Source organism: Ferrovibrio sp. (assembly GCF_041906005.1).
In the GTDB taxonomy this organism is placed as follows: Bacteria; Pseudomonadota; Alphaproteobacteria; order Ferrovibrionales; family Ferrovibrionaceae; genus Ferrovibrio.
Window position 1 is genome coordinate 3,232,227 of record NZ_JAYRJY010000001.1, and the last position, 55,109, is coordinate 3,287,335.

At 63.9% G+C, this 55,109-nt stretch carries 55 protein-coding genes and 1 tRNA gene (2 of these 56 cut by a window edge); 34 read left to right on the top strand and 22 right to left on the bottom strand.

Going from position 1 to position 55,109, the window contains the following annotated elements; translation table 11 throughout:
- On the top strand, positions 1-315 hold the end of the coding sequence (locus ACE3OO_RS15885) for a sulfite exporter TauE/SafE family protein (RefSeq protein ID WP_374304412.1). Its footprint begins 432 nt before the window's first position; 315 of the gene's 747 nt are visible here — the last part of the coding sequence; the start codon falls outside the window, past its left edge; it ends in the stop codon at positions 313-315.
- Between the two features lie 7 nt (positions 316-322).
- Here ACE3OO_RS15885 and ACE3OO_RS15890 read toward each other — a convergent pair whose 3' ends face one another.
- The 4 genes from ACE3OO_RS15890 to ACE3OO_RS15905 form a co-directional block, all read right to left on the bottom strand.
- Positions 323-1,555: a phosphodiester glycosidase family protein gene (locus ACE3OO_RS15890; protein WP_374304413.1), complete on the bottom strand. Its 1,233-nt coding sequence runs from the start codon at positions 1,553-1,555 to the stop codon at positions 323-325.
- 32 nt (positions 1,556-1,587) lie between these two features.
- Complete coding sequence (locus ACE3OO_RS15895) at positions 1,588-2,013, bottom strand: hypothetical protein (RefSeq protein WP_374304414.1); 426 nt, start codon at positions 2,011-2,013, stop codon at positions 1,588-1,590.
- 180 nt (positions 2,014-2,193) lie between these two features.
- Positions 2,194-3,450: an amidohydrolase family protein gene (locus ACE3OO_RS15900; RefSeq protein ID WP_374304415.1), complete on the bottom strand. Its 1,257-nt coding sequence runs from the start codon at positions 3,448-3,450 to the stop codon at positions 2,194-2,196.
- A 76-nt stretch (positions 3,451-3,526) separates the two neighbouring features.
- The gene (locus ACE3OO_RS15905) at positions 3,527-4,177 is read right to left on the bottom strand and encodes a glutathione S-transferase family protein (protein WP_374304416.1); all 651 of its coding nucleotides are present in this window, start codon (positions 4,175-4,177) and stop codon (positions 3,527-3,529) included.
- Positions 4,178-4,296: 119 nt separating this feature from the next.
- Between ACE3OO_RS15905 and ACE3OO_RS15910 the strand changes: the two genes are divergently transcribed.
- The gene (locus ACE3OO_RS15910; protein ID WP_374304417.1) at positions 4,297-4,785 is read left to right on the top strand and encodes a DUF421 domain-containing protein; all 489 of its coding nucleotides are present in this window, start codon (positions 4,297-4,299) and stop codon (positions 4,783-4,785) included.
- A 10-nt stretch (positions 4,786-4,795) separates the two neighbouring features.
- Here the strand turns inward: ACE3OO_RS15910 and ACE3OO_RS15915 are convergent, their stop codons facing one another.
- The 3 genes from ACE3OO_RS15915 to ACE3OO_RS15925 all read right to left on the bottom strand — a co-directional run bounded on the left by ACE3OO_RS15915 (position 4,796) and on the right by ACE3OO_RS15925 (position 6,795).
- Complete coding sequence (locus ACE3OO_RS15915) at positions 4,796-5,671, bottom strand: SDR family NAD(P)-dependent oxidoreductase (protein WP_374304418.1); 876 nt, start codon at positions 5,669-5,671, stop codon at positions 4,796-4,798.
- 39 nt (positions 5,672-5,710) lie between these two features.
- Positions 5,711-6,160 carry a MarR family winged helix-turn-helix transcriptional regulator gene (locus ACE3OO_RS15920; RefSeq protein ID WP_374304419.1) on the bottom strand — a complete coding sequence of 150 codons (450 nt, stop codon included), beginning with the start codon at positions 6,158-6,160 and terminating at the stop codon, positions 5,711-5,713.
- Positions 6,161-6,369: 209 nt separating this feature from the next.
- On the bottom strand, positions 6,370-6,795 hold the full coding sequence (locus ACE3OO_RS15925; protein ID WP_374304420.1) for an SRPBCC family protein: 426 nt from the start codon (positions 6,793-6,795) through the stop codon (positions 6,370-6,372).
- Positions 6,796-7,117: 322 nt separating this feature from the next.
- Here ACE3OO_RS15925 and mnmA point away from each other — a divergent pair, with 322 nt between their 5' ends.
- Positions 7,118-8,287, top strand: a complete 1,170-nt coding sequence (gene mnmA / locus ACE3OO_RS15930; RefSeq protein ID WP_374304421.1) for a tRNA 2-thiouridine(34) synthase MnmA — start codon at positions 7,118-7,120, stop codon at positions 8,285-8,287.
- A gap of 71 nt (positions 8,288-8,358) precedes the next feature.
- Positions 8,359-8,434, top strand: a tRNA-Met gene (locus ACE3OO_RS15935).
- A gap of 30 nt (positions 8,435-8,464) precedes the next feature.
- Here the strand turns inward: ACE3OO_RS15935 and ACE3OO_RS15940 are convergent.
- Positions 8,465-8,803 (bottom strand): DUF1491 family protein, encoded by a 339-nt coding sequence (locus ACE3OO_RS15940; RefSeq protein WP_374304422.1) that lies wholly within the window; start codon positions 8,801-8,803, stop codon positions 8,465-8,467.
- Positions 8,804-8,883: 80 nt separating this feature from the next.
- On the opposite strand from ACE3OO_RS15940, the gene ACE3OO_RS15945 reads away from it, so the two are divergent.
- Positions 8,884-9,564: a GntR family transcriptional regulator gene (locus tag ACE3OO_RS15945; RefSeq protein ID WP_374304423.1), complete on the top strand. Its 681-nt coding sequence runs from the start codon at positions 8,884-8,886 to the stop codon at positions 9,562-9,564.
- Here the strand turns inward: ACE3OO_RS15945 and ACE3OO_RS15950 are convergent.
- The gene (locus ACE3OO_RS15950) at positions 9,548-10,492 is read right to left on the bottom strand and encodes a DMT family transporter (RefSeq protein WP_374304424.1); all 945 of its coding nucleotides are present in this window, start codon (positions 10,490-10,492) and stop codon (positions 9,548-9,550) included. The genes ACE3OO_RS15945 and ACE3OO_RS15950 overlap by 17 nt on opposite strands.
- Before the next feature lie 140 nt (positions 10,493-10,632).
- Here ACE3OO_RS15950 and msrA point away from each other — a divergent pair, with 140 nt between their 5' ends.
- The 4 genes from msrA to ACE3OO_RS15970 all read left to right on the top strand — a co-directional run bounded on the left by msrA (position 10,633) and on the right by ACE3OO_RS15970 (position 14,080).
- The gene (gene msrA / locus ACE3OO_RS15955; protein ID WP_374304425.1) at positions 10,633-11,295 is read left to right on the top strand and encodes a peptide-methionine (S)-S-oxide reductase MsrA; all 663 of its coding nucleotides are present in this window, start codon (positions 10,633-10,635) and stop codon (positions 11,293-11,295) included.
- Positions 11,296-11,335: 40 nt separating this feature from the next.
- Positions 11,336-11,797, top strand: a complete 462-nt coding sequence (locus ACE3OO_RS15960) for an Lrp/AsnC family transcriptional regulator (RefSeq protein WP_374304426.1) — start codon at positions 11,336-11,338, stop codon at positions 11,795-11,797.
- The gene (locus tag ACE3OO_RS15965; protein WP_374304427.1) at positions 11,794-12,405 is read left to right on the top strand and encodes a LysE family translocator; all 612 of its coding nucleotides are present in this window, start codon (positions 11,794-11,796) and stop codon (positions 12,403-12,405) included. Before ACE3OO_RS15960 ends, ACE3OO_RS15965 begins: the two co-directional genes overlap by 4 nt.
- A gap of 85 nt (positions 12,406-12,490) precedes the next feature.
- Positions 12,491-14,080, top strand: coding sequence for an ABC transporter substrate-binding protein (locus ACE3OO_RS15970; protein ID WP_374304428.1), 1,590 nt, complete (start codon positions 12,491-12,493; stop codon positions 14,078-14,080).
- A gap of 58 nt (positions 14,081-14,138) precedes the next feature.
- On the opposite strand, the gene ACE3OO_RS15975 is transcribed toward ACE3OO_RS15970, so the two are convergent.
- A complete protein-coding gene (locus ACE3OO_RS15975; protein WP_374304429.1) occupies positions 14,139-14,909 on the bottom strand; it encodes an NAD kinase in 771 nt (256 codons plus the stop codon).
- Between the two features lie 131 nt (positions 14,910-15,040).
- Here ACE3OO_RS15975 and ACE3OO_RS15980 point away from each other — a divergent pair, with 131 nt between their 5' ends.
- A complete protein-coding gene (locus ACE3OO_RS15980) occupies positions 15,041-16,609 on the top strand; it encodes an ABC transporter substrate-binding protein (RefSeq protein WP_374304430.1) in 1,569 nt (522 codons plus the stop codon).
- A gap of 15 nt (positions 16,610-16,624) precedes the next feature.
- On the opposite strand, the gene moaA is transcribed toward ACE3OO_RS15980, so the two are convergent.
- From moaA to ACE3OO_RS15995, 3 genes are all read right to left on the bottom strand, one after another.
- Positions 16,625-17,617, bottom strand: coding sequence for a GTP 3',8-cyclase MoaA (moaA, locus tag ACE3OO_RS15985; protein WP_374304431.1), 993 nt, complete (start codon positions 17,615-17,617; stop codon positions 16,625-16,627).
- A 117-nt stretch (positions 17,618-17,734) separates the two neighbouring features.
- A complete protein-coding gene (locus ACE3OO_RS15990; protein WP_374304432.1) occupies positions 17,735-20,416 on the bottom strand; it encodes a GNAT family N-acetyltransferase in 2,682 nt (893 codons plus the stop codon).
- A 9-nt stretch (positions 20,417-20,425) separates the two neighbouring features.
- The gene (locus tag ACE3OO_RS15995) at positions 20,426-21,922 is read right to left on the bottom strand and encodes a lipopolysaccharide biosynthesis protein (RefSeq protein ID WP_374304433.1); all 1,497 of its coding nucleotides are present in this window, start codon (positions 21,920-21,922) and stop codon (positions 20,426-20,428) included.
- A gap of 95 nt (positions 21,923-22,017) precedes the next feature.
- Here ACE3OO_RS15995 and ACE3OO_RS16000 point away from each other — a divergent pair, with 95 nt between their 5' ends.
- The 7 genes from ACE3OO_RS16000 (at position 22,018) to ACE3OO_RS16030 (ending at position 29,737) form a co-directional block, all read left to right on the top strand.
- Positions 22,018-23,718 carry a tetratricopeptide repeat protein gene (locus ACE3OO_RS16000; protein WP_374304434.1) on the top strand — a complete coding sequence of 567 codons (1,701 nt, stop codon included), beginning with the start codon at positions 22,018-22,020 and terminating at the stop codon, positions 23,716-23,718.
- The gene (locus ACE3OO_RS16005; protein WP_374304435.1) at positions 23,705-25,198 is read left to right on the top strand and encodes a tetratricopeptide repeat protein; all 1,494 of its coding nucleotides are present in this window, start codon (positions 23,705-23,707) and stop codon (positions 25,196-25,198) included. Before ACE3OO_RS16000 ends, ACE3OO_RS16005 begins: the two co-directional genes overlap by 14 nt.
- Before the next feature lie 183 nt (positions 25,199-25,381).
- Positions 25,382-26,215 (top strand): flagellin, encoded by an 834-nt coding sequence (locus ACE3OO_RS16010; protein WP_374304436.1) that lies wholly within the window; start codon positions 25,382-25,384, stop codon positions 26,213-26,215.
- A 156-nt stretch (positions 26,216-26,371) separates the two neighbouring features.
- Positions 26,372-26,794 (top strand): flagellar biosynthesis repressor FlbT, encoded by a 423-nt coding sequence (locus ACE3OO_RS16015; protein ID WP_374304437.1) that lies wholly within the window; start codon positions 26,372-26,374, stop codon positions 26,792-26,794.
- Positions 26,751-27,113 (top strand): flagellar biosynthesis regulator FlaF, encoded by a 363-nt coding sequence (gene flaF, locus ACE3OO_RS16020; protein ID WP_374304438.1) that lies wholly within the window; start codon positions 26,751-26,753, stop codon positions 27,111-27,113. Before ACE3OO_RS16015 ends, flaF begins: the two co-directional genes overlap by 44 nt.
- 38 nt (positions 27,114-27,151) lie before the next feature.
- Positions 27,152-29,377 carry a tetratricopeptide repeat protein gene (locus tag ACE3OO_RS16025; protein ID WP_374304439.1) on the top strand — a complete coding sequence of 742 codons (2,226 nt, stop codon included), beginning with the start codon at positions 27,152-27,154 and terminating at the stop codon, positions 29,375-29,377.
- 141 nt (positions 29,378-29,518) lie between these two features.
- A complete protein-coding gene (locus tag ACE3OO_RS16030) occupies positions 29,519-29,737 on the top strand; it encodes a hypothetical protein (RefSeq protein ID WP_374304440.1) in 219 nt (72 codons plus the stop codon).
- 80 nt (positions 29,738-29,817) lie between these two features.
- Here ACE3OO_RS16030 and ACE3OO_RS16035 read toward each other — a convergent pair whose 3' ends face one another.
- The gene (locus tag ACE3OO_RS16035; RefSeq protein WP_374304441.1) at positions 29,818-30,000 is read right to left on the bottom strand and encodes a hypothetical protein; all 183 of its coding nucleotides are present in this window, start codon (positions 29,998-30,000) and stop codon (positions 29,818-29,820) included.
- A 154-nt stretch (positions 30,001-30,154) separates the two neighbouring features.
- Between ACE3OO_RS16035 and ACE3OO_RS16040 the strand changes: the two genes are divergently transcribed.
- The 10 genes from ACE3OO_RS16040 (at position 30,155) to arsB (ending at position 38,761) form a co-directional block, all read left to right on the top strand.
- Entirely contained in the window at positions 30,155-31,747 is a 1,593-nt protein-coding gene (locus tag ACE3OO_RS16040) for an FAD-dependent oxidoreductase (protein WP_374304442.1), read from the top strand.
- Positions 31,748-31,835: 88 nt separating this feature from the next.
- Positions 31,836-32,777: an ACP S-malonyltransferase gene (fabD, locus tag ACE3OO_RS16045; protein WP_374304443.1), complete on the top strand. Its 942-nt coding sequence runs from the start codon at positions 31,836-31,838 to the stop codon at positions 32,775-32,777.
- 32 nt (positions 32,778-32,809) lie between these two features.
- Positions 32,810-33,550 carry a 3-oxoacyl-[acyl-carrier-protein] reductase gene (gene fabG / locus ACE3OO_RS16050; RefSeq protein ID WP_374304444.1) on the top strand — a complete coding sequence of 247 codons (741 nt, stop codon included), beginning with the start codon at positions 32,810-32,812 and terminating at the stop codon, positions 33,548-33,550.
- 144 nt (positions 33,551-33,694) lie between these two features.
- Positions 33,695-33,934 carry an acyl carrier protein gene (locus ACE3OO_RS16055; protein WP_374304445.1) on the top strand — a complete coding sequence of 80 codons (240 nt, stop codon included), beginning with the start codon at positions 33,695-33,697 and terminating at the stop codon, positions 33,932-33,934.
- A 62-nt stretch (positions 33,935-33,996) separates the two neighbouring features.
- On the top strand, positions 33,997-35,274 hold the full coding sequence (gene fabF, locus ACE3OO_RS16060; RefSeq protein WP_374304446.1) for a beta-ketoacyl-ACP synthase II: 1,278 nt from the start codon (positions 33,997-33,999) through the stop codon (positions 35,272-35,274).
- A 10-nt stretch (positions 35,275-35,284) separates the two neighbouring features.
- Entirely contained in the window at positions 35,285-36,262 is a 978-nt protein-coding gene (mltG, locus tag ACE3OO_RS16065) for an endolytic transglycosylase MltG (RefSeq protein ID WP_374304447.1), read from the top strand.
- A 96-nt stretch (positions 36,263-36,358) separates the two neighbouring features.
- Positions 36,359-36,730, top strand: coding sequence for an ArsR/SmtB family transcription factor (locus ACE3OO_RS16070; RefSeq protein WP_374304448.1), 372 nt, complete (start codon positions 36,359-36,361; stop codon positions 36,728-36,730).
- Complete coding sequence (locus ACE3OO_RS16075; protein ID WP_374304449.1) at positions 36,699-37,163, top strand: ArsI/CadI family heavy metal resistance metalloenzyme; 465 nt, start codon at positions 36,699-36,701, stop codon at positions 37,161-37,163. The genes ACE3OO_RS16070 and ACE3OO_RS16075 overlap by 32 nt, the downstream gene beginning before the upstream one ends.
- 11 nt (positions 37,164-37,174) lie before the next feature.
- A complete protein-coding gene (locus ACE3OO_RS16080) occupies positions 37,175-37,684 on the top strand; it encodes an arsenate reductase ArsC (RefSeq protein ID WP_374304450.1) in 510 nt (169 codons plus the stop codon).
- Between the two features lie 51 nt (positions 37,685-37,735).
- Entirely contained in the window at positions 37,736-38,761 is a 1,026-nt protein-coding gene (gene arsB / locus ACE3OO_RS16085) for an ACR3 family arsenite efflux transporter (RefSeq protein WP_374304451.1), read from the top strand.
- Positions 38,762-38,764: 3 nt separating this feature from the next.
- On the opposite strand, the gene ACE3OO_RS16090 is transcribed toward arsB, so the two are convergent.
- Positions 38,765-39,532: an SDR family NAD(P)-dependent oxidoreductase gene (locus tag ACE3OO_RS16090; RefSeq protein ID WP_374304452.1), complete on the bottom strand. Its 768-nt coding sequence runs from the start codon at positions 39,530-39,532 to the stop codon at positions 38,765-38,767.
- A 68-nt stretch (positions 39,533-39,600) separates the two neighbouring features.
- Between ACE3OO_RS16090 and ACE3OO_RS16095 the strand changes: the two genes are divergently transcribed.
- Both ACE3OO_RS16095 and gmk read left to right on the top strand, forming a co-directional pair.
- Positions 39,601-40,497: a YicC/YloC family endoribonuclease gene (locus ACE3OO_RS16095; protein ID WP_374304453.1), complete on the top strand. Its 897-nt coding sequence runs from the start codon at positions 39,601-39,603 to the stop codon at positions 40,495-40,497.
- Between the two features lie 7 nt (positions 40,498-40,504).
- Complete coding sequence (gene gmk, locus ACE3OO_RS16100) at positions 40,505-41,155, top strand: guanylate kinase (protein ID WP_374304454.1); 651 nt, start codon at positions 40,505-40,507, stop codon at positions 41,153-41,155.
- An 8-nt stretch (positions 41,156-41,163) separates the two neighbouring features.
- Here the strand turns inward: gmk and rsmA are convergent, their stop codons facing one another.
- Genes rsmA through lptF form a run of 6 tightly spaced genes read right to left on the bottom strand, consistent with a single transcriptional unit; the run spans position 41,164 to position 48,580 of the window.
- Complete coding sequence (gene rsmA / locus ACE3OO_RS16105; RefSeq protein WP_374304455.1) at positions 41,164-41,991, bottom strand: 16S rRNA (adenine(1518)-N(6)/adenine(1519)-N(6))-dimethyltransferase RsmA; 828 nt, start codon at positions 41,989-41,991, stop codon at positions 41,164-41,166.
- Entirely contained in the window at positions 41,984-42,958 is a 975-nt protein-coding gene (gene pdxA / locus ACE3OO_RS16110) for a 4-hydroxythreonine-4-phosphate dehydrogenase PdxA (RefSeq protein WP_374304456.1), read from the bottom strand. Before pdxA ends, rsmA begins: the two co-directional genes overlap by 8 nt.
- Positions 42,959-42,992: 34 nt before the next feature.
- Positions 42,993-44,240, bottom strand: coding sequence for a peptidylprolyl isomerase (locus tag ACE3OO_RS16115; protein WP_374304457.1), 1,248 nt, complete (start codon positions 44,238-44,240; stop codon positions 42,993-42,995).
- 7 nt (positions 44,241-44,247) lie between these two features.
- Positions 44,248-46,383 carry an LPS-assembly protein LptD gene (locus tag ACE3OO_RS16120; protein WP_374304458.1) on the bottom strand — a complete coding sequence of 712 codons (2,136 nt, stop codon included), beginning with the start codon at positions 46,381-46,383 and terminating at the stop codon, positions 44,248-44,250.
- Entirely contained in the window at positions 46,380-47,474 is a 1,095-nt protein-coding gene (gene lptG / locus ACE3OO_RS16125; RefSeq protein ID WP_374304459.1) for an LPS export ABC transporter permease LptG, read from the bottom strand. The genes ACE3OO_RS16120 and lptG overlap by 4 nt, the downstream gene beginning before the upstream one ends.
- Entirely contained in the window at positions 47,474-48,580 is a 1,107-nt protein-coding gene (gene lptF / locus ACE3OO_RS16130) for an LPS export ABC transporter permease LptF (RefSeq protein ID WP_374304460.1), read from the bottom strand. Before lptF ends, lptG begins: the two co-directional genes overlap by 1 nt.
- 174 nt (positions 48,581-48,754) lie before the next feature.
- Between lptF and ACE3OO_RS16135 the strand changes: the two genes are divergently transcribed.
- Positions 48,755-50,257 carry a leucyl aminopeptidase gene (locus tag ACE3OO_RS16135; protein WP_374304461.1) on the top strand — a complete coding sequence of 501 codons (1,503 nt, stop codon included), beginning with the start codon at positions 48,755-48,757 and terminating at the stop codon, positions 50,255-50,257.
- A gap of 10 nt (positions 50,258-50,267) precedes the next feature.
- Positions 50,268-50,723, top strand: coding sequence for a DNA polymerase III subunit chi (locus ACE3OO_RS16140; RefSeq protein ID WP_374304462.1), 456 nt, complete (start codon positions 50,268-50,270; stop codon positions 50,721-50,723).
- A 165-nt stretch (positions 50,724-50,888) separates the two neighbouring features.
- Here ACE3OO_RS16140 and ACE3OO_RS16145 read toward each other — a convergent pair whose 3' ends face one another.
- Entirely contained in the window at positions 50,889-52,811 is a 1,923-nt protein-coding gene (locus ACE3OO_RS16145; protein WP_374304463.1) for an ABC-F family ATP-binding cassette domain-containing protein, read from the bottom strand.
- 133 nt (positions 52,812-52,944) lie between these two features.
- On the opposite strand from ACE3OO_RS16145, the gene ndk reads away from it, so the two are divergent.
- The 3 genes from ndk to ACE3OO_RS16160 all read left to right on the top strand — a co-directional run.
- Entirely contained in the window at positions 52,945-53,367 is a 423-nt protein-coding gene (gene ndk, locus ACE3OO_RS16150) for a nucleoside-diphosphate kinase (protein ID WP_374304464.1), read from the top strand.
- A gap of 504 nt (positions 53,368-53,871) precedes the next feature.
- Positions 53,872-54,852, top strand: coding sequence for a peptidoglycan-binding protein (locus tag ACE3OO_RS16155; RefSeq protein WP_374304465.1), 981 nt, complete (start codon positions 53,872-53,874; stop codon positions 54,850-54,852).
- Positions 54,849-55,109: the 5' portion of a hypothetical protein gene (locus tag ACE3OO_RS16160; protein ID WP_374304466.1), read on the top strand. The gene runs 87 nt beyond the window's last position; only the first 261 of its 348 coding nucleotides appear in the window; its start codon is at positions 54,849-54,851; its stop codon lies beyond the right edge, outside the window. Before ACE3OO_RS16155 ends, ACE3OO_RS16160 begins: the two co-directional genes overlap by 4 nt.

Below are 55,109 nucleotides of genomic sequence, written 5' to 3' on the forward strand. Positions count from 1 at the left end.
GGCCTGACCGGCAGCTTCGTGGTGCCCGGCGTGCCCTATCTGCAGGCGCTGGGGCTGAGCCGCGACCAGCTCGTGCAGGCGATGGGCCTGCTGTTCATGGCCTCCACCCTCGGACTCGGCGCCAGCCTGGGCGGCCGCGACCAGCTCGGCGCCGGGCTGCTTGCGCTGTCAGCCGCCTGCCTGGCGCCGGCCCTGCTCGGCATGGCACTGGGCCGACGTCTGCGGCATCGCCTGTCGGAGACCGCCTTCCGGCGCGTCTTCTATATCGGCCTGCTGCTGCTCGGCCTCTACATCGTGGCGCGCTGGATAGTCTGATGGCGCGTCAGCGGATGCCGAGGAAATTGCCGACCGGGCGATAATACTTCTTGTTCGGGTCGAAGCCGGTTTTCGGCCATACCGTATCGCTGGGCAACGAGCGGAGTATGCCCGACCGGTAATCGGTATAGAACATCTGTGATGAGCCGCCGCCATCCAGCGCGATGGCATTCTCGGCGCCGAGGCTTTTCATGTAGGTCGCGAGCGAACCCAGTGTGGTTGCGGCGACCGGCTGCGAACAGGTGCCGTGATCGCCGGGATTGACCACCACCATAATGAGCTGACGGCCATCTATGCTGAGGCCGACGGCCGTGCGGGCCAGCCGGCAGGCCGGATCGGGTCCGGCGACGCCATCGCCGACATAGGCGCCATTCCTGAGCAGCTGAGTGCCGGAAATGGCATTCTGGAAATTGGCCGGCACGGTAAACGGATCGCTGGGAAACATCGGAAACCAGCGGATATCGGCATATCGCGGGCTGCCCGGCGTGTAGAAGACCAGCGTGCCGGGATCGCGGAAGACCGGCGGCCGCCCCATGCTGTAGGCCTTGATCTGCTCTTCCTGCCGCACGAGCTGGCGGTTGCTCAGGGTATAGCCGTAGACGAAGGTGCAGAGTTCCGAATGCAGGTCGCCGCCGCCGGAATAGCCATTCACTTCGAAGAAGCTGCCGTTGATGGCCAGCCGTGAGCCGTATAGCGAGGTCTCGGCCCAGTCCGGCACGGTCAGCATGTTCTGGTCCTGGGGCACGGTGCGCATCGGGCTGGGAAACAGCACGCCGCCACGCGTCGCGCCTTTGCAACTGTTGTCCTGGTCGAGATTGGGGATCACGATCCAGGCCGCCGCCAGATCGACGATGGCGTAATAGCCTTGCGTGACGTGGTTCGGTCCATCCCAGAAATCGACGGGTAGCGGCCGGGGTATCGATGTGCTCGGCGGGCCCTTGCACAGGCCGCCCTGCACAGTGAGTTCCGCGTGATTGCATTCCTCGGCCTTGTAGAAGCAGCTCGCGCAGAACGAGCCCAGGCATGACCAGCATGGTGCGCGGGCGCGCTCCACCTGACAGGGCGGCTGCAGGTCTTCACCGCAGACGGCATAGGCCGGCGAAGATGGTGCCGCGACGGCGCCGGCCAAGCCGAGCAGCACCGCGAACAGGCTGGCCCGCAGGCCGATGGCCCAGTCGGCGGGGCGCAGAACGTGGCGCAAACCCGCGCCGATGACGGGAACGATCATCGAGACGATCATGACGGGTCTCCTGATTATCCGCTGCCGCGCGACTAGCCGGTGCAACGCGGCGGACCGTCGCCCTGCACCACCTGCGAACCGGCCGACGAGGCCGTGAAGCTGGGATTGCCGTTCGCGTCGATGCTGACATTCACCTGGCCGTAACCGTCGTAGAAAAATCCCCAGACCTGGTCCTTGAAGGTGATGCGCACGCCCCAATAGGGCCGGCCGCAGGGCGTGTTGTGGCCGCGATCGTCGAAATAGATCACGCCGCTGCCCATGATCACGATGGCGGTCGGGCCGCCCCAGTTGCTCAAGCGCTGCGACAGGCCGTTGGTGCTGCCGGCTCCAACCGGGAACGAAATCGTCACCGGCTGTGGCGAGTTGTTGGCGATGACGTTCACGCCCCACAGGGCCCAGGCGCCCGAGGGCAGGGCGGTCAGCAGCAGGGCCAGCCCTGCGCAAGTGATCCAACGCATCGGCGATCCTCCCCAGTAAGGCTGTCCGCCGGCCCGGCCCGCTGCGGCCGGGACGGGAAAAGCGGACAGCACTGGAAAGCTTATATGCCGCTCAGATGCCAACCACAACTATTGCATGTGTATTCACACGTATGCGCACCTTTTAGTATGCATGCCGGTGTAGGCTTTCGGCCTGCCGGGTTAAGGCAAACGGTAGATCGCCTTCACATTGTCGACCGCCACCTTCTGCGCCAGTTGCGGCGGCAGCTGCGACAGCAGGGTCTGTGCCGCCGTTGTGAACGGCACGGTGCGTTCCATGAAGATGCTGCCGGCAGAGGCGCGCTGGCCGCCGCCGGCGCGGCCACCTGACGTCATCGGCACGGCCGAGGAGCCGTAGAAGCGGTCGGTGCCCATCACGAAGCGGTCGGGGAATTCGGCGATCAGCTTGCGCCAGTCCGGCCGTAGCCGGCCTTCGCGGGCCAGCGCCGTGTTCGGCTCCGGCGACTGCGGCAGCGCCTTGATGCTCATGTAGAGGTTGGGATGCGCGTTCATCATGCGGCGGATCAGCTCGACGCTCAGCACGCCGGTATGGTCGACGCCGGCATGGGCCCAGACGATGCGGGCGCCGCGCTCATGGGCCAGCAGCTTTTCGAACTGCGCCAGGTTCGGCGTCAGCGTCGGCGGATTGCGCTGCGACATGTCCCTGAGTTTCTGCGGCGTCGATATCGGTTCGATCACCGCGTCCATGTGGAAGTCGATCGGCACGTTGCGTTTCGCCGCGATCTCGACCAGCAGCAGGAACAGCGGATGGTCGGGGCGCGAGCGATGATAGGAATGCGCGTCGGCCACCGACAGGTGGTTGGCCGACATCTCGCCGAAGCCCAGCGCGCCGGCATCGATGATGCTGTTGGCGATGTCGGTGAACTTCTTCTTCGTCGCTTCATCCACCGTTTCGGCATCGGGCTGGGTATGAATCATCGGATTCAGCGTGCCGCCGCCGCCCAGGAAGGCGAAGCGGCCGGGATGCTTCTTCACCGCATCGGCGAAGTCGGTGTAGTCGTAGAGGTCCCGGTCGGGCGGCTGCGGCGTCGGCATAATGATGGCGAGGCCGATATTGTTCTTGTCCATGTCAGGAAGCGCGGCACGCACCGCGCCGGCCCAGTCGCCGGTGGTGTTGGTGGCGCCGCTGACCAGATGCACATGGGTATCGATCCAGCGCGGCACGTCGCCACGCGGCATATCGGGACGCTGACCCTCAAGACGTTGACCCTCGGGACGCTGGCCTTCAGGACGCTGGCCGGCTTCGCCGCCGGGGCCGCGGCCCATCGGGCCCGCGCCACCCTGCGGGCCCTGTTCCTGGGGCTGGCGACGCATCGGCTGCGCCTCGGCGGCCATCGCCACCAGGCTGCAGGCCACAACACAGAATGCCGCAAGGCGCGCGGCGTGACGCATGATCATGGATGAAGTCCCCCCGGACGTCGGATGAACCGGACGACTCGTCCGGTGCCGTCTTATGCTGTCGCGCCGTTTCGACTCATGCAACGCCCAAACTGCCATGCGCGATAAATGCATCGCGCGCCGTGAGTTTGTCGCAATAGGCGCGCATGGCGGGGAAATCGGGCCGCGTGAAGCCGGCGTCTTCCACAGGCGTCATCATCCAGCGATGCACACCCAGGCCAACGGGGATGTCGGCCAGGGTGAATTCGTGCGCCGCGATATGTCCGCCCGTCTTCTGCAACTGATTGTCGATGATGGCGAGCATCGCCGCCCAGTTTTTCAGCGAGGCGGCGATCTGTGCCGGATCGTCATACCCCGGCGCCTTGCGGGCCAGGGCCATGAAGGCATAGCGCCAGGCGGTGTTGAAGTCGGTGGCCTGCCAGTCGATCCATTGTTCCACGCGGGCACGTTCGCGGGCATGCTCGGCATCGGCGCGCGGCAGCAGGTCGAAGCGCTCATGCTTCGTCGCCAGATAGCGCAGGATGGTGTTGGATTCCCACAGCACGAAATCGCCATCAATGACGACCGGCACCAGGCGGTTGGGATTGAGCGCGGCGAAGGCCGGATCGTCGGTGGAGCGGAAGCCCGCGCCCCAGTCCTCGCGCGTATACGGCACGTCCATCTCGGCGCAGGCCCACAGAACCTTGCGCACGTTGATCGAGGAAACCTTGCCCAGAATCTTCAGCATGGCGGCATCTTCAGCATGGCGGCAGACTAGGCCGCCGCGCGCGCCGTGCAAGCACCGAATTGTCGCCTGACATTGCCGGGCATGCGGAACCATCGTCGCGCACCGGCGTTGTGCAGCCCATGACTGAAGCCCTCGACTTGCTGCTGGTGGCCGGCCGCACCGCGCTGATCTATGGCGTGGTGCTGATGCTGCTGCGCCTGATCGGCCGGCGCCAGATCGGCCAGACCACGCCGTCCGATCTCGTCGTGCTGCTGCTGGTGAGCGAAGCCGTGCAGAATGCCATGCTGGGCGGCGACGAGACGCTGGCCGGCGGCCTGGTGTCGATGGCGACGCTGCTGCTGATCGGCTGGGTGATCGAGCATCTCACGCTGCGCTTTCCGCGGCTCGAACGCTGGATCGAGGGGCGTGCCAGCGTGGTGGTGGAGCAGGGCCGCATCGACCGCAAAGCCGTGCGCGCGCAGAAGATCAGCGAGGATGACCTGATCGCCGCCCTGCGTGGTCACGGCATCGCCAGCCTGGACGAAGCCAGCATGGTGGTGATCGAGGGCAATGGCCGCGTCAGCGTGCTGAAACGGCCGCCCGATCCGCGCTTCGACCCGCGCCGCTGACGCAGACCCTTTACGCCGCCTGCTGTTCGCCCGCCTGCCGCGCCACCGCCGCGCGCACGCCCTCCAGCCGCGCCAGGGCATGGGCATTCTCCGCCGGATGCGTCAGTATCAGCGGCTCGTTCGCCTCGATGCCGGCCAGCACCCGCGCGGCGAACGCGTCACCCTCCATCGGATTCTGCATCTGCGCCGCAAAGGCCGCCTCGATGCGCGCCAGCATCTCGGGCGGCGTGCGACTGGCGCCGGCCAGAGCCGGCGGCCGGTTGCGACCAGACTCTTTAATGCGCGAGCGCACCACGCCGGGGCACACGGTGGAGACGCGGATGCGCGACTGCACGATGGCAAGCTCCTGCGCCAGGCTTTCGCTCAACCCCACCACGGCATGCTTCGACGCCGTATAGGCCGTTAGGAATGGCGGCGCGGTGAGGCCGGCCAGCGAGGCCACGTTCAGCACATGGCCGGGTGCATGCTGCCCCGCACGCTCGCGCGCCAGCATGCCCGGCAAAAAGGCGCGCAGGCCGTTCACCACACCGAACACGTTGACGCCGAACACCCAGGGCCAGTCATTGGGGTGGCTGTCCCAGATGGGCCCCAGCAGCCCGCCGACGCCGGCATTGTTGACCAGCAGGTCGACGCCGCCAAAGCGCGAGGCCACTTCGTTGGCCAAAGCCGTCATGGTGGCGGCATCGCTCACATCGGCGGTGAAGGCGGCGACATTGCCGCCCGGCTGCTGCGCGCTGAGTTCGGCGGCCGCTTCAGTCAGGGCCGGGGCTTCGATATCCACCAGGGCGATCTGCACCCCGCGCGCGAGCAGGGCTTTGGCGAGGGCAAAGCCGATCCCGCTGGCGCCGCCGGTGATGACGGCCACCTGTCCAGTTTCGATTTTCATGGTCCTGTCTTTCTGCCTGAGAGGCTGGTTATGTCGTCGTCATGGAATGTCGCCGGGCAGGGCCGCCGTGAAGCGGCCGAGCAGCTCGGAAAGGGTTGCGATCTCGTCTGAATCCCAGCGGTCGCGGAACACGTCTGCCGCCTTGCGCTTCAGCGTCTTCTCGGCTTCCTCCACGCGGGTGAGGCCGGTTTTGCTCAGCACCACATAGCCCACGCGGGCATCGCGCGGATCGGCCTCGCGCTTCACGAAGCCGGATTTCTCCAGCGGCAGGCACATGCGCGTGATGGTGGACTGGCTGGTGTGCAGGCGCTGGGCCAGGTCGACGCGGCGCAGGCGATGCAGCGGCGCATGGGCCAGCTGCATCAGCAGCAGCAGTTCATTCAGCCCCAGGCCATGCACCGAATTGAGTTCGGGGTTCAGCCGGGCATCGAGGAAGGCCTGGGCGCGGAACAGGCGCAGCAGGGCGGAAAGGGCGGTGGCGTTGCTCATGTCGCCGGATATATACCGATATGCTTCCGTATGCAAGTATATTTGAATTATTATTTGGCGGCCCGGGAATTGCCGCCATTACCCTCCACTCGTCACCCTCGGGCTTGACCCGAGGGTCCATGTCTTATTGTCGGCTCTATGTGTTCTCGAAGGAGAAGACGTGGATGCCCGGATCAAGTCCGGGCATGACGGAAGGGGAGGACGAGGGCTTAAACGGATGCAGCCAGTTTCTCCAAATCCTTCTTCACCCAGTCCTGATCGCGCTCCCATGTCGCGTCATCCATTGCCGGATGACGGAAGAGGGTGAGCACCACTTCGCAGCCGCGGCCGTTCGGTATGGCGCGCAGCGGCACGTCGATCACATGGCCTTCGGGTGTGGTCACGCGATGGTCGAGCACGCCGAATTCGTTGCGCGGGGTGAATGCGATGGTCGCCCGACCGCCGGCCTGGTCGGCCACCCAGCTGCCATCCACCTGCCGGCGCAGGGTACCCAGCCCGCTGGCCCATGACGGCCAGTTCGACGGATCGGCCAGGAAGGCGTTCACCTCCTCAAAGGGCCGGTCGATGGTCACCGCGATATGGCGGGTGGGCATGGGGGCGGGCAGGGGCATGCTTTGAGGGGAGGCGGGCGACATGGCTGTCTCCTTGCCGGAAGGGTCAGTTCGTGTTATGTTCTCATAAACCGGCCGGCCTGTCCAGCAAATTGACTTTGTGAATTGATCGCAACAGGCCGTTCAAGTGATTTCAATGGGTTAAGGCATCAAAACATGCGCAAAACGATGAAAAACGTGTCCACATCGCCGCCAGCACGCAGCAAAACCGCTGCCGCCCGGTGCAGTTCCGCCGCCATCTTTTCTTGTTCGCCGGCCAAGCGCGGCTATAGTCCGCCCGCCCTTTGCTTGCCCGGGCTGCCATCCGGCCCGGGCGCACCTATATAGGCGCACATATATAGACGTCATGACCACGCCCGCTCTTAACACTCTCGGTTTCCCGAAGGCCCCCGCGTCCACGCGCGTGGTGGTGGCCATGTCGGGCGGCGTGGATTCCTCGGTGGTCGCCGGCCTGCTGGTCCGGCAGGGCTATGAGGTCATCGGCATCACCTTGCAGCTTTACGATCACGGCGCGGCCATCTCGCGCAAGGGCGCCTGCTGCGCCGGGCAGGATATCCATGATGCGCGCAGTGTGGCCGAGCGCCTCGGCATCCCGCATTACGTGCTGGATTACGAAAGCCGCTTCCGCCAGTCGGTGATCGACGAATTCGCCGACAGTTACGTGCGCGGCGAAACGCCGATCCCCTGCATCCGCTGCAACCAGCGGGTCAAGTTCCGCGACCTGCTGCAGACCGCGCGCGACCTGGGCGCCGACTGCCTCGCCACCGGCCATTACGTGCAGCGCGTGGTGAGTGAAGACGGTCAGACGCAGCTTCTGCGCGGCGCCGATCCGCGCCGCGACCAGAGCTATTTCCTCTATGCCACCACGGCCGAGCAGCTTGAGTATTTGCGCTTCCCGCTGGGCCATATGGAAAAGCCCGAGGTGCGCAGACTGGCCGAGGAATTCGGCCTCGCGGTGGCCGACAAGCCGGACAGCCAGGATATCTGCTTCGTGCCCAACGGCGATTATGCTTCCGTTGTGACCAAGCTGCGGCCCGAGGCGGCCGAGCCGGGCGAGATCGTGGACGAGGCCGGCCGCGTGCTGGGCCGCCACGATGGCGTGATCCATTTCACCGTCGGCCAGCGCAAGGGCATCGGCGTCGCGGGGCCCGAGCCGCTTTATGTGCTGCGGCTGGATGCCGCCAAACGCCAGGTGGTGGTGGGGCCCAAGGCCGCGCTGGCGCGCAGTGTGGTATATTTGCGCGAGCTGAACTGGCTGGGCGATCCGATCCCGGAAGCGGGGCTGGATGTCAGCGTGAAGCTGCGTTCCGCCCAGCCTGCCGTGGCGGCCAGGATCTTTGCCGATCAGAACAATGCCGCGCGGCTGGAGCTGTTCGAACCCGAATATGGCATCGCGCCCGGCCAGGCCGGCGTGGTCTATGCGGGCGAACGCCTGCTGGGCGGCGGCTGGATCGCGCGCGCATCCGGAGCGGCGGCCGGTAAATCCGTGCCCGCGAAAGCCGAAATCGCGGCGTAGAAACAAGGTGTTGCGGCGCGCTTGACATCCCGGGCGAGGCCTCGTATTCCATGCGCCGCCGAAGACGGTATGGCTGGATAGCTCAGTTGGTAGAGCAAGGGACTCATAAGCCCTGGGTCGGCAGTTCAAATCTGCCTCCAGCCACCATCTTCCGCCCGATCCCCTGACAATCCGAAGCTACAGCAGCAGCCCGTCCACCAGCAGGCGGCCCTTCGCATCCTCCACCTCGATCACATAGAGGTCGGGGTCGCGCTTCACGGCCTTTTCGATCAGGGCCTCGGCGGCGGCATCCTCAAGTCTTTCGACGCCCCCCATTTTCAGCCAGCCGGCCCGGCCCTCGGCGTCGCGCGCCTGACCCAGCAGGATCGCTTCGTTGATGCCGGTACTGATCTTCAGCAGCACCGTGCCGGCATCGGGGTCGCCCTTGCGGCGGATATAGGCCGGGATGGTTTCCTGGTCGTAGCGGCGCAGGATGGCCTGCACCAGCAGCTTGGTCTTCAGGCGCGGCTCGCTCATGCCGGCAACCTGCCCATCTTCGCCGCCCCGCGCAAGGCTGCGGTAGCAGGGTAGGGGTTCGCTTGCTAGACTGGCCCGCGATGAATCAGCTCAAGCCCGAGACCGAGACGGAAGCCGCGGGGCGGCCCACCCGCGCCATCACCCTGCGCCAGCGCATCGCCGATCTGATCCTGTCGGGCGCGCTGCCGCCCGGCACGCGGCTGGAGGAACAGGATCTGGCCGACCGCTTCGGCGTGTCGCGCACGCCGGTGCGCGAGGCGCTGAAGGCTCTGGTGGAAACCGGGCTGGTGGATATCCGGCCCCATCGCGGCGCCCTGGTGGCGATCCCCTCGCGCCGGCATCTGCACGACCTGTTCGAGGTGATGCGCGAGCTGGAATCGATCTGCGCCCGCTACGCCGCCCAGCGCATGACGGCAGCGGAACGCAAGACCCTGGAAGACCTGCACGAGCGCTCGCGCCTGATGGTGCGCGACGGCGAGGCCGAGGCCTATGCCGCGCTCAACGTCGACTTCCACACCGTGATCTACGAAGGCACCCACAACATGGCGCTGGTCGACAACACCGCCGCCGTGCGCCGCCGCCTGTCGCCGTTCCGCCGCGCGCAGTTCCGCCTGGTCGGCCGGCTTGCCAGTTCATTCGCCGAACATGATGCGGTGGTGAAGGCGATCCTGCAGGGCGATGCCCATGCCGCCGAACAGGCGATGATCCGCCATATCGGCGCCGCCGACGTGACGGCGGAAGAGTTCACCCGCCAGGTTTAGTTGCCGCTTCCTCGCGGGCCTTCACCCGCTCGCGGTGCAGCACATACAGGCCGCTCGCCACCACGATCACGATGCCGGCGAAAGCCAGCAGGTTGGGGATGTCGCCCCAGACCAGGAAGCCAGAGAGCAACGCCCAGATCAGGCCGGTGTAACGGAACGGCCCCACCGTGGCGAGATCGCCATGGCGGAAGGCATCCACGATCAGCAGATAGCCGCCGATCAGGAACAGCCCGGCGCCGGCCAGCAGCAGAACCTGCAGCCAGCTCACCGCCACCCAGCCTTCCCAGGCGCTCAGCGCCAGCGCGCCCAGCAGCACGAAGATGGCATTGGTCAGCGTGATCACCAGCGAGGGAATGGTGTGATCGATCCGCCGCGTGGTCAGGTCGCGCGCCACGATGAAGGCCACGGCGGCGATCGCCAGCAGGGAATAGGCGTTGAAGCCCTCGGCCTCGGGCTGCACGATCAGCAGCACGCCGAGGAAACCGGCGGCGATGGCGGTCCAGCGCCGCCAGCCCACCGGCACGCTCATGAATACGGCGGCGGCGGCCGTCATCGCCAGCGGGGTCGCCATGTTGATGGCGGTGACATTGCCGATCGGCATATGAAACAGCGCCAGCAGGTAGCACAGCGTGGCGATCACATCGATCAGGCTGCGCGCGATCACCACGCGGTCGGCGGCGCGGCGGATATGCGCCGCCTGGCCGGTCGCAACGATCAGCACAACGATCAGCGCGGCGGCCATGATGTTGCGCATGGTGATCAGCTGGCCGGTCGGCACGGATGTGCTGGCCAGCTTGATCAGCGTGTCGTTGATGATGAAAGCCGCCATCCCCAGGATCATCGAAGCCACGCCACGGCGCGTACCGTATCCGAGCAGGCGGGCGTAAAGCGGGGCGGGCAGGGCGGCAAGCGAGGCGGGGGGAGACATCAGCGCGGGATTATTCTGGTTGCTTGATCCGGCACACTAGCCCGATTGCGGGCCGGTGCAAACCTGACAGGCTGCAGGGCAGGCTTGACGCCGGCGCAGAACAGCCCCACTTCCTGTGCATCTGCCGAAAGGATTGGTCTATGTGGTTCACCGTGCCGCGTCACAAGATCGAAATGCCGCCGCGCGACAAGGCTCTGCCCGGCCGCGCCGCGGCAATGCCGGTGCCGGCCAGGCATTTCGTCAACGGCAATCCGCTGAAACCGCCATTTCCCGATGGTATGGAGCAGGCCGTGTTCGGCCTTGGCTGTTTCTGGGGCGCGGAACGCAAATTCTGGCAGGCTGGCGCGGGCATCCACACCACGGCCGTTGGCTATGCCGCGGGCTATACGCCCAATCCGACCTATGAAGAGGTGTGCAGCGGCCTGACCGGCCATAACGAAGTCGTGCTGGTGGTGTTCGATCCGAAGGTGATCAGCTATGCCGCGCTGCTGAAGATCTTCTGGGAAAGCCACGATCCCACCCAGGGCATGCGCCAGGGCAACGATGTCGGCACGCAATACCGCTCCGGGATTTACGTTTATTCCGAAGCCCAGCGCAAAACCGCCGAAGCCTCGCGCGATGCCTATCAGCTGGCGCTGAAAAAGGCCGGGCGGGGCCAGATCACCACCGAAATCCTCGCTGCACCCGATTTCTATTATGCCGAGGAGTATCACCAGCAGTATCTGGCGAAAAATCCCAATGGATATTGCGGGTTAGGCGGTACCGGGGTGGCCTGTCCGGTCGGGCTGGAGGTTGCCACATAATTTCCTGTATTTCTGATTTATGGCCGCATATATTGCGGACATGGACTCGGTGGACAGGAAAATACTCGATCATATCCAGCGGCAGGGGCGCGATTCCTATGCCGAGATCGGCGCCGCCGCCGGCCTGTCGGTCTCCGCCGTCAACGAGCGTCTGAAAAAGCTGGAGAAGCAGGGCGTGATCGCCGGCTGGGCCGCGCGGGTCGATGCCGGTGCGGCCGGCTGTCCGGTGCTGGCCTTCGTGCATGTGCTGATCGAGCGGCCCGAGCACGAGGCCGCCTTCCTCAAGCTGGTGCGCGACGAGCCCGCCATCCTGGAATGCCATCACGTCACCGGCGACTGGTCATATCTGCTGAAAGTACGGGCGGCCAGCCTGGCCGCGCTGGAGGACGTGATCGCCCGCCGCATCAAGGCGCTGCCCGGCATTCCGCGCAGCCAGACGGTGGTGGCCTTGTCCACCGCCAAGGAAACCGCCGCGCTCCCCATCGCCGCCGATATGGCATGAGTGGGGATCTCGATCTGCTGTTGCGCGGCGTGTTGCTGGGGCTGGCGGTGGCGGCACCGGTCGGCCCCATCGGCGTTTTGTGCATCCAGCGTTCCCTGCAGGGCGGCTTCTGGGCCGGCTTCAGCGGCGGCGTCGGCACGGCGGTGGCCGATGCGATCTATGCCGCGCTGGCTGCTGCCGGCTTCGCGGCCCTGGCCGGCCAGCTTGGCGCGGCCGAAACGCTCCTGCGGTTGGGCGGCGCGGCCTTCATCGCCTGGCTCGGCTGGCGCACCATCGCATCGGCACCGGCAACGGCGGCCGCCGATGCGCCGCTCAGCGGCCGGCCGTTGCGGCTGTTCGGCGTCACCTTCGCGCTCACCATCGCCAATCCCGCCACGGTATTGTCTTTCGCGGCCCTGTTCGCCGGATTGGGATTGGCGGCCGAACCGGGCCTGGGGCCAGCGGCGGCGGCGGTTGCCGGCGTTTTCGCCGGTTCGCTGCTTTGGTGGGCAATCCTGAGCGCCACGGTCGCTGCGCTGCGGCATCGTATCGGCGGCGAATCGCGGCGCTGGATCAACCGCATTGCGGGTGCGGTGCTGATCGCCTTCGCAATCGCACTCGCGCTCTAGGCAAGTCTTGTCAGGCCCGTCCTGAATCGGCAATCTGCCTCCCCATGCGGCGCTGTCCTGCGCCAGTTGAGGGGAGATACCAGTGATGATGATGCGATGGAAAATGCTGGCCGCGGCTGCGCTGCTGTCGGTCGGCACCATGACGGCCATGCCGCTTGCGCTGCAGGCCCAGGAATTGAAGATCGGCGTGTCGACCGAGCCCAGCGCGCTCGATCCACATTACCACAATCTCGGCCCGAACAACCAGATGGCCTTCACCATCTTCGACACGCTGATCCTGCAGGACGAGACGCAGAAGCTGACGCCCGGCCTGGCCGAGAGCTGGAAGGCGATCAACGACACCACCTGGGAATTCAAGCTGCGCAAGGGCGTGAAGTTCCATGACGGCTCGCCCTTCACGGCGGCCGACGTGGTGTTCTCAATGGCGCGTCCCGCCAAGGTGCCGAACAGCCCGTCGCCCTTCACGCTGTTCACCCGCAGCTTCTCGGAAGTGAAGGTGATCGACGACTTCACCATCCAGTTCATCACCAAGGCGCCGGCGCCGCTGCTGCCGACCGACGTCAGCCGCGTGGCGATCATGTCGTCGAAGGCCGCCAAGGCCGATGTCGCCGAAGGCATGACCACCGAGGCGCTGAGCAAGGGCGAGGGCCTGGTCGGCACCGGCCCCTACAAGTTCGTTGAATGGACCCGCGGTAACCGCATCGTGCTGGCGGCCAACAAGGATTACTGGGGCGACAAGCCGAAGTGGGAAAAGGTCATCTATCGCCCGATGTCGAACGATGCCGCGCGCGTGGCCGCCCTGCTGGCCGGCGACGTGGACATGATCGAGAATCCGCCGCCGGCCGACCTGAAGAAACTGCGCGAGAATCCGAATGTGAAGATCAGCCAGGCGGTGTCGAACCGTCTGATCTACATCCATCTCGACAGTTTCTCGGAACCCACCACCGTGGGCATCCCCGATGCGAACGGCAAGAATCCGCTGAAGGATGTGCGCGTGCGCAAGGCGCTGTCGATGGCGATCAACCGCGATGCCATCACCAGCCGCATCATGGAGGGCCTGGGCCAGCCGACTGGCGATTTCCTGCCCTATCCGATGTTCGGTACCCGCAAGGATGCCAAGCCGGATGCCTATAATGCCGATGCCGCCAAGAAGCTGTTGGCCGATGCCGGTTATCCGAACGGTTTCTCGATCACGCTGGGCACGCCGAACAACCGCTACATCAACGACGCGGAAGTGGCGCAGGCGGTGGCTTCGCAATGGACCCGTATCGGCGTGAAGACCAAGGTGGAGGCCACGACCGCCACCGTGTTCTTCAAGAACCGCGACTCGTTTGCCTATTCGGCTTATCTGGCCGGCTGGGGCGCGGGCACCGGCGAAATGTCGGATCCGCTGCGTTCGCTGGTTGCGACTCCGATCAAGGAAAAGGGTTTCGGCGGCACCAACAAGGGCCGTTACTCCAATCCGCAGATGGATGCGATCCTCGAACAGGCGCTCGGCACCGTCGATGCGCCGAAGCGCGAAGCCCTGCTGCAGCAGGCCTCCAAGATGGCGCTGGACGATCAGGCCCTGATCCCTCTGCATATCGAAGTGACGCCCTGGGCGACCCGCAAGGGCCTCAGCTACAAGGCGCGCGCCGATCAGTACACCTACGCCAACGGCGTCAGTCGCGACTGATCGGGCAACCGGTCCAAACGAAACGCCGCGGGAGCGATCCCGCGGCGTTTTTTTGTTTTCAGCTGAGGAATTGTTCGTTGAGGATGCGCTCTTCCAGGCCGTGGCCGGCATCGAAGAGCAGCTTGAGACTGATATCGGGCGCCTCGCGGATCTCGACCGCGATCACGTCGCGAACCTCGTTGAAATCCGCCGTGGCCGAGACAGGGCGCTTGGCGTTTTCCAGAACATCGATCTTCACCACTGCGCGCCGGCTGAGCAGGGCGCCGCGCCAGCGCCGCGGCCGGAAGGCGCTGATCGGCGTCAGGGCCAGCACGCCAGCATCCAGCGGCAGAACCGGGCCGTGGGCGGAAAGATTGTAGGCCGTGCTGCCGGCGGGAGTGGCCACCAGGGCGCCATCGCAGACCAGTTCCTCGACCCGCACCTTGCCGTCGATGGCGATGCGCAGCTTGGCGGTCTGGCGGGTCTGACGCAGCAGGGCGACTTCGTTGATCGCCAGCGCCTCATGGGTCGAGCCGTCGGCGGCCGTCGCCCGCATGCGCAACGGGTGCACCACGGTTGCGATGGCGCTGGCCAGGCGGGCCGGCAGGTCGTCCTCGCTGTATTCGTTCATCAGGAAGCCGACCGTGCCCTGGTTCATGCCGTAGATGGGCACATGGGTCGACATATGCTGATGCAGGGTTTGCAGCATGAAGCCATCGCCGCCCAGAGCCACCACAACATCGGCCTGCTCGGGCGCCACATCGCCATAGCGGGCGACCAGTCGGTCGCGCGCCACCTCGGCGGCGTCGCCACGGGCCGCAACGAAGGCGATATTCCTGAAGGCGTTCATGCGCGCAGTATAGCGGGGCCCTTCGGCCGCGCCAGTCCCGGCGCCGTTCCGCCATCCATCCCGCCCGGCCTTGTCAGGCTTGGCGCGAGGAGTCAATCTTCCTGCCCTGTTCAGCATGAAAGGTGATGATCATGGCGTCGGTGATGCGGGCTGCGGTATTGGCGATTTCCCTCGGGCTGTTGCCCCTGGCGGCCGGTGCGCAGGAATTGAAGATTGGCCTTTCCACCGAACCCAGCTCGCTGGATCCCGATTATCACAACATCACCCCGAACAATCAGATCGCCTATTCGATCTTCAATACCCTCATCCAGCAGGACGAGACGCAGAAGCTGACCCCCAGCCTGGCCGAGAGCTGGCGCAATCTCAACGACACCACCTGGGAATTCAAGCTGCGCAAGGGCGTGAAGTTCCATGACGGCAGCCCGTTCACCGCGGCCGACGTGGTGTTCTCGCTGGCGCGACCGGCCAAGGTGCCAAACAGCCCGTCGCCGTTCACGCTGTTCACCCGCTCGGTCTCCGAGGTGAAGGTGATCGACGACCACACGGTGCAATTCATCACCCAGGCTCCGACGCCGCTGCTACCCAACGACCTCAGCCGCGTGGCGATCATGTCGTCGAAAGCCGCCAAGGCCGATATAGCCGAGGGAATCACCACTGAAGCGCTCAATCGCGGCGAGGGACTGATCGGCACTGGTCCGTATAAATTCGTCGAATGGACCCGTGGCAATCGTCTGGTGCTGGCGGCCAATCCCGATTACTGGGGCGGCAAGCCGAAATGGGAGCGTGTGATCTATCGCCCGATGTCGAACGATGCCGCCCGCGTGGCCGCCCTGCTGGCCGGCGATGTGGACATGATCGAGAATCCGCCACCGGCCGACATCAAGAAGCTGCGTGGCAATCCGAATGTGAAGATCAGCGAGGTTCTGTCGAACCGCCTGATCTATCTGGCGCTGGATGTGGGTGAACCCACGGCTGGCATTCCCGATACTGACGGCAAGAATCCGCTGAAGGACCTGCGTGTGCGCAAGGCGCTGTCGCTGGCGATCAACCGCGAGGCGATCACCAGCCGCATCGTCGAGGGTCTGGCCAAACCGGCCGGCGATCTGTTGCCCTATCCGATGTTCGGCACGCGGCGTGAGGCATTGCCCGACCCCTATAACCCCGACGCGGCCAAGAAGCTGCTGGCCGAGGCCGGTTATCCGAACGGCTTCAGCATCACCATCGGCTCGCCCAACAATCGCTACATCAACGATTCCGATGTGGCGCAGGCGGTGGCCTCGCAATGGACCCGTGTGGGCGTGAAGTCGAAGGTGGAAGCCGTGCCCAGCACGGTGTTCTTCAAGAACCGTGATGCCTTCAGCTATTCCGCCGCCCTGGTCGGCTGGGCGGCCGGTACTGGCGAGATGTCGAATCCGCTACGGTCGCTGGTTGCCACCGTCAATCGCGAGAAGGGCTTCGGCACGGCCAACAAGAGCCGTTATTCGAACCCGGCACTGGACGTCCTGATTGAGGAAGCCCTGCGCACGGTGAACAACGATGCGCGCCAGACCCTGCTGCAGCGCGGCTCGCAGATGGCGCTGGAAGACCAGGCCATCGTGCCGTTGCATTTCGAGATCACGTCGTGGGCCCTGCGCAAGGGTTTCAGCTACAAGGCGCGGGCCGATCAGTACACGCTGGCGATCGGAGTCGTCGCCGAGTGATGCGGGCGTCGGGGCTCAGCCGCCGGTCACGCTCATGTGGCGTGGCACGGCGGCGGGCGCCTTGCGCCGGTCGATGACGAAATCGTGGCCCTTGGGTTTGCGCGCAATCGCCTCGCGGATGGCATCTTCCAGCAGGACATTGCTTTCCGAGGCCCGCAGTGGCGCGCGCAGATCGGCGGCATCGTTCTGCCCCAGGCACATGTAGAGCGTGCCGGTGCAGGTGAGCCGCACGCGATTGCAGCTTTCGCAGAAATTGTGGGTCAGCGGCGTGATGAAGCCGAGCCGGCGGCCGGTTTCGCGCACGGTGTAATAACGTGCCGGGCCGCCGGTACGGTAATCGGTTTCATCCAGAGTCCATTTGCGCTGGATGCTCGCGCGCGCCATCGAGAGCGGCAGGTATTGGTCCATCCGCGCGGCCTCGCCGATTTCACCCATCGGCATCACTTCGATCAGCACGAGATCGAAGCCCTCGCGGCCGCACCAGGCGATCAGATCGTCGAATTCGGTGTCGTTGACACCGCGCAGGGCAACCGCATTGATCTTCACCGCCAGTCCGGCGGCCTTGGCGGCCTGCAATCCGGCCATCACCTGATCCAGCCGGCCCCAGCGGGTCAGCTCGGTGAACTTGGCGGCATCCAGGGTATCCAGCGAGACGTTGATGCGCCGCACGCCGGCCCGATAGAGGTCGGCGGCATATTTCTCCAACTGGCTGCCGTTGGTGGTTAGCGTCAGTTCATCAAGCCCGCCAGTCTTCAGATGCCGGCCCAGGCTGTCGATCAGGGTCATGATGCCGCGACGGACCAGAGGCTCGCCGCCAGTCAGGCGCAGCTTGCGCACGCCCATGCCGATGAAGGCCGAGCAGAGCCGGTCGAGTTCCTCCAGGCTGAGCAGGTCGGCCTTTGGCAAAAAGGTCATGTCTTCCGCCATGCAATAGACACAGCGGAAGTCGCAGCGATCGGTGACCGAGACGCGCAGATAGGAAACTGTACGGCCGAACGGGTCGAGCATGGACATGACCGGGGGCGAAAGGCCCTCCCTTCGGCCGTTAAGATAGAGAGGGGGGGCTGCCGGGACAAGCCCGGCCCCGCTTTTGCCGGTCAAATCCCCCCGGCGGCTTGATCCGCATCAGGGTTGTAAAGGCAGAATGACCTCGACCACATCGGAAGCGCTGCGGCCACTGGGCCGGAAGCCGAGTTCGGTGGCCAGGGTGCGCATGGCCTGATTCTCGCGCAGGATATCGCCGACGATCTCGCGGGTTCCGCGTTGGCGGCAATATACAATGATCTTGCGCATCAGGTGTTCGCCGAGGCCCTGGCCCTTCATGTCGCTGCGCACCAGCACGGCGAATTCGGCGCGCTGGTTGTCGGGGTCGGTGATGGCGCGAACCACGCCAAGGGTTTCATGCTGTCCGCTTTCGACAAGGCGCACGGCGATAAAGGCCATTTCACGCTCGTAATCGATCTGGGTGAAACGGGCCATTTCACTGTGCGGCAGGCTGCGCATCGGTGAGAAAAAGCGCAGCCGGTAATCCTCGGCCGAGACATTGTTGACGAAATCGACATGGGCCGGTTCGTCTTCCGGCCGGATCGGCCGCAGCAGAACCTTCTCGCCGCTGCGCAGCTCGACGATCTCTTCCAGGCCGCTGGGATAAGGGCGGATCGCCAGCCGGTCATGGCCGACCACCGGACTGCGGCGAACCACGATGCGGGCGTCCAGCGCCACCATGCCCTGATCGTCGGCATAGAGCGGATTGATGTCGAGTTCGGCGATCTCGGCATGATCGGAGATCAGCTGCGACACGCGGATCAGCAACGCCGACAGGGCAGAGCGGTCGACCGGCGGGAAATCACGATAGCCCGAGAGCAGGCGGCTGACCTTGGTGCGGTCGATCAGGTCGTCGGCCAGATGCATGTTCAGCGGCGGCAGGGCGATGGCGCGGTCGCCGATCACCTCGACGCCGACGCCGCCCTGGCCGAACATGATCGCCGGCCCGAAGATCGGATCGGTCAATGCGCCGACGATCAGTTCATGGGCGCGGGCGCGGCGGATCATCGGTTGCACGGTGAAACCGTCGATGCGGGCCTGCGGGCGATGCTGGCGCACACGGGCCAGCATGGCCTCGGCGGCGGTGCGCACTTCCGTCGTGCTGCTCAGGTTCAGCGCCACGCCGCCGACATCGGATTTATGCGTGATGTCGGGCGACAGGATCTTCAGTGCCACCGGCAGGCCCATCCGTTCAGCCGCCGCGGCGGCTTCATCGGGCGAAGCGGCGGCTTCGGTCGGCACGGCGGGAATGCCATAAGCGGCGAGAATGCGTTTCCCCTCGATCTCGTTCAGCATGCTGCGCTGCTCGGCCAGGGCGGTGTCGATCACCTTGCGCACGGCGGCAAGATCGGGGCGGAAATCTTCCGGCAGTTCGGCCGGTATTTCCATCAGGTTCTTCATGTTGCGCTGGTAGTCGACCATGTGCACGAAGGCGCGCACCGCGGCATCCGGCGTTTCATAAGACGCCAGGCCGGCTTCGGCGAAGACCTTGCGCGCGGCCTGCACGGCGCCGCCGCCAGACCAGCAGGTCAGCACGTTTTTCATCGTGCCGCGCGTCGCCTCCACCACGGCCTTGGCCGGTTCCAGCGACGGGACGATGGCAGTGGGAGCATGCATCACCAGCACGGCATCGACGCCGGGATCGGCCAGCACGATCTTCACGGCATCGCCATAGCGGCTGCTCGGGGCGTCGCCGATGATGTCGACCGGATTGCCATGCGACCAGGTTGCGGGCAGGGCGGCGTCGAGGGCCGCCATGGTTTCCGGGCTCAGGTCGGCCAGCGTGCCGCCGTGGCCGATCAGGGTATCGACCGCCATCACGCCGGGTCCGCCGCCATTGGTGATGATGGCCAGGCGTTCGCCCGGCATCTTGCGGCTGCGCGCCAGGGTTTCGACGGCATCGAACAATTCTTCGACGCCGTCCACGCGCAGGATACCGGCGCGGCGCAGGGCCGCCGTGTAGACGTCGTCGCCGCCAGCCAATGCGCCGGTATGCGATGCCGCGGCCTGGGCCGCGCGGGCATTGCGCCCGGATTTCACCGCCACGATGGGTTTGTTGCGCGCCGCCGAGCGCGCCGCCGACATGAACTTGCGCGCGTTCTTCACCGACTCGATATAGAGCAGGATGGCGCGGGTTTGCGGATCGCTGGCCAGGTAATCGATGATGTCGCCGAAATCGACGTCGGCGGAATCGCCCACCGAGAGGAAGTGGCTGAAACCAATGCCGTGCTGCTTGGCCCAGTCGAGCACGATGGTGCACAGCGCGCCGGATTGGCTGACGAAGGCGAGCTGGCCAGGCTGGGCATCGGTATGCGCGAAGCTGGCATTCAGGCGCAGGCCGGGAATCAGCATGCCAAGGCAGTTCGGGCCCAGGATGCGCAGCAGGTGCGGCTTGGCGGCATCCAGCATGGCCTGCTGCAGCGTGCGGCCATCGGGCAGCGTCTCGCTCGACAAGCCGGCCGTGAGCACCACGGCCGCCCGGCAGCCGATCATGCCCAGCTTCTCGATCTGCTCGGGCACGGCCTGCGGAGGCACGGCGATGACGGCGAGGTCGGGTATCGCCGGCAAAGCGCGCACGCTGGCATAGCAATGCAGGCCATGCAGGTGGCGGTATTTCGGATTGACCGGCCAGATCGCACCGGCAAAACCGCCCTTGATCAGGTTATCCAGCACCACGGTACCGACGCGGGACGAACGATCCGAGGCGCCGATGACGGCAACCGAGCGGGGGGCAAAGAGTTTGTCGAGATTACGGATGGTCATGACGCAGCACTATAGCCGATCGTTGACATGGATATGACGGCCCAGGCGAACCAGCAGGGCAAAGGCGGCCAGCAACAGAATGCCCCAGAGCCATGGGGGCATGCCACCATGAAGCAGGGTTAAAATCGTCGCAGCCACGACCAGCAGGCCGAGCAGTAGAGCGGCGGGTTCGAGTCGCTGCGGACAATGGCGCCACGCCACCACCGCCACGGTTGCCGAGGCGACGGTATTGGCAAGCAGCAGCGCACCGGCCATGCCGGTGAGTCCCGCATAGGTCGCGGCGGGATGGATGACGATGCCGAAAATGGCGAGTGCCAGCAGGGTATTGCTGACCGCCCAGCCGGTGCGGCCCGTGCGCAGCATGCCGCCGGTCAGTGGCGATCGCACCAGCATGACCAGGCGCGACAGCAACAGCAGGGCAAAGGCACCGGCCAGGCCGGGCATCGGATCGTGAGCCAGCAGGGTGAACAGCGTGGACTGGCCGGCCAGGATCAACAGGAAAATGATCGATCCCACAGCAAGCGCGATGCTGCTGATGCGTCCCAGAATGTCGCTTGCTTCGGGTCGGCGCAGGGCATGATGCACAAGGCCGCCCCAGGCCGTGTAGAAGGGATTGGCGAGGATGGCCTCGAACAGGACCGAAATGCCGCTGATGATCATGTATTGGCCGGCGGCCTCGATCGAGACCAGGGCGGCAAGCAGGAAGCGGCACAGTGTGTCGAGGCTGTAGCGCAGCGTCAGCCCCAGCATCATCGGTATCCCATAGCGCAGCATTTTGCCGGCCCGCGCCGGATCGAACCGGACAGCGATGCGCTGCCGAAGCAAAATGAGTGTGGCCATGGCAGATATGGTCTGAGCGACTGCCTGGGCAGAGAGCAGGCCAGTCAGCCCCGCCTGGTATCGGGCGATCAGAAACCAGGCGAGCAGCAAATGAACGGCCATCTGGATGGCTGCAATGATGCCCGAGAGCCAGACATGGCGCGCCGCGCGCAATTCGGTCAGCAGTATGGTCTGGGCCGATCCGGTCAGCAGCAGCGGGATGAACAGCCAGGCATGCGGCAGGGTCTCGCTGTCGAATACGCGCATGACGGCGGAATGCGAGAACAGAACCGCGAATAACGCGCCGATCGCCAGGCTGGCGCCGGCTGCCAGCAGAAGGCCGGTGCCAAGCAGCCGGGGCCGTTGTTCCGGAGTCAGGTGGGCGTAATAATACAGGTAGGCGAATTTGAGGCCGAGCAGGCTGACGGTTAGGCCCTGGAGCAGGGCCGCCTCGACCAGGCTATAGAGTCCGATCTCGGCCGCCGTCAGATGGGCCGTGATCAGGGGCAGGACCAGCAGGTTGCCAAGCTGAAGCAGGCCGAGCGAAAACAGGTAGCCGGTGAAATCCCGCCGCAGGGCGATGGTGAAATCCCTCACGCCGGCCAGATGTTCCGGCGCGTCTGTCGATGCCTGCCGCGGCGGGGCCGCATTGGCCGGGCCGGGCAGGGGGATTGGAAACTGCGACACAGGTTTGCTCTCCGGCCGACCCTGGACAACGTCTTGTTTCCCGCCAGGGCCTTTCGACTCCGTTAACGCTCATGGCATAACAGTCCAAGGTTAACATGCAGCCGGATTCCTACGCCGAAAAAATCGCCCAAGCCCTGAAGGCGGCCAAGACGCTCTATCGCGTGGGCCGTATCGACGACGCGCGCCGGGCCTGTGCGCTGATCCTGCAGCTTGAACCCTGGCATCCCGAGGCGACGCAGCGGCTGGCATTGATCGCGCGGCAGCAGGGGCGGATGGACGAAGCCGTAGGCCTGCTGTCGGAATTGATTTCAAGGCATCCGAATAATATCGCGGCGATCCGAACATTGTCGGCCATATGGCGCGAGGCCGGTCAGCCCGAACGCAGCGAGGCGCTGCTCGACGGGGTGATGCCGGCGTTGCCTGAAGATGCCGCCCTGCTGGCGGATAAGGCGCAATGCCGAATCGATCGCCAGGATGTGGCCGGTGCAATTCCGCTGCTGCAACGCGCCGTTGCGCTGGCGCCGGATTACGCCGATGCCCATACCCTGCTGGGCGTGGCGCTGCGCCGCAATGGCGACAAGGCGGCCGCGACGATTGCTTTCGGCGCAGCACTCGCCCTCAATCCGCAGGATGCCAATGCGCTCAACGGTCTGGGTAACGATTGCCTGGAGAAGGAGCGCTTCGCCGAAGCGGTGGCGTATTACCGGCGCGCGATTGCCGCGCGGCCGAAATTCCTCAAGGCGCACAAGAATCTGGCCTACACCCTCAATCTCGACAATGACATTGACGGTGCCAGAGCGGCGTTTGCCCGACTGCTCGAACTGGCGCCCGATTTCCATGAAGGGCATATGGATTACGGCCTGTTCCTGCTTTCGCTCGGCGATTACGTCGAGGGCTGGCGGGAATACGAGCATCGCTGGTCTTTCGCCGGCTTCACCGAACCGGATTGGGGCGGCGGGCTGCCGCGCTGGGACGGCGCGCCGCTGGCCGGGCGGCGCCTGCTGCTATGGGGCGAGCAGGGCGTCGGCGATCATGTTTTATATGGCACCATGCTGCCGGATGCGGCGCAACGGGCCAATGGCCGTGTCACCCTGATGGTCGAGGCCCGGCTGGTGCCACTCTTCGCGCGGTCGCTGGCGGATGCAGGCGTTGCGGTGGTGGCGCGGGGCGAAAAGGTTGAGGCGGATGTGCAATGCCCGCTTGGCAGTCTTGGGGCCTGGTTGCGTCATGCGCCGCAGGAATGCGGGAGCGGCCACTATCTCAAGGCCGACGGCCATTGCGTGGAAGAAATCCGCCAGCGCTACCGCGCGCAATGGCCGACGGCGAAGCAGTGCATTGGCCTGTCCTGGCGCAGTGCCAACTGGCATGTCGGCGATTACAAAAGCCTCGATCTTGAATCGCTGCTGCCGGTATTGCGCAAACCAGGCATCGCCTGGGTTTCCTTGCAATATGGCCGCGTGCAGGCCGAGATCGAGGCTTTTGCCCGGCGGCACGGCATCGAAGTGTATCAGGATCCGGAGATCGACCCCACCAACGATCTGGATGGGCTGGCCGCACAGATCGCGGCTCTGGATGGCGTGGCGAGCATCAGCAACTCGACGGTCCATTTCGCCGGTGCGCTGGGCAAGCCATGCTGGGTCATGCTGTCGGCCGGCCGTGGCCGGATGTGGTATTGGCCACGCGAAGGAGAGCGTACGCCATGGTACGACAGTATCAGGCTGCTGCGGCAGGCGCGGCCGGGAGACTGGTCGGGCGTGATGGATCGCTTGAGCGAGGCGCTGGATGCCGCCTTCTGATCAACTGAATACGGATCTGGTCAGGCAGTTGTTGCGCGACGGCGTGACGGCTCATCAGGCCGGTGATCTTGCCGCCGCGGAACGGTCGTACCGTGCCGTACTGGCGCATCATGCCGGGCAGGCTGATGCCCTGCACCTGCTGGGTGTGATCTGCGATCAGCGCGGCGAGCATGAAACGGCGGTCGATCTGATCCAGCGGGCCATTCTTCAATCGCCGCAGGCAGCCGAATTCCATGGCAACCTTGGCACGGCTTTGCTGGCGCTGAACCGCATCGAGGCCGCCGAAGGCGCCTATCGCCGCGCGATCAGTCTCGATCCGGATTATGTCGAGGGTCATTACAATCTGGGCAATCTGTTGCGTGGGGCCGGGGATGCCGCCGCTGCGCGCGAGCAGTTTGAGAAAGCCCTCGCATTGCAGCCGGGTCATGTCCTGTGCCGCAATAACCTTGCCATGTTGTTGTGGGAGGATCTTGGCGAGCAGGCAGCTGCCGAACAGCATTTCAGGCTGCTATTGGCCCTGGCGCCGGACTGGCCTGCCGCGCATATGAACCATGGCCTGTTCCGGCTGGCGAATGGCGCTTATGCGGAAGGCTGGGCCGAGTATGAATGGCGTTGGCGCAATCCGGAATTCAAGGAACGCGACTGGTCGATGGGACTGCCGCGCTGGAGCGGCGAGCCGCTCGATGGCAAGGGCTTGCTGCTATGGGGCGAGCAGGGCGTCGGCGACCAGATTCTCTACGGCACGATGTTGCGGGATGCGCAACGTCGCAGCGACGCCCATGTCTTTGTCGCGGTCGATCGCCGCCTTGTCGATCTGTATCGGCGCTCGCTGGCAGAAGAGGGCGTGACCGTGGTTGCGCGAGGCGAGGCGGTGGATGCTGTCGCGCAATGTCCGTTCGGCAGTCTGGGTGGCATTCTGCGGCTTGGCCGTACAGATTTCGCCGGCGATGGCAAATACCTGCAGGCTGATCCGCAATTGCGGCAGTCCTTGCGTGAACGCTATAGCGGTCTGGCTGGCGGTCGTCGTCTGGTCGGTATCGCCTGGCGCAGCGCCAATGCCGATATCGGGCAGCATAAGAGTATCTCTCTCGATGCGTTGATGCCGATCCTGCGGCGACCGGACATCTTCTGGATCAATCTGCAATACGGTGATGTCGCCGCCGAGATCGCCATGCTGCAGCAGGCCGGTATCGCGATCCATCGCGATACCGCCATAGACGGCCTACGCGATATGGATGCGTTCGCCGCGCAGGTATCCGCACTGGATGCGGTGGTGACGGTGAGCAGCACGACGGTGCATGTGGCGGGCGCACTGGGGGTGCCGACCCATCTGCTGCTGGCGTCCGGCCGGGGGCGGCTGTGGTATTGGCCGGCGCGCGGCGAGGGGAATCCGTGGTATCGCAGTATACGGATCATTCGGCAGGAAAAGCCGGGCGACTGGGCCAGCGTGCTGCAAAGTCTTGCAGTTGCAATGGCATAGCCGGGTTTCGGGTCGATAGAGATCTGGCAGCCTTATCAAGCGGTTACCCAGGAAATCGACACATTTTCGTGTTGACTTTTCCTGTTGACACCGGGTTTGCGGATCATGTAGTTTCCCGACCATAGCTCTCAAAAGAGGGCTTATATGGGCATATGCCCTTGACCCTAGAATAGGAGTTACCCCATGCCGAATTCCGTAAATACCAACGTTGGCGCCCTCGTTGCCCTGTCGTCTCTGCGCGGCATCAACAACGAGCTCGACAAGACGTCCAAGCGTGTCCAGACCGGCTACAAGGTTGCCGATGCGTCTGACGACGCCGCCGTTTTCGCGGTGGCCCAGGGCATCCGCGGCAACATCAAGGCTTATGCCTCTGTGCAGTCCTCGCTGGCTGCCGGTGAAGGCCTCGGTCAGGTGACCGCCGCCGCTCTGACCGGCATCTCGAACCTGTTCGGTGACCTGAAGGCGAAGTTCGCCAATCTGGCCGACGGCTCGCTGACCTCCGAGCAGCGCACGGTGTACTCGAACGACGCCAAGCAGCTGGTCAGCCAGATCACCAACTACATCAGCCAGGCCACCTACAACGGCAAGAACCTGCTGAACAACGCCACCGGGGGCACCCTGGTGACCTTCGTGGCCGACGTGTCGGGCACCACGCTCACCCTGTCGACCGGCAGCGGCCTGTCGGCTTCGGCCACCTCGATCCTGACCTCGGCGATCACCGCCTACACCAGCGCTGGTCTGTACAGCGCGGCCATCACGAACATTTCCGTGTTCGAGGGCATCGTCAACTCGATGTCGGCGGAAATCGCCGCCCAGTCGCGTTCGATCAAGCTGCAGAAGGGCTTCGTGGACGATCTGGTCGACGCGACCAAGAAGGGCCTTGGCGCCCTGGTCGACGCCGACGTGGCCTCGGAAAGCGCGACCCTGCAGTCCCTGCAGGTCCGTCAGCAGCTGAACATCCAGGCGCTGTCGATCGCCAACCAGCAGCCGAACACCCTGCTCAGCCTGTTCCGTTAATCGGCAGTCTGATCCGTTATCCCGGAAAGGGGGCCGCAAGGCCCCCTTTTCTTTTTCGGTTTTATACAAAACCTTGGGATTCCTTGACGCGGCGGCATAACAGGGCTAGCCCTGTTCCAGTCCGAAGCAATCAGGGAGGAAGGGCAGCCCCCTTCCGTGCGCGTGCCGCTCATCATCACACTCAAGGCCGGCGAGAAATTCATCCTCAACCGCGCCGTTCTCAGCCTGTCGAAATCGGCCAGCATCATCATCGAGAACAAAGCCTCGTTTCTCCGCGAGAAACACATCATGAGGCCCGAGGACATCGATACGATTGCCAAGGAAATCTACTATTTCTGCCAGCTCACTTATCTTTGGGACGATAAATTCGACGAATATTACCCAAAGATCACGCAGCTCTGTTTGGAGTTCGTTAAGGCTGCTCCGAGTACCAATGCTCTGATAGCCAGCATTGGCGCCGCCTTGGCTCAGCGCGATTATTTCCGTCTGCTGAAATTGGCGCGGCGCCTGATCGAAGTTGAGAGGAGACTGCTCGATGGCGGGAAAGAATCCGTATCTGACGGCGCAAAACGCTCTTGAGACCCCGCGCCAGCTTGAATACCGGCTGTTCTCCTCGGTCACCCGGGCGCTGATAGACGTGCGCCCGCTGATGAACAGCGGGCATCCGTCCGATGTGGCCAAGATCGCTTCGGCGATCGGCTGGAACCGCGACGTCTGGAATCACCTGATGCCTGAAGTGCTGGACGAGGCGAATACGCTGAGCAAGGACGTCAAGGTTTCGCTGATTAATATCTGCATTTTCGTGAATAAGCAGACCGACAAGATCACGACCGGGGAGTCCAAGGACCTCGAGGCCCTGATCGAGATCAACCGCAACATCATGGACGGTCTGAAATAAGCGAACGGTGCGGCGGGTGTCCCTGAAGGGCGCATGCCATGGACATGCATTGGCATAAGGCGCTGCAACTCGCCGTTCGTTTGCATCAAGCCGGAAAGCTGGAAGACGCCTGCCAGCTTTATCGCGTTGTCCTGCAGCAGCAGCCCGAAAATGACGATGCCCTGCATCTTCTGGGCATGGCGCTTGAACAATTGGGGCGCCCGCAGGAGGGGCTGCCTTTTGTTGAAAAGGCGATTGCGCTCGATCCGGGCATCGTGGCCTACCGCAATAGCCTGGGCAACATACACAAAGCCCTGGAAGACGCCGACAAAGCCCTTGCCGCCTATCAGCAGGCCCTGCAGATCGATGTAGGCAATGCCGATGCGCATAACAATCTCGGACTGCTTGCTCAGGGCCGCAAGGACTGGGCCGCTGCCCGCGATCATTTCAACGCAGCCCTGACGGCAAATCCGGCTTTCACCGAGGCGGCGTTCAACCTGGCAGTCACTGACTGGCATGCCGGAGACAGGGAAAAAGCAGTCGCGGCTTTCACGGATCTGACGCTCCGAAATCCTGATCTTGTGCGCAAGCTGTTCATCCTCGCGCGTTCCGAACTGGAACTGCGGCATGCCGATGCCTTGCAGCAGCTCGCGGCATTCCTCGAGGGCAAGGGGCTGGCCGCTTTTGAAACACAATATCTGCAGGGCGGCATTGCCGAGTTGCAGAAAGATCTGGAAACGGCCACGCAGAAATATCGCATCGCGATCGCGATCAAGCCGGATTTCCCCGATGCCCTGCGGGCCCTTGGGCGCGTTCTCATCGATACTTCGGACGAGGCCACGGCCGTCCCATTGCTGGAGCGGGCTTATGAACTGAAGCCGGATGAACCGCAGACCGTTGCGCTGCTGGCCACGGCCTATTCTGGCAGCCACAAGGAGCAGCGGGCCGCTGAGTTGCTGGAAAAGACGCTGGCCAGACAACCAAACAAGGTGGTGCTGCTGGTTTCTTATGCCCAGGTGCTGGGCAAGCTGAACCGTCTGGATGAGGCCTGCGCCATCTATGAGCGCGCCCTGACGCTTTCGCCGGATGATACGGTTACAGCGCAGATCTGCGGCAATCTTGCCGGCGTCGAACTGCGTCGCGATCGCGTGGAGGTCGCGGAAGCCGCTTGCCTGCGGGCCCTTGAACTGAATCCCGACAGCCGCCTCGCTGCCGGTAACCTCGCCAATGTTCGTGACGTGCAAACGCGTTACGAGGAAGCCGAGCGGCTGAATCTCGATCTGCTTGCCCGGAATCCCGAGGATGCCGAAGCGCATAACAATCTGGGCCTGATGCTGCTCAAGCTTGGTCGTTATGCCGAGGCCTGGCCGCATTTCGCATGGCGCTTCAAGAGCAGCGGCTGGACCTCGCCGGATACCAGCCGCGGCCTGCCATCCTGGGATGGCAATTTCCCGCCGCCAGGCCGGCTGCTGATCTGGCAGGAGCAGGGCATCGGCGACGAAATCCTGTTCTCCAGTCTTCTGCCGGAACTGCGTGATCGTGGCGCCGATGCCGTGGTTGGGACCGACCGGCGGCTGGTGCCGCTGTTCAGGCGATCGTTTCCGGGCGTCGAGTTCCGGGCCAACAATGAACCGCTGGATGTCGCCGAACTCAATCTAGCCTGCCAGCGGCCGTTCGGCGATCTGGGGGCCATTCTGCGTTCGGATCCAGGAAGCCTTGAGCATCATCCGTGTCGTTACCTGAAGGCCGATCCAGAACGCCGGGCTGTGTTTCGTCAGCGGTATGCCTCGGAGCGCGACCTGCTGGTCGGCATTTCATGGAACAGCAACAACCTGCGCACGGGCAGCAGCAAGTCTGTGGCGCTGGACGACATGTTGCCGCTGCTGCACGAGCCCAATGCCGCTTTTATATCCCTGCAATACGGGAAAGCGGCGGCCGAGGCGGAGGTGTTCTCGCGGCAGGGCAATGTTCCGTTGCGGCATGATGCGGAAGTCGATCCCCTCAAGGATATCGATGCCCAGGCGGCTCAGATCGCGGCCCTGGATATGGTCGTCACGGTCAGCACCGCAGCGGCGCATCTGGCGGGGGCGCTGGGTCTGCCGGTGCTTTTGCTGATGCCGGGAACGCGTGGTCAGCTCTGGTATTGGGGGACGGAAGGGGAAAGCACGCCCTGGTATCCCACCGTGCGGATATGCCGGGCCACCCCGGGTGAAAGTGTCGGCACGCTGATGAACCGTGCCCTGAGGATGTTCAGGGAGATGCGATCCCAATTGGCGCATGGCTGAAGCACATCGCGCCGGATGGATTCTGTGATAGTATTCTCACCGGAGTTTTCCATTCCGCCGTGCTGTTTACTTTCGCTAAACCAAAGCATGCGAAATAAAGGGCGGACAGAAACCGATTCGCAACACGAAGGGGGCTAGCCCATGGCGATGACGGAAGAAGAGCAGAGCAAGGTCACGCGGGAATCGTTCGTGGCCACCTGGGAAGCCTTGGTCAATGGCGGCATCAGCCGCGAGATCGTGGCGGCGATTGCCATGAGCATGGCGCTGGCCGAACTGACCTCGCTGTTCGGCAAGGCGGTCACGGCCCATGGCCTGGAAAAGCTGCCGGAAACGATCCGCTCGGGCGCTTTCGACAAATAACGGCCAGCCTATCAAACGCAAAAAAGCCGACCTATAGGGTCGGCTTTTTTTGTGCCTTGCGCGTCGGGTCAGACGCGGTGTCAGACGCTGATATCGACCTGCTTGCCGGTGCCGGCAGCGGTCGGCGCCGATGCGGGGGCGGTGATCTGCTTGATATTCTCCAGGCTGGCCGAAACCGCGCTGAGCACGGCAAGCTGCTGGTCGCGGGCGACCTTCAGCCCGACGAAATACAGTTCCTGCTTGATACCCGATAGTTCGGCCATATCTGCCTCGGCGAAAAGTTAACTCGAATTTACCCTATCGGCCGCCTGGGGAAAAGCCTGATTGCGCCAGTACTTGCTCAAATGCTTGGCGGCAGCCGCCGGACCGGGTAATTTGGTTTCATATGTAACCAAAAAATCTCCCGGGAGGGAACGGATGGCGTCGTTTACCTATCCGCAATTCGGCTACCGGCCGCCCCAGACACCGCCCGGCGGCACCGAACGCTGCCGCGTTGCCATCGTGGGCGGCGGCCCGGTGGGGCTGAGCGCCGCGCTCGACCTGGCGGCCCATGGCATCGGCTGCATCCTGCTGGACGAGGAAGACAGCGTCTCGGTTGGCAGCCGCGCGATCTGCTACGCCAAACGCACGCTGGAAATCTGGGATCGCCTCGGCGTGGGCCAGCGCATGCTCGACAAGGGCGTGACCTGGCAGATCGGCAAGGTGTTCCACGGCCCGCACCAGCGCTACAGCTTCGATCTGCTGCCCGAGAGCGGCCACAAGTTTCCCGCCTTCATCAACCTGCAGCAATATTACGCCGAGCTTTATCTGGTGGAGGCGGCGCGTGAACAGCCGCTGATCGATCTGCGCTGGAAACACCGCGTCGCCGACGCCGTGCCTGGCAACGATGGCGTGCGGCTCAGCGTGGAGACGCCCGATGGCGATTATACGCTGGTGGCAGATTACGTGCTGGCCGCCGATGGTGCGCGGTCAACGATGCGGCGCAAGCTGGGCCTCGATTTCCGCGGCCAGGTTTTCGAGGACCGCTTCCTGATCGCCGACGTACACATGAAGGCCGATTTCCCGTCCGAGCGCTGGTTCTGGTTCGATCCGCCCTTCCATGCCGGCGGTTCAGCGCTGCTGCACAAGCAGCCGGATGACGTGTGGCGCATCGACCTGCAGCTTGGCTGGCAGGCCGATCCGGAAGCCGAACGCCAGCCCGAGCGTGTGATGCCGCGCCTGAAGGCCATGCTGGGCAACGACGTGCCATTCGAGCTCGACTGGGTCAGCGTCTACACCTTCCAGTGCCGTCGCCTCGATCGTTTCCGTCATGGCCGCGTGATCTTCATCGGCGATGCCGCGCATCAGGTGTCGCCCTTCGGTGCGCGCGGTGCCAATTCCGGCGTGCAGGATGCCGACAATCTGGTGTGGAAGCTGGCGCATGTGTTGAATGGCGAGGCCCCAGATGCCTTGCTGGATACCTATGACAGCGAACGGGTTGCGGCCGCCGACGAGAATATCCTCAACTCCACACGCAGCACCGATTTCATCGTGCCGAAATCCGCCACGGCGAAAGCATTGCGCGATGCCGTGCTGGATCTCGCGGCCGATCACGCCTTCGCCCGCCGGCTGGTGAATTCCGGCCGCCTGTCGCTGCCGACCACGTATCGCGACACGCCGCTCTCCACGCCCGACCGCGATATCTTTGCGGCCGGGCCCGTCCCTGGCGCACCGGCCGTGGATGCCCCGCTGGATGATGCTGGCGAGGCATGGCTGCTGCGCCGCTGTGCCGGCGGCGGCTTCACCCTGCTGGTATTCGGCGAGGCGACCGCGTCCCTGCCGCAGGACCTGCGGGGCCGGGTGAACGTGGTCACCCTGCCGGCCGAAGGCATTGCCGCGCAGCGCTATGCGGCAAAGCCCGGCACGGCCTATCTGCTGCGGCCGGACCAGCATGTGGCGGCGCGCTGGGTGCAGCCGACAAGCGCAGATATTTCAATGGCTTATCGGAAGGCTCTGACCCTGGCGGCCTGACCCCGACGCTTGACAGGGCGAGGCCGGCGCTTATGACTGGCGCGGCAATTTTCGCCGCTTGCCGGCATTCGCTATCGGGAGTCACAGAATGAGCCGTGCGTTCCTCTTTCCGGGCCAGGGCAGCCAGGCCGTGGGCATGGGCAAGGATCTGGCCGAGGCCTTCGCCACCGCCCGCCACCTGTTCCAGGAAGTCGACGACGCGCTGTCGCAGAAGCTCTCCACCCTGATGTTCGAGGGCCCGGAAGCCGATCTGACGCTGACCGAGAATGCCCAGCCGGCGCTGATGGCCGTGAGCCTGGCGGTGGTGCGTGTCGCCGAAAAGGATTTCGGCGTCGACCTCGCCGCCAAGGGCGCCTTTGCGGCAGGCCATTCGCTGGGCGAGTATTCCGCGCTATGCGCCATGGGCGCGTTGTCGGTTGCCGATACGGCCCGCCTGCTCAAGCTGCGCGGCCAGTCGATGCAGAAGGCCGTGCCGGTGGGTGAGGGGGCCATGGCTGCCCTGCTGGGGGCCGAGCTTGATCTCGCCGAGCAGATCGTGGCGGAGGCGCAGCAGGGCGAAGTCGTCGGCTGCGCCAATGACAACGGCGGCGGTCAGGTGGTGATCTCGGGCAAGAAAAGCGCCGTCGAGCGTGCCATCGAGGTGGCCAAGGCCAAGGGCGTGAAACGCGCCATGCTGCTGCCGGTCAGCGCGCCGTTCCATTGCGCCATGATGCAGCCGGCCGCCGATGCGATGGCGGAAGCCCTGAGCAAGGTGACGCTGAATGTGCCGAAGCTGCCGATCGTTTCGAACGTGACGGCGAAGGGCGAATCGAACCCGGAAGATATCAAGAAACTGCTGGTGCAGCAGGTGACCGGTCTGGTGCGCTGGCGCGAAGGCGTGCAGTGGCTGAAATCCCAGGGCGTGGCACAGGTGGTCGAGCTGGGCTCGGGCAAGGTGCTGGCCGGGCTGGTGAAGCGCATCGACAAGGAAATCGAACCGCTCAGCGTTGGCTTGCCGGCCGAGTTGGAAGCCTGGGCCAAGAGCCTCTGATACAGATACATTCCTTTGAGGAGACCGAAGCGATGTTCGACCTGACTGGCAAATTCGCCCTCGTCACCGGCGCCACCGGCGGCATTGGCGGCGCCATCGCCGCAGCCCTGCATGCCCAGGGCGCCACCGTCGGCCTTTCGGGCACGCGTGAAGCCGTGTTGCAGGAGGTTGCCGCCAAGCTGGGCAGCCGTGCGCATGTGCTGCCCTGCAATCTGGGCGATGCCGATGCGGTGAACGGTCTGATCGGCCAGGCCGAGGCCGCCATGGGCCAGGTGGATATCCTAGTCAACAATGCCGGCATCACCCGCGACGGGCTGGCCATGCGCATGAAGGACGAGGACTGGCAAACCGTGCTGGATGTCAATCTGACGGCCGCCTTCCGTCTGGCCCGGGCCAGCCTGAAGGGCATGATGAAACGCCGCTGGGGCCGCATCATCAGCATCACCTCGGTGGTGGGTGCGACCGGCAATCCGGGCCAGTTGAACTACGCCGCCGCCAAGGCCGGCCTGACCGGGATGACCAAGTCCCTGGCCCAGGAAGTCGCCTCGCGCAACATCACGGCGAACTGCGTCGCCCCCGGTTTCATCCAGACCGCGATGACCGATGTGCTGACCGATCAGCAGAAGGAAATGATTTCCCAGAAGATTCCGGCCGGCCGACTCGGCCAGAGCCCGGAAATCGCCGCCGCGGTGGTTTATCTGGCCTCGGAGGAAGCCGCCTACGTGACCGGACAGACCTTGCATGTTAACGGCGGCATGGCCATGATTTCCTAAGGAAATCCGGCACCGAATCAGCCTTTCCCACCGTTGGGGAACAGCTTGGAAGCGCGGGGTTTCTATGCTAAGGGAGGCCCCCATCTGCCGGCTGCTGCCGCTTCAGGCGCGGTGCAGGCAGCCACAACCACAAGGATTTAGGAAATGAGCGACATTGCTGAGCGCGTGAAGAAGATCGTCGTCGAGCACCTGGGCGTCGAGGAAGAGAAGGTCACCGAGAACGCGAGCTTCATCGACGATCTGGGCGCTGACAGCTTGGACACGGTTGAGCTGGTGATGGCGTTCGAAGAAGAGTTCGGCGTTGAGATCCCCGACGATGCCGCCGAGAAGATCCTGACCGTCAAGGACGCGATCGACTTCATCAAGGAGCGTTCGGCGTCGTAAGCCCTGGCTGACGCCGCCGCCGCGTTCCGTATTTCCGTTCATTCGTCTCGAAAGGTTCAGCCATGCGTCGTGTCGTCGTTACCGGCCTCGGCCTGGTCACGCCGCTCGCTTGCGGCGTGGAAGCGACTTGGACCCGGTTGATCAACGGTGAATCTGGCCTCGGCAAGATCACCCGTTTCGACGCCTCCGAAATGCCGGCGCGTATCGCCGGGCAGGTGCCGTTGAAAGCGGATTTTCCGGATCGTGCCGATGCTTTCGATCCCGACGAATGGATGGAAGCCAAGGAACGCAAGCGCGTTGACGATTTCATCGTCTTCGGCATGGCGGCGGCGAAGCAGGCCGTGAAGGATTCCGGCTGGGTGCCAGCCGATGAGGAGCAGCGCTGCCGTACCGGCGTGCTGATCGGCTCCGGCATCGGCGGCCTCAACGGCATCGAAGAGGCGGCGATCACGCTGAAGGAAAAAGGCCATCGCCGCATCAGTCCGTTCTTTGTGCCCGGCCGATTGATCAATCTGGTTTCCGGTCATGTCTCGATCGAATACGGCTTCAAGGGCCCTAACCACGCGGTGGTGACGGCCTGCTCGACCGGCGCCCATGCCATTGGTGACGCGGCTCGCCTGATCATGTGGGACGATGCCGACGTGATGGTGGCCGGCGGGGCCGAAGCCACCATCGGTCCGCTCGGTGTGGCTGGCTTCTGTGCTGCCCGCGCGCTGTCGACCGGTTTCAATGACAATCCGACTGCCGGCTCGCGCCCCTGGGACAAAGGCCGTGACGGCTTTGTGATGGGTGAGGGTGCTGGCGTGGTGGTGCTTGAGGAACTCGAGCATGCCAAGCGCCGTGGCGCCAAGATTTACGCCGAAGTGGTGGGTTATGGCCTGTCGGGCGATGCCTATCACATCACCGCCCCGCATGAGAGCGGCGATGGCGCCTTCCGCTGCATGCAGATGGCGCTGAAGCGTGCCGGCATGCAGCCGTCCGATATCGATTACGTCAACGCGCATGGCACCTCGACGCCGCTGGGCGATGAGATCGAGCTGGGCGCGGTGAAGCGGCTGTTCGGCAATGCCATGGGCAGCCTGTCGATGTCGTCCACCAAGTCGTCGATTGGCCATCTGCTCGGCGCTGCCGGCGCGGTGGAAGCGATCTTCTCGACCCTGGCGATCAAGACCGGCATTGTGCCGCCGACGCTGAACCTGGACGATCCCAGCGATGTGGCCGTCGGCCTCGATCTGGTGCCGCATAAGGCCAAGCAGCGCGAGGTGCGCGCGGCGCTGTCGAACTCCTTCGGGTTCGGCGGCACCAACGCCTCGCTCGTGCTGAAGCGCTACGAAGCCTAAAACACAACCGATGAAGCGGCTGACGCGTGCGCTGCTGGCGATCCTGCTGGCGGCGGCGCTGGTCGGCGCCGGCGGTTATGTCTGGTTCCAGTCCTGGCTGGAGGCCCCGGGCCCGGCGCGGCAGGATACCGTTGTTCTCATCCCGCGTGGCAGCAGCGTGTCGGGCATTGCCCAGCGGCTGGTCGACGCGGGCGTGGTAGACCATGCCCGGCTGCTGCAACTGGCCGTGTGGCAGGGCGGCCTGGCCGCCGCGCTGAAGGCCGGCGAATATCAGTTTGGCCCGGGCGACAGCCCGCGCGCCGTGCTGGAACGGATTGCGGCCGGCCGCGTGCTGGTTCGTCGCCTGACCATCCCCGAAGGCCAGACCAGCGCCGAAATCCGGCGGCTGGTAGAGGCGGCCGAGGCCATGACCGGCGCCTGGCCGGCTGAGGCGCCCCCGGAGGGCAGTCTGCTGCCCGAGACCTACCATTACGTCCATGGTGACAGCCGCCCCGAACTGGTGGCGCGCATGCGCAAGGCGCGGGATGAATTGCTGGCCGAGCTATGGGGCAAGCGGGCATCGGGTCTGCCGCTGGCCGACCCGGGCCAGGCGGTGATCCTGGCCTCCATTGTCGAGGCAGAAACCCCGCTCGCGGCCGAGCGGCCTCGCGTGGCCGGCGTCTACCTGAACCGGCTGAAACGCGGCATGCGGCTGCAGGCCGACCCCACGGTGGCCTATGGCATCACCCGTGGCGAGAAGGAGCTGGACCGGCCGCTCAGCCGCGACGATCTCGCCCGGGCAAGCCCCTGGAACACCTATACCAGCGACGGCCTGCCGCCCACACCGATCAACCATCCCGGTCGGGCCAGCCTGGCCGCGGCGCTGCAGCCGGAAAGCCACGATTTCCTGTTTTTCGTGGCCGACGGGAAAGGTGGGCATCTGTTCGCCCAGACCTATGAGCAGCATCTGCGCAACGTGGCCGCCTATCGCGCCAGCCAGCGGCGCTGAGCCGCTTTTCCAATAGTACGATTTTCTTCAAAATATCATTGACTCGCGTGGGCCGTACTTTATGTTTCGATATTATTCGTAATATCGGAGTGTGGCATGGAAACCAAACCCGCGATTGCCGCCCTTGGCGCGCTGGCCCATGAAAACCGGCTGGCGGCCTATCGCCTGCTGGTACAGCAGGGGCCGGACGGCCTGCCGGCCGGGATGCTGGCCGAGCGGCTCGGCATTGTGCCGTCCTCGCTCACCTTCCATCTGCAGCAATTGCTGCATGCCGGCCTGATCACCCAGCGCCGTGTCGGGCGGCAGCTGTTCTATGCCGCCGATTTCACGGCAATGAACGACCTTGTCGCCTTCCTCACCGAAAACTGCTGCGGCGGCAGCACGACCTGCGCGCCGGTCTGCCAGCCATCCGTTCCCTCTGCCACGGAGCCATCCGATGAAGCGCCTGCACGTCAACGTCGCGGTTGAAAATCTCGATGAGTCGATCCGGTTCTATTCGGCCTTGTTCGCTGCCGAACCGACGGTGCGCAAACCCGATTACGCCAAATGGATGCTGGAAGACCCGCGGGTGAATTTCGCCATCGCGGCGCGCGGCACCAAGGTCGGCATCGATCACCTGGGAATCCAGGTGGAGGACAAAGCCGAATTGCACGAAGTCTATGCCCGCCTCAAGCAGGCCGACGCGCCGGTGCTGGAGCAGGGGCGCGTCACCTGCTGCTATGCCGAATCCGAGAAAAGCTGGATCAGCGACCCCCAGGGTATCGCCTGGGAAACATTTCTGACGCATGGCGAGAGTACGGTGTATGGCGGCGCCACCGCTGTTGAGAAAGCCGAAGGTGCCTGCTGTGCCACGCGTCCGGCCAAGCCTGCCGTAAAAGCTCCGGCATCCTGCTGCGCCTGAAGGAGAGAACGATGTCCGACCGTGTTTATAACGTGCTGTTCCTGTGCACCGGCAATTCGGCCCGCAGCATTCTGGCCGAAGCGATCATGAACGAGATGGGTGCGGGCCGTTTTCGGGGCTTCAGCGCGGGCAGCATGCCGAAAGGCCAGCCGCATCCCATGGCCCTCGACCTGCTGCGGAAATCCGGTCATCCGATTGATGCCCTGCGCTCGAAATCCTGGGATGAATTCGCCACGCCGGATGCGCCGAAGATGGATTTCGTGTTCACCGTCTGCGACAACGCCGCCAACGAGGTCTGTCCGATCTGGCCGGGCCAGCCAATGACGGCCCATTGGGGCCTGCCTGATCCGGCTGCCGTCGAAGGCAGCGAGGCGGAACAACGTCTGGCCTTCGCCGATACCTATCGCATGCTGCGCAACCGCATCGGCATCTTCGCCAGCCTGCCGATCAAGGCACTGGACGAGATGGCGCTGCAGAAGCGGGTGGACGATATCGGCCGTTCGATGGCCGAGGCATCGTAAGCCGTCATGTCCGTGGTCTCTGAAACGGCGGCATCTGCGACAAAGCCCGCCATGACCACCTTTGAGCGGTATCTCACGCTCTGGGTGGCCCTGTGCATCGTGGTCGGGATCGCCATCGGTCATTGGCTGCCCGGCCCCGTGCAGGTCATCGGTGCCATGGAGGTCGCGCAGGTCAACCTGCCGGTGGCCGTGCTGATCTGGCTGATGATCATTCCGATGTTGCTGAAGATCGATTTCGCAGCACTTGGCCAGGTGAAAGAGCATTGGCGTGGCATCGGCGTCACGCTGTTCATCAACTGGGCGGTGAAGCCGTTTTCCATGGCCCTGTTGGGCTGGCTGTTCATCGGCTGGCTGTTTCGGCCCTGGCTGCCGGCCGAGCAGATCGAATCCTATATTGCGGGCCTGATCCTGCTGGCAGCCGCACCTTGCACGGCGATGGTGTTCGTGTGGAGCAGCCTCACGCGCGGCGAGCCGCATTTTACCTTAAGCCAGGTGGCATTGAACGATGCGATCATGGTGGTGGCCTTCGCGCCGATTGTCGGGCTGCTGCTTGGCCTGTCATCCATCGTGGTGCCATGGCAGACCCTGCTGCTGTCGGTGTTGCTTTATATCGTCGTGCCGGTGGTGCTGGCGCAGATCTGGCGTGGCAGGATCATGAGCAAGGGCGGCGAGCTGGCATTGCAGGTCGTGCTGCGTCGCCTGGGGCCGCTGTCGCTGGTCGCGCTGCTGACCACGCTGGTATTGCTATTCGCATTCCAGGGTGGGCAGATCCTGGCCCAGCCGCTGGTGATCGCCTTGCTGGCGGTGCCGATCCTGATCCAGGTCTATTTCAATTCCGGCCTGGCCTACTGGCTGAATCGCCGCTTCGGCGTGGCCCATTGCGTGGCCGGTCCTTCAGCTTTGATCGGCGCCAGCAATTTCTTCGAACTGGCCGTGGCTGCCGCGATCAGCCTGTTCGGTTTCCAGTCCGGCGCGGCACTGGCCACGGTGGTTGGCGTGCTGATCGAGGTGCCGGTCATGCTGTCGGTCGTGCATATCGTGAATGCCAGCAAGGACTGGTATGAACGGGGAGCCTGATCGCTAGTCCTTTCCGGGTGCGCGGCGCAGCAGCCAGTCCAGCAGCGGATAAGGCAGCAGGCCCAGCAGGCGCATGATCGCCAGCATCGGCCAGGGGAAGGCAATACGGCCGCGATTGCGCGCCAGGCCGTCACGGATGATGCGGGCGGCTTTGTTCGTTTCCATCAGGAAGGGCATCGGGAACCTGTTGCGTGCCGTCATGCGCGACACCACGAAACCCGGGCAGACGGCCGAAACGCGGATGCCCTCCGGTGCCAGCCGGCCACGCAGTTCCTCGGCATAGGCGCGGGCGAAATGCTTGGATGAGGAATAGGGCACCGCGCCCGGCATGGCGAGGAAACCCGCCAGCGAGGCGACGATGGCGATCTGGCCCGCGCGCTGGCGCACCATGATCGGAATGGCCGGGTTCACCGTGTTGAGCACGCCGTCGATGTTGACGCTGGTAATGCCGCGCACATAGGCGTCGAAGTCATCCCAGCTTTTGAAGCCACCCGACACGCCGGCATTGGCAATCACCAGATCCAGCCGCGCGGCGGCGGCGACTCCGACGATGAACCTGTGCATCTCGGCCATATCGGTGACCGGAACGGTTTCGGCGATCACCGTGGCACCGCGTGCCCGGCAGCGCTCCGCGATCTCCTCCAGGCGACCGGCATCGCGGCCGGTCAGTGCCAGCAATGTGCCGGGCCCAGCATAAAGCTCGGCCAGGGCAGCGCCGATTCCGCTGGATGCGCCGGTGATGACGATTCCGGAAAGCGGTGTTTCGTCCATGGCTTAGCCTCGACCCCCTGATGATTTCGCATTATAGTGCCGGACAGCGTAGCACCTCCGGGGGAATCGTGTCGCTCATCAGCATGACCGGTTTCGCGCGCGTCGATGGACGTGCCGCGGGCAAAAGCTGGATATGGGAATTGAAGTCGGTGAATGGCCGCGGCCTCGAACTGCGGTTCCGTCTGCCGCCGGGTTTCGACAGCCTGGAAGCCGAATTGCGCGGTTTGGCCCAGGCGAAACTGGTGCGTGGCAATGTCACGCTCAATCTGCAATTCACCGAAACCGCCGATGCCCCGCCGCCGGCCTATCGTCTGAACGAAGCACTGCTGGATCAGCTGCTGGCGCTGGGCGCGAAACTGGAATCACGCGGCATCGGTGCGCCGCGGCTGGATGGCCTGCTGGCCGTGCGCGGCGTGGTCGAACCGGTCGGCAGCACCGAAACCGAAGACACCCGCACCGAGCTGGAGAAGGCGATCCGCGAAAGCTTCGGCCATGCGCTGGATCGTCTGGTGCAGAGCAGGGCCGTCGAGGGCGGCAAGCTGGCCGGTGTGCTGGGTGGACTGCTGGACGAGGTTGCCAGCCTGACCGGCCGGGCCGCCGAGGTCGAAGCCGTACGGCCTGAGGCCCTGCGGCGGCGCCTGCGCCAGCAGCTGGACGACCTGCTCGCCCAGCAGCCGCCGGTGAGCGAGGACCGGCTGGCCCAGGAACTGGCCTTGCAGATCACGCGGCTGGACATCCGCGAGGAACTGGACCGGCTGAAGGCCCATATCGAGACGACGCGTGGCCTGATCAAGGCCGGCGACGGGCGCGGCGTTGGCCGCAAACTCGATTTCCTGGCCCAGGAATTCAATCGCGAAGCCAATACGCTGTGCTCAAAGGCCTTCGATGCCGGCCTGACGGCCATCGGCCTCGATCTCAAGCTGGTGATCGACCGGCTGCGCGAGCAGGCCCAGAATGTCGAATGATGCGCCCATGACCGATGCTGCCGCTTCCATCACCATTGCCCGCCGCGGCCTAATGCTGGTGCTGTCGTCGCCATCGGGTGCTGGCAAGACGACGATCTCGCGTCGTTTGCTGGAATCCGACCCGGAACTGCATCTGTCCGTTTCCGTCACCACCCGCACGCGGCGGCCGGGCGAGGTGGATGGCGTGCATTACCATTTCATCGACACCGAGCGCTTCGGGCTGATGGTCAACCGTCAGGAGCTGCTCGAGCATGCCAAGGTGTTCGACTACTACTACGGCACGCCGAAGGAGCAGGTCGAAAAACGTCTCGCCTCCGGGCAGGATATCCTGTTCGATATCGACTGGCAGGGCACGCAGCAACTGCGCCAGCGCGCCCGTGATGATCTGGTCAGTGTGTTCATCCTGCCGCCTTCCACCAAGGATCTCGAGAAACGGCTGCATACCCGGGCGCAGGATTCGGCCGAGGTGGTCGCCAAGCGCATGTCCAAGGCGGCCGACGAGATGAGCCACTGGGCTGAATACGACTATGTCGTGATCAACGAGGATGTCGAACGCTGCCTGGCCCAGGTTCATTCCATCCTGCGGGCCGAACGGCTGAAGCGCCACCGTGGCGTCGGGTTGGTTGATTTCGTCAAGCAGCTTCGCGAAGGCCGCTGATCGCGCCATTACAGCAGGCGGGCGAGCGCGCAGAATTCCTCGATCGACAGTGTTTCCGCCCGTCGCGTCGGATCGATCCCGGCGCTTTGCAGCCTTGCATCGGCATCGGCCCATAACGGTTTCAGCGCTGCTCGCAGCATCTTGCGGCGCTGATTGAAGGCCGCAGCCGTCACACGCTCTAGTTTGTGAAGATCGGCTTCGGCCAGCGGTCGGACGCGCGGTTGCAGTTCAACCAGGGTCGACGTCACTTTGGGTGGCGGCACAAAGGCCTTGGGGCCGATATCGAACAGCATGCGCACGCTGCAGCGCCATTGTGCCGCCACGCTGAGCCGGCCATAGGTTTTACCGCCCGGTTTCGCGGCCAGCCGTTCCGCCACTTCCTTCTGCACCAGCACGGTGATGCGGGAAAACTGCTCGGCGTGGGCTACCCAGTTGAGGATCAGCGGCGTGGCGATGTTGTAGGGCAGGTTGGCGACCACCTGCCAGGGTGGCGGCGCTAAAGTGGCAAACTCGGTTTCCAGCGCATCGCCGGGATGCACGATCAATCGTCCGCCGGCCGCCGCCATCAGCGGCTGCAGCGCGGCGATGCAACGCTCGTCGCGTTCGACCGCAATCACACGGGGCGCGCCTTCCAGCAGCAGCGCGCGTGTCAGGCCGCCGGGGCCGGGGCCGATTTCGATCACCGTGTCCGCCGCCCAGGGCATGGCTGCTCGGGCGATCTTGCGGGTAAGATTGAGGTCGAGCAGGAAGTTCTGCCCCAGCGCTTTGCGTGCGGCCAGATCGTGCTGCGCAATCACTTCGCGCAGTGGCGGCAATGCCTCGATCGGATCAGACATGATGGCGATGCGCAGCCATGGCACCGGCCAGGCGCAGAGCGGCTATCAGGCTGTCGGGTCTGGCGATCCCCTTGCCAGCGATGTCGAAGGCCGTTCCATGATCTGGGGATGTGCGGATGATCGGCAGGCCCAGCGTCACATTCACGCCGCGGTCGAAATCCAGTGTCTTGATCGGGATCAGCGCCTGGTCGTGGTACATGCAGATCGCAACGTCGTAGCTGGCGCGGGCCTCGGCATGGAACATCGTGTCGGATGGCAGCGGGCCGCGCGCGTCGATGCCTTCCGCGCGCAGCCGTTCCACGGCTGGGGCGACGATCAAGGCATCCTCATCGCCCATGCTTCCGGCTTCGCCGGCATGGGGATTAAGGCCGGCTATGGCCAGGCGGGGATTGGCAATGCCGAACTTATCGCGCAGGTCGGTTGCGGTGATGCGCGCGGTTTCGACGATCAGATCGGACGTGAGTTGGTCAATCGCCTGTTGCAGCGAGACATGAATGGTGACCGGCACGACACGCAATCGCTCTGATGCCAGCATCATCACCGGTCGCGGTGTTTCGCATAAGGCGGCCAGGAATTCGGTGTGTCCCGGATGGGTGAAGCCGGCATCGTAGAGCGCCGCCTTATGGATCGGATTGGTTACGATGGCGCCGACTTCACCTTTGCGGCAGAGTGCGGTGGCCAGCTCAATCGCGTGCAGAACGGCGGGCGCATTGCGGCGATCCGGAACGCCTGGCTGAACGGTTGCGGGCAGCGGCGCCGGCAGCACCGGCAGGGCATCCGGGAAAACCTCCGGCGCCATCGCCGGCTCGTCGACAGGCTGCAGGGGGATGTCCCAACCATGCAGGTCGCAGATGGTTTTCAGGCGCGCAGGATCATCGATCAGAACAAAGGGCGGCAGGTTCTGGTCGTGGCGCTGACGCCAGGATTGCAGGGCGATTTCCCCTCCGATCCCGGCGGGTTCTCCCATGGTCAGGGCAAGAGGCCGGCGGCGGATGCCCGGATCAGCGGAATTCGATCGTGGCATCGCGCCGCAATTCGCGGATGTAACGCTGGGCCAGCAATTCGGCACGCCGCACCATAATATTCTGGCGCACCTGGTTGCGATTGATACCGCTGGCTTCTTCCTTGGCGCAGAGCGTGAAAACATGGATCGCGCGCTGCGTGGCCACGGGCTGCGAACTCTCATTCACATTCAGGGGTTCAACGGCACGACGGAAGGCTTCCGGCATGTCGCCTAGACGCAGGGTGCCCAGGCTGCCGGCGCCCTGCAACTGGGCCTGTTCGGCGGCGGCTTCGACGTCTTCGCAACTACGAATGGCGTTGCGGGCCTGTTGGGCTTTCGCGACGGCGGCCTGGATGTCGGCATTGCTGGCATTCTGTGGCAGAGGCACCAGCACCTGCTTCAGCGTGACCTTGCTATCTTCCGCGCCGGGCAGGGCGATGCGCTGGCGATCGCGCAGCAGGATGATCTGATAACCGCCCACGGTGCGGATCGGTTCCGAGACATCGCCCTTGTTCATTTTTGCGACAACATTTTCCACTTCATCAGGCAGGGTGCCACGCTGCACCCAACCGACCTCGCCGCCATTCGCAGCGGTTGTGCCGCGGCTGAACTGCCGAGCCAGTGCCTGGAACGGAGCGCCGTTGCGGATCTGCTCGATGATCCGCAGGGCAGTCTGGCGCTGAGGCTCTTCCTGATCAGGATTGTCGACCGGCACCAGAATCTCGGAAATCAGGTCTTCGGTCTGGCCGGCATTGCTTTTCAGTTTGGCGATGGCTTCGTCGATTTCCTGCTCGGTGATGGTGGTTGTCGCATTCAGACGGGCGCGGACCATGCGAGACCAGGTCAGCTCGGTGCGGATCTGATTGATAATGGCAGACGGATCGATCCCGGAGCGTTCGGCAAATTCCTCGAACCGGCCGGCAGGGATATTCATCTGCCGCTCCACCATGGCGATGGCGCTATCGACTTCCTGCTGGTTGACCGTCAGGCCGCGACGCTTGGCTTCCTGCATCTGCAGGCGCTCATCGACCAGGGAGCGCAAGGCCTGATCCCGTACGGCGCGGCGGATTTCCGGGGTATCCGACAGGCGCGTGGTGGCCATGATGATACGGGCGCGTTCATTGATATCGCGCAATGAAATCACCTCGTCATTCACCAAGGCCACAATGCGTTGCAGATCCTGGGCCTGCGCGACCGCGCCGCCGAGGCCGGCGATGATGAGGATGAGGGCGATCAGGCGAAACATGGGCAGCTCAATTGAAAGTCGCGATCCGGAAGCGGACGCCGATGGTGGTTGTCGGTTGAATGTCCCGGTTCACGGTGAAGGTTCGTTCGGCAAACAGAATGATGTCGAAACACTCGTCAGTATAGCGCAGGCCGCCGAAGTTGAGCAAAGAACCGCCATTATCGCCCAAATCGCGGGTATGGCGAACCTCGGCAGCCCAGAATTTGGTGAGCTGGGCGCGCAAGGTACCGGAAATTGCTTCGCGTTCGCCGGTGTCTTCCACGAAGTCGGTATCGGCCAATTTGGCATAAGATACCGAGAAATAATTGGTATTGGTTCCCAGCGTGGTACCGATCTCGTGGCGCTGGACGGTCAACTGGCTGTTCTGGGCCAGGCGAACCCGGTCCACGATGCTGATGTAACGGCCCGGCGACACGGTCAGGCGGGCAACGTAATCGGACAGGCTGTCGGACAGGCCAGAGCCGGCCGTGAAGGTATCATCGGATTTGGCGCGCAGTGACTGGCCGGCCAGCAATTCCGCATATCCGCCTGTATTGCCATATATGGCGGTGCGGAAGCCGTAATTGAGTTTGGGGCCGCCATCCCATCGGTCATAACCGGGAAAACGATTGAGGCTGAACAGATTGGTTTCATCGAACTCGAAGCTGAGCGAGTCCTCATTCGGAATGGTGCTGGGATTGCCGCCATAAGGCGACACAACAGCCATGACGATCGGTTCAACCAACTGCCGCATATACTGAGAATCGCGCACCAGCGGATAACGCCAATCGAGAGCCACGGCGGGAATGACGCGGCCGGTTACTTCGCTGCCATCACTTTTCGTGGTGCTGGCAAGCGATTCATTCACGCTGTTGGCCCAGTAGCCATCGGCGCGCAGCATGGCTGTTGCCGTGAAAACCTCGCCGCTGGGGGCGTAATACGGCTGGGCCCAGGAGACGGTGGATGACAGCCGTCTGGTGTCTGTCCCGGTGTTGCGCTGCAGAGACGCCATATTTGCATCGAAGGCCCAGCGGCCACCATAATCGCCAGGTTCGAATACGGCCGAATAATCCATGATCGGTGCCACGAATGGAACGCTTCCGTTCCGCACGTCCGAGCGCAGGTTCTGGAATGAAAATGCGTTCACAGACGCAAAATGGCGATTGTTGATCGCTTCGGCATAGACCCTGCTGGTCAGGGTGTTGCTGACGGGGCGGTTCTCAATGCTGTAACGGTTCAGGTAGGTATCATCCGAGGCGCGCAGGATGTTGGCGCCCATGGTAATGTCGTCATTGGCACGGAATGCCATGTTGGTGCGGAAATGCCCGCGCACATCACCGGTATCCTCTTCATCGGTGATGCTGCCATCGAACTCCATTTCACCAGTGGCCATGCGACGGCGGTATTCACCCGTCAGATGCCCACCCTGTTTGGTGGAATATTGCGGGGTGAGGGTCAGATCGCTTTGTTCGTCGATGGCATAATAGTATGGCAGCCGGACCCGATGCCCGAAGAAGTCGTTGTTGATGTAGCTGGGCGGCAGAATGCCGCTGCGGCGGTTGACCGTGGGGTCGGGGTGGCTGAAATACGGCGTGTAAAGTATCGGAATGCCGAACATCTCGAAGATAGCATCCCGGTAGATGATCTCCTGGGCCGCTTCATTATGTTCGACCCGCTCGCCCTTGAGCTGCCACAGCGGCGCGCGGCTGCGATCCTGTTCGCACAGGCTGCAGGTCGTATACACGGCTTTGCGCAGGATGGTGCGGTTGCCGTCCCGGCGTTCGGCCGATACCGCTGCGCCACGCGAATTGTCTGACAGCAGCATGGCCGCATCGCGGATGAAGCCATTCTTCATGCCCGCGAATAACTCCATGTAGTCGGCGAACAGGACCGTGCCATTCGCTTCCATGAGCGTTACATTGCCGCTGGCGGTGACCTTGTCGTCCTTCTCGCTGTAACTGACATTATCGGCCAGCAGGGTACGGGCGCCCTGCACCAGTTCAACCTTTCCTTCGGCGGTAACGATGCCAAGGGACTGGTCGTATTTCAGGGTGTCGGCGGTCACCAGAACGGGCGGATCACTCTGCGCGCGAGCAGACGCTGCCGCGGCGAGCAGCAACCCGATCAGAATGGCATAGGATAGGCGGCCATGCTTCGCGGTCATCCATCCTCCAGATGGAAAAGCAGGGAAATGCCAAGCATGACGAAAACGGCAGTTGGCGCCCAGGCGGCAAGCAGAACAGGCAGAGTGCCATTCAGGCCGAAGGGCTGCATCAGTTCCACGCTCAAATAGAGCAGGAAGCCTGCGCCAACGCCGCCGGCCAGCATGATGCCGATGCCGCCGCGCCGAGTCAGGCGCAGGCTGAAGCTGGCAGCAATCAGCAGCATCGCGCAAAGCAGAATCGGCGAGGCGAGCAGGCTGTAGTAATACAGGCGATGCTTCACGGCCGAGAAGCCTGCGTTTTCCAGAGTCGTGATAAAGCCCGGCAATTCCCAGAACGAAACCGTATTGGGCGAGGCAAAGCTTTCCTGGATGCGATCGAATGTCAGTGTGGTGGGAACCCGAAGCTGCGCATGGCGTTCTGCCGGTTTATCCGGATAGCTGATGATCGCATTTTCCAGCAGCCAGGTGCCATCCTGCAGAAGGGCGGCGGATGCGTCGATCCGTTTTACAAAAACATCCTTGCCTTCGTAATAGAACAGGATCGCATCGCGTAATTCGATGCCTTGCTGAGCAACACGCAGGGCATGCACCACGATCTGGCCCGAGGCATCCGCTTCGCGCAGCCACAACCCACCCGAAGATACGGCCAGCATGCTGCTGCGGCCACGCATGACCTTGGCTTCAATCGCCTCGTAGCGGGCCAGCATGGCGGCGCTGAGGGGATTGTAGACTGTGACCAGAAATGCGCCGAGCAACAGCGCCAAGGTGACGCCGGGGAGCAGGAACTGCCAAACCGATATACCGGCAGCGCGGCTGACGGTGAGTTCTTGCGAACGGGTCAGGCGGCTGAGCGCCAGCATGCTGCCGAACAGCACCGCAAAGGGAAACAGCTTGGTCATCAGCGTCGGCAGCTTGAGCAGCGACAATTGCAGGACCAGATCGAGCGAGGCATCGGCCCTGCCACTCGCACGGCGCAGCAATTCGACGGTATCGAAACTGTAAGCCAGCACAGCGAGCACAACCAGCACGGTTAATATCCCGAACAGGAATTGCCGGCCGAAATAGAGCGAAAGAGTGAGAGAAGACCGCATCAGGCCGTTCGCAATCTGGGCTGCGTGGCCGGTTCTCGCAGCATCAGTATCGCGCCGATGAGGAAAACGAGCGGGGTGGCATAGAGCAACGGAATGAGAATGATCGATTTGGTTGCCAGGTGAGCAACACCGAGGCTGAGAATTTGCAGTGCAATCGCTACGACGCCGCCCGCGATCAATCTCTGGCCCTGGCCGCGCCGGTTGAATTCGCCTCCGATCACGCTGGCAATCGCGATCAGGATCAGCGCGGGCGCATAAAGCGGGGTGACCAGCCGGCGATGTCCCTCGACGATCAGCTTGTTATAGTTGTTGACGTCATCTGCATCCTGCAGATTCGGCCAGAACAATTCGTGCAGGAAGCGTTCCGATGGTTCGCGCCAGGCTTGCCCTTCTTTTTGGGAATAGCTGTTCAGGTCCAGGCTGTAATTATCGAAATACAGCAGGGAAAGAGATTTACGCTCCGGGTCGATCTGCTGGCGGTTGCCGTTCACCATGTAGAGGCGCGGCCCTTGCGGGGTGCGGAGCAGGGTTGCCTTTTCAGCCATCATGGTGATCGGCTGCGCGCCATTGCGGATATCGTGCACCAGCACACCAAGCATGTCGCCGTTACTGTCGCGTTCGCGGATATAGACGGTCAGTTTGTCGTTTGGCGTATTGAACACGCCTTCCAGCAGAACCATGCCGGCAAGGTCATTGCGGAATTCATACTGCGTGGCGCGCAGGGTGCGGGAGCCCAGCGGCATCAGGTAGAGGGTGATCGCATACATGATCGCCATGATGGCGAGGGCGATGAATACCGCAGGGCGGGCCAGGGCGAGCCGGCTGAATCCGGTGGAGGACAGCACCACGACTTCGGAATCGCTGGCCAGCCGGTGGAAGGCGTAGAGCGTGGCGCAGAAGGCCGCGATCGGCAGGATGATGGCGATGATGCTGGGCAGCACCAACAGGGTCAGATAGAGGAAATCCAGGAAGGCCAGGTTGTTGTTGACGATCCGGTCGATGAAGCGAAGCGCCTGGGTCAGCCAGATCACCCCGGTCAGGGTGAGGGTGGCAAACGCCAATGGCCAGGCAATCTGGCGCATGATGTAAAAGGTGACCCCGCGCATGGCCGGCAGTATACCGATTCCGCCCCCGGTCGCCACCACCGCGAAACGAAAAGAAGGACTTGGTCCATAACGAAGAATCGGCGATTCGGCGGGGCGGCGCCAATTGATCCGCCGCGGCACCGGCCGCTATAGTGCCGGGTCGGTTTACCTGCCTTTCAGACGGATCGGAGCGCCATGAAAATCGAGATTGTCGAAGCCAAATCCCCCAAGCGCGGCAGCCTGGTCATCGTCGTGGGCGAGGGCGGGCATCTGGGCAGTTTCGGTCTGGCCGCCGACAAGCAGCTGGGTGGTGCGCTCACCCGGGCCATGAAGGCCGCGCCGCGGTTTTCCGGCGCCAAGGGCCAGTGGCTGGAGGTGGTGTCTCCCGGTGGCGGCCTGTCGCGGGTGCTGCTGGCCGGCCTGGGCAAGGCCCCGGACGTCAAGGCCGCCGCCTATGAGGCCATCGGCGGCGAGGCCGTGCGCCGGCTGGCCGCGACGGGTGAAACCGATCTGGCGATAGCCGCCGAAGTGCTGAAGGCCACCGTCCTGCCGGCCGCCGAAGCGGCGGCGCGGGCGGCCCTGGGCGCCCGGCTGGGCGGCTACCGTTTCGACAAATACCGCACCAGGATGAAGGATCGGGAGAAGCCCTCCCTCAAGGTTGTATCGGTGCTCAGCACCGCCGTCCCGGCCGCCAAGAAACTCTATCTGCCGCTCGACAAACTGGCCGATGGCGTGACGCTGACCCGCAATCTGGTTACCGAACCGGCCAATGTGATCTATCCGGCCAGCCTGGCCGCCGAATGCCGCAAGCTGGCCCGCCTGGGCGTCAAGGTCGAGGTGCTGGGCGAGCGTGAGATGAAGAAGTTGGGCATGGGTGCGCTGCTGGGCGTGGGGCAGGGTTCGGACCGCGAATCGCAGCTGGTCGTCATGCAGTGGAATGGCGGCAAGAAGGGCGCCAAGCCGGTCTCTTTCGTGGGCAAGGGCGTGTGTTTCGACACCGGCGGTATTTCGCTGAAGCCGGCCCTGGGCATGGAAGAGATGAAATGGGACATGGGCGGCGCCGGCGCGGTGATCGGCGCCATGGCCGCCATCGCCGGACGCAAGGCGAAGGCCAACGTCGTCGGCGTGGTGGCGCTGGTGGAAAACATGCCCTCGGGCAAGGCCCAGCGGCCGGGCGACATTGTCACGTCCATGTCGGGGCAGACGATCGAGGTGCAGAATACCGACGCGGAAGGCCGCCTGATCCTGTGCGATGCCATGTGGTACACCCAGCAGCGCTTCAAGCCGCAGCTGATGGTCGATCTCGCCACACTGACCGGCGCGATCATCATCTCGCTCGGCCATGAGCATGCCGGCCTGTTCTCGAACAACGACAGACTTTCCGAGCAGCTCACCGCTGCCGGTAAGGCCGAGGACGAGCTGGTCTGGCGCCTGCCGCTGATGGAGGCCTACGACGAGGGTCTGAAATCGCCCATCGCCGACATGCAGAACATCGCGGGGCCCGGCTTCGGCGCCGGTTCGATCGTCGCTGCGCAGTTCCTGCAGCGCTTCGTGGTCGACAAGACCCCCTGGGCGCATCTCGACATCGCCGGCACCGCCTGGAGCAAGAAGGACAAGCCGACCGTGCCCAAGGGCGCCACCGGCTTTGGCGTGCGCGTGCTGAACCGCCTGGTGGCGGATTACTACGAAGACAAGTAATCCAAGCCAGATGGCCGAGCTGCTATTCTACCATCTGACCCGGCGGCGCCTCGAACAGGTGCTGCCGGAGCTGCTGGAGAAAACGCTGCAGCGCGGCTGGAAAGCCGTGGTGAAGGGCGGCTCGGAGGAGCGCATCCAGCAGCTCAACGGCGACCTGTGGACCTATGGCCGGGCCAGCTTCCTGCCCCATGGCGTGAAGGCCGACGGCTTTGCCGACAAGCAGCCGGTCTATCTGACCACCGAGGACGAGCGCCCCAACAACGCCGACGTGCTGTTCCTGGTCGACGGCGCCGATGCCGAAAACGTCTCGGCCTATACCCGCGTCTGCGACCTGTTCGACGGCAACGACGAGGATGCCGTGCAGGCCGCGCGACAGCGCTGGAAACGCGCGAAAGACGCCGGCCACACGCTGGCCTACTGGCAGCAGAGCGAGACCGGCGGCTGGGTCAAGAAGGCCGAGGGCTAGGCAGGAAAGACGTGGATCCTCGGGTCATGCCCGAGGATGACGTTCATTATTATCAACTCTCACTACCACATTCGTCATGCTCGGGCTTGGCCCGAGCATCCACGAGTTTCTTTTAAAACAACGCGTGGATGCCACGGCCAAGCCGTGGCATGACGGATAAAAACGTTACGCCGCCTCGCCCTGCGCTTCTTCCAGTTTGGCCTGCGCCTCGAGCCAGGCCTCTTCCGCCGCTTCCAGCTTCTTCACCACCTCGCCATGCTGCTTCTGCAGCTCGGTCTGCTTGGCCGGCGGCATCTTGGTGTAGGTGTCGGGGTCGGCCAGCGTGGCGTCCAGCCGCATCTTTTCGGCGTTGAGCTTGGCCATCGCCTTTTCCGCGTTCTGCACGGCGATGCGTAAGGGTGCCAAAGCCTGGCGCGCTGCCGCCGCGGCCTTGCGGTCGGCCTTGCGGTCAGCGGCGCTGTCTTCCGCCTTGCCGCCGCCTTTCAGCTTCACGGTGGCGGCCGCCCGGCGCTTGTCGGCTAGGTATTTGGCGTAATCGTCGAGGTCGCCGTCGAAATCCTTCACGCCGCCATCGGCCACCAGCCAGAAGCGGTCGGCGCAGGCCTCGGCCATGTGGCGATCATGGCTAACGAGAATGACGGCGCCCTTGTATTCGTTCACGGCCTGCACGAGGGCATCGCGCGTATCCATGTCGAGATGGTTGGTCGGCTCGTCGAGGATCAAGAGATGCGGCGCGTGATGCGTGACCATGGCAAACAGCAGCCGCGCGCGTTCGCCGCCCGAGAGTTTGCCCGCCACCGTCTGTGCCTTTTCGCGCGTCAGGCCGAAGCTGCCCAACCGGGTGCGCAGCTGCTCGATGGTGGCGGTCTTCATCAGGTCCTGCAGATGCTCGACCGGCGTGCGGTTCTCGTCCAGCACGTCGTCCTGGTCCTGGGCGAAATAGCCGATGCGCAGCTTGCCCGAGCGCTGCAGCTTGCCAGCCTGTGGCTTGAGCGTGCCGGCCAGGATTTTCGCCAGCGTGGACTTGCCGTTGCCGTTGGCCCCCAGCATGGCGATGCGGTCTTCCATGTCGATGCGCAGGTCGATGTTGCGCAAAACCGGCTTGTCGGGCGTGTAGCCGGCGGTGAGGTGATCCAGCACGATCAGCGGCGGCGGCAGTTCTTCCGGGTCGGGCAGACGGAAGATCACAGACGGGTCTTCCACGGCGGCCGCAATCGGCTGCATCTTGGCCAGCATCTTCAGGCGGCTCTGGGCCTGGCGCGCCTTGGAGGCGGAGGCGCGGAAACGCGCGACGAATTCCTCCATATGTTTGCGCTGCTCGGCCTGGCGCTGGGCGAAGGCCGTCTGCTGTTCCATGCGCAGGCGGCGTTCGGTCTCAAACGTGTCGTAATTGCCGCGATAGAGCACCAGCTTGGTGTTGTCGATATGCAGGATATGCTCGATGGCGGAATTGAGGAAATGCCGGTCGTGGCTGATCAGCAGGAACGTGCGCGGATAGGTCTTCAGGTAACCTTCCAGCCACAGCGAGGCTTCGAGATCGAGATGGTTGGTCGGCTCGTCGAGCAGCAGCAGATCGGGCTCGGCAAACAAGCAGCCGGCCAAGGCCACGCGCATGCGCCAGCCGCCCGAGAAGGAACTGAGCGGCCGGTTCTGCATCGCCTCGTCGAAGCCAAGGCCCGCCAGGATCACGGCGGCGCGGGCCGGCGCGCTATGGGCGTCGATCTCGGCCAGGCGCATGTGGACGGCGGCGATGCGCTCGGCATCCTCCATGCTGGAGGAGTCTTCCAGCGCCTCGGCCTCGATCAGCAGGGCCTCGCGCTCGGTATCGGCGGCCAGCACATACTGGATCGGCGTCTGCTCGCCGTCGGGCGGTTCCTGCGGCAGCTTGGCGATCTTGCAGTCGTTGGGCAGCTCGACGCCGCCGGTTTCGGTCTGCAGCTCGCCGCAGATGATCTTGAACAGCGTCGATTTGCCGGTGCCGTTGCGGCCGACCAGGCCCACCTTGTGCCCGGCCGGGATGGTGGCTGACACATGGTCGAGCAGCACACGGCCGGCAATCCGGTAGGTCAGGTCGCGAAAAGAAAGCATTTCTAATGACTTACTGTGCGGGCCGGGGCAGGGTGGCCGAGGGTTTGCGGGCATCGGGACAGTTGCGGGGCCCGGGCGGAGCCTCTATATACCCGCCACCGAATTTTAGCCAAGACCCAAAGGATCTTTGACCATGGCGCTCGAACGCACCTTTTCGATCATCAAGCCGGACGCGACCCGCCGCAACCTGACCGGCGCGATCAATGCCAAGATTGAGGCCGCCGGCCTGCGCATCGTGGCGCAGAAGCGCATCTGGATGAGCCAGAAGCAGGCCGAGACCTTCTACGGCGTGCATGCCGCGCGCCCCTTCTTCAAGGACCTGGTCAGCTTCATGATCTCGGGCCCCGTTGTCGTGCAGGTGCTGGAAGGCGAGAACGCCATCGCCAAGTACCGCGACGTGATGGGCGCCACCAACCCGGCCAATGCGGCACCGGGCACCATCCGTAAGGAATTCGCCGAGAGCATCGAAGCCAACTCGGTGCATGGCTCGGACGCGCCGGAAACGGCCGCCGTGGAAATCGCCTACTTCTTCTCGGGCACCGAAATCGTCGGCTGACATAAACATTTCAGTCTCCGGACTGAGCGAGGGCCCGGCCGCAATGCCGGGCCTTTTGTTTTGCGGCCCATATCAATCGTCATGCCCGTGAAAGCGGGCCTTCAAAAAACGCGTGGATGCCCGGAACAAGTCCGGGCATGACGGGGAGGGATAACCCCAAGTATCGTCATGGCCGGGCCCAGGAAACGTTTCTTGGTCGGCCATCCACGTCCTAATCGCTTCGTTTGACTTCGTTCGTGTTCGTTTGTGATCGTTACGCTTCGTTTGTGTTCGTTTGGGCTATCACCGCGTATCGCCGCTTATCGCGGCCTATCGGCATCCATCGCCGCTTAAAAACACTTGTCGCGCGCCATCGCCGTCCACCGCCAGAAAGCCGCGCATATCTGAGTATTCACGATGTCAGGCCCGCAAAAAGGCCATCTTGACCAATGAGAACATATAGAGTACATTGTGGCCGTATATTCGTCAAATTCTTTTTCCCAAAGTCATACTCCGGAGCGCGCCATGAGCCTTCTGCCATTGCCAGACAATGACCTCGATAACGACCCGTTCGATTTTGCCGGTTCCGTCGGCCGCAATGCCGACAACAACCGCGACGATGTGATCAAGGCTCAGATGCTTCTGGCTTCGGCGGGCGAATTCGACCTGCCGGCGCCGGGCATGCCAACGGGATGGCCTGGCGAGGGCCTGACGCGGGCCATTCGCAATGTGCAGAAAGCCAGCGGCCTGCCGGTCGACGGCCTGATGCTGCCGTTGCAGAACGGCGCAGTCGGCGCGAATGGCGAAGGCGAGACGCTGTCTGCCCTGAAGGATCTGCTCGACGGCCGCGTGCGAGAGCAGGCGATTCCGACGGTGCAGCAGGTGGACAGGTTCTACGACCGCTACGCCCAGGCCTCACCCGATGGCGTCGAATCCGTGGCGACGGATGCCGGAAAGGCCACCCCAGCGCGGCCCACGCTCAACAAATCCGCCGACCGCATCCGCAGTATCCTGAACGATGAACCGGCCAGATTCGATATCGCCGACAATCCCGATGAGGATGGCAGCGCGCCGCTATGGCGAAGTCACGAAAAAGGCGTAAAGGCCGTGCGTGATTACGGGCATATCGTCGAGCGTGAAGCGAAACGCCTGGGCGTTGATCCTGATTTGGTCAAGGCGATTTTGTATTACGAGAATGCCGATGGTCACAAACTTATATTGAATGACCTCGGAGACTGGCTGGGAGCCAGCGATACGGTCATGCCGATGAACATCAATCCGAAGATATGGGGCAAACTCGGAATTCCCACCCGGGAGGATGCCCGCAATCCTGAGCGCAACATTCAGGCGGCAACGCTGCTGCTGAAACGGATTGTCGACCGGCTGGACGATCCGACGCCCGCCAAGGTCGGCGCGATCTGGAACGGGATCGGCCATGAAAAGGTCAATCACCGCGGCGCCCGAATGGGCCGTATCTATCAGGAACGCAGCTGGGAGAAACCATGAGCCTGAAAATCAATCGAAAACCCTGGCGGTGGGTTGGCATTTCCAGTCTCGCCTGCGCTCTTGTGGCGGGGCTGCTCTGGCAGGCGTTTCTGCTCTATCTGATCATCGCGGCGCAGGACAACATCGAGGATGTCTGTACCGTGACGGAAGTGGGGCAGGGCCTGCTGCCCTATGGCGATGAAGGCGGTTGCGATCCGCGCTGGCTGGTCTGGGGATTGTTTTTCCTGATTTATGCCGGCATGGGCGGATTGCCGGTT

Coding starts and splice junctions, on each gene's coding strand:
- ACE3OO_RS15970 (WP_374304428.1), top strand. CDS start 12,491: ATGATGATGCGATGGAAAATGCTGGCCGCGGCTGCGCTGCTGTCGGTC.
- ACE3OO_RS15920 (WP_374304419.1), bottom strand. CDS start 6,160: ATGAGCAACGCCACCGCCCTTTCCGCCCTGCTGCGCCTGTTCCGCGCC.
- ACE3OO_RS16000 (WP_374304434.1), top strand. CDS start 22,018: ATGCAGCCGGATTCCTACGCCGAAAAAATCGCCCAAGCCCTGAAGGCG.
- msrA (WP_374304425.1), top strand. CDS start 10,633: ATGTGGTTCACCGTGCCGCGTCACAAGATCGAAATGCCGCCGCGCGAC.
- ACE3OO_RS15905 (WP_374304416.1), bottom strand. CDS start 4,177: ATGCTGAAGATTCTGGGCAAGGTTTCCTCGATCAACGTGCGCAAGGTT.
- ACE3OO_RS15940 (WP_374304422.1), bottom strand. CDS start 8,803: ATGAGCGAGCCGCGCCTGAAGACCAAGCTGCTGGTGCAGGCCATCCTG.
- ACE3OO_RS15980 (WP_374304430.1), top strand. CDS start 15,041: ATGGCGTCGGTGATGCGGGCTGCGGTATTGGCGATTTCCCTCGGGCTG.
- mltG (WP_374304447.1), top strand. CDS start 35,285: ATGAAGCGGCTGACGCGTGCGCTGCTGGCGATCCTGCTGGCGGCGGCG.
- ACE3OO_RS15925 (WP_374304420.1), bottom strand. CDS start 6,795: ATGTCGCCCGCCTCCCCTCAAAGCATGCCCCTGCCCGCCCCCATGCCC.
- arsB (WP_374304451.1), top strand. CDS start 37,736: ATGACCACCTTTGAGCGGTATCTCACGCTCTGGGTGGCCCTGTGCATC.
- ACE3OO_RS16080 (WP_374304450.1), top strand. CDS start 37,175: ATGTCCGACCGTGTTTATAACGTGCTGTTCCTGTGCACCGGCAATTCG.
- ACE3OO_RS16090 (WP_374304452.1), bottom strand. CDS start 39,532: ATGGACGAAACACCGCTTTCCGGAATCGTCATCACCGGCGCATCCAGC.
- ACE3OO_RS16070 (WP_374304448.1), top strand. CDS start 36,359: ATGGAAACCAAACCCGCGATTGCCGCCCTTGGCGCGCTGGCCCATGAA.
- ACE3OO_RS15890 (WP_374304413.1), bottom strand. CDS start 1,555: ATGATCGTCTCGATGATCGTTCCCGTCATCGGCGCGGGTTTGCGCCAC.
- ACE3OO_RS16030 (WP_374304440.1), top strand. CDS start 29,519: ATGGCGATGACGGAAGAAGAGCAGAGCAAGGTCACGCGGGAATCGTTC.
- ACE3OO_RS15900 (WP_374304415.1), bottom strand. CDS start 3,450: ATGATCATGCGTCACGCCGCGCGCCTTGCGGCATTCTGTGTTGTGGCC.
- ACE3OO_RS16140 (WP_374304462.1), top strand. CDS start 50,268: ATGGCCGAGCTGCTATTCTACCATCTGACCCGGCGGCGCCTCGAACAG.
- fabD (WP_374304443.1), top strand. CDS start 31,836: ATGAGCCGTGCGTTCCTCTTTCCGGGCCAGGGCAGCCAGGCCGTGGGC.
- flaF (WP_374304438.1), top strand. CDS start 26,751: ATGGCGGGAAAGAATCCGTATCTGACGGCGCAAAACGCTCTTGAGACC.
- ACE3OO_RS16005 (WP_374304435.1), top strand. CDS start 23,705: ATGCCGCCTTCTGATCAACTGAATACGGATCTGGTCAGGCAGTTGTTG.
- pdxA (WP_374304456.1), bottom strand. CDS start 42,958: ATGGGAGAACCCGCCGGGATCGGAGGGGAAATCGCCCTGCAATCCTGG.
- ACE3OO_RS15975 (WP_374304429.1), bottom strand. CDS start 14,909: ATGAACGCCTTCAGGAATATCGCCTTCGTTGCGGCCCGTGGCGACGCC.
- rsmA (WP_374304455.1), bottom strand. CDS start 41,991: ATGTCTGATCCGATCGAGGCATTGCCGCCACTGCGCGAAGTGATTGCG.
- ndk (WP_374304464.1), top strand. CDS start 52,945: ATGGCGCTCGAACGCACCTTTTCGATCATCAAGCCGGACGCGACCCGC.
- ACE3OO_RS15945 (WP_374304423.1), top strand. CDS start 8,884: ATGAATCAGCTCAAGCCCGAGACCGAGACGGAAGCCGCGGGGCGGCCC.
- mnmA (WP_374304421.1), top strand. CDS start 7,118: ATGACCACGCCCGCTCTTAACACTCTCGGTTTCCCGAAGGCCCCCGCG.
- ACE3OO_RS15915 (WP_374304418.1), bottom strand. CDS start 5,671: ATGAAAATCGAAACTGGACAGGTGGCCGTCATCACCGGCGGCGCCAGC.
- ACE3OO_RS15960 (WP_374304426.1), top strand. CDS start 11,336: ATGGACTCGGTGGACAGGAAAATACTCGATCATATCCAGCGGCAGGGG.
- ACE3OO_RS15965 (WP_374304427.1), top strand. CDS start 11,794: ATGAGTGGGGATCTCGATCTGCTGTTGCGCGGCGTGTTGCTGGGGCTG.
- ACE3OO_RS16075 (WP_374304449.1), top strand. CDS start 36,699: ATGAAGCGCCTGCACGTCAACGTCGCGGTTGAAAATCTCGATGAGTCG.
- fabG (WP_374304444.1), top strand. CDS start 32,810: ATGTTCGACCTGACTGGCAAATTCGCCCTCGTCACCGGCGCCACCGGC.
- ACE3OO_RS15895 (WP_374304414.1), bottom strand. CDS start 2,013: ATGCGTTGGATCACTTGCGCAGGGCTGGCCCTGCTGCTGACCGCCCTG.
- ACE3OO_RS16155 (WP_374304465.1), top strand. CDS start 53,872: ATGAGCCTTCTGCCATTGCCAGACAATGACCTCGATAACGACCCGTTC.
- ACE3OO_RS15910 (WP_374304417.1), top strand. CDS start 4,297: ATGACTGAAGCCCTCGACTTGCTGCTGGTGGCCGGCCGCACCGCGCTG.
- ACE3OO_RS15990 (WP_374304432.1), bottom strand. CDS start 20,416: ATGACCATCCGTAATCTCGACAAACTCTTTGCCCCCCGCTCGGTTGCC.
- fabF (WP_374304446.1), top strand. CDS start 33,997: ATGCGTCGTGTCGTCGTTACCGGCCTCGGCCTGGTCACGCCGCTCGCT.
- moaA (WP_374304431.1), bottom strand. CDS start 17,617: ATGCTCGACCCGTTCGGCCGTACAGTTTCCTATCTGCGCGTCTCGGTC.
- ACE3OO_RS16145 (WP_374304463.1), bottom strand. CDS start 52,811: ATGCTTTCTTTTCGCGACCTGACCTACCGGATTGCCGGCCGTGTGCTG.
- ACE3OO_RS16040 (WP_374304442.1), top strand. CDS start 30,155: ATGGCGTCGTTTACCTATCCGCAATTCGGCTACCGGCCGCCCCAGACA.
- ACE3OO_RS16135 (WP_374304461.1), top strand. CDS start 48,755: ATGAAAATCGAGATTGTCGAAGCCAAATCCCCCAAGCGCGGCAGCCTG.
- ACE3OO_RS15950 (WP_374304424.1), bottom strand. CDS start 10,492: ATGTCTCCCCCCGCCTCGCTTGCCGCCCTGCCCGCCCCGCTTTACGCC.
- lptG (WP_374304459.1), bottom strand. CDS start 47,474: ATGCGGTCTTCTCTCACTCTTTCGCTCTATTTCGGCCGGCAATTCCTG.
- gmk (WP_374304454.1), top strand. CDS start 40,505: ATGACCGATGCTGCCGCTTCCATCACCATTGCCCGCCGCGGCCTAATG.
- ACE3OO_RS16055 (WP_374304445.1), top strand. CDS start 33,695: ATGAGCGACATTGCTGAGCGCGTGAAGAAGATCGTCGTCGAGCACCTG.
- ACE3OO_RS16035 (WP_374304441.1), bottom strand. CDS start 30,000: ATGGCCGAACTATCGGGTATCAAGCAGGAACTGTATTTCGTCGGGCTG.
- ACE3OO_RS16010 (WP_374304436.1), top strand. CDS start 25,382: ATGCCGAATTCCGTAAATACCAACGTTGGCGCCCTCGTTGCCCTGTCG.
- ACE3OO_RS16115 (WP_374304457.1), bottom strand. CDS start 44,240: ATGTTTCGCCTGATCGCCCTCATCCTCATCATCGCCGGCCTCGGCGGC.
- lptF (WP_374304460.1), bottom strand. CDS start 48,580: ATGCGCGGGGTCACCTTTTACATCATGCGCCAGATTGCCTGGCCATTG.
- ACE3OO_RS16025 (WP_374304439.1), top strand. CDS start 27,152: ATGGACATGCATTGGCATAAGGCGCTGCAACTCGCCGTTCGTTTGCAT.
- ACE3OO_RS16120 (WP_374304458.1), bottom strand. CDS start 46,383: ATGACCGCGAAGCATGGCCGCCTATCCTATGCCATTCTGATCGGGTTG.